The organism is Rhodococcus sp. NPDC059968, from assembly GCF_042738615.1.
Classification (GTDB): domain Bacteria; phylum Actinomycetota; class Actinomycetes; order Mycobacteriales; family Mycobacteriaceae; genus Rhodococcus_F.
The window spans coordinates 7551-63018 of sequence record NZ_JBHWUE010000059.1; the positions used below are offsets into that span (position 1 = coordinate 7551).

The 55468-nt window shown below is 68.7% G+C and carries 52 protein-coding genes; 26 read left to right on the forward strand and 26 right to left on the reverse strand.

Going from position 1 to position 55468, the window contains the following annotated elements; genetic code table 11:
* Positions 1 to 100: 100 nt before the first annotated feature.
* Genes ACFWAY_RS35080 through ACFWAY_RS35090 form a run of 3 tightly spaced genes read right to left on the reverse strand, consistent with a single transcriptional unit; the run spans position 101 to position 2432 of the window.
* The gene (locus ACFWAY_RS35080; RefSeq protein WP_378454717.1) at positions 101 to 1171 is read right to left on the reverse strand and encodes a quinone-dependent dihydroorotate dehydrogenase; all 1071 of its coding nucleotides are present in this window, start codon (positions 1169 to 1171) and stop codon (positions 101 to 103) included.
* Positions 1172 to 1181: 10 nt separating this feature from the next.
* Positions 1182 to 1421 carry a DUF5703 family protein gene (locus tag ACFWAY_RS35085; protein ID WP_005243088.1) on the reverse strand — a complete coding sequence of 80 codons (240 nt, stop codon included), beginning with the start codon at positions 1419 to 1421 and terminating at the stop codon, positions 1182 to 1184.
* Positions 1422 to 2432: a hypothetical protein gene (locus tag ACFWAY_RS35090; RefSeq protein WP_378454716.1), complete on the reverse strand. Its 1011-nt coding sequence runs from the start codon at positions 2430 to 2432 to the stop codon at positions 1422 to 1424. It lies immediately after the preceding gene.
* Positions 2433 to 2616: 184 nt separating this feature from the next.
* Here ACFWAY_RS35090 and ACFWAY_RS35095 point away from each other — a divergent pair, with 184 nt between their 5' ends.
* Positions 2617 to 2973, forward strand: coding sequence for a hypothetical protein (locus ACFWAY_RS35095; protein ID WP_378454715.1), 357 nt, complete (start codon positions 2617 to 2619; stop codon positions 2971 to 2973).
* A gap of 9 nt (positions 2974 to 2982) precedes the next feature.
* Here the strand turns inward: ACFWAY_RS35095 and ACFWAY_RS35100 are convergent, their stop codons facing one another.
* From ACFWAY_RS35100 to ACFWAY_RS35120, 5 genes are all read right to left on the reverse strand, one after another.
* Positions 2983 to 3861 carry a heme ABC transporter ATP-binding protein gene (locus ACFWAY_RS35100; RefSeq protein WP_378454714.1) on the reverse strand — a complete coding sequence of 293 codons (879 nt, stop codon included), beginning with the start codon at positions 3859 to 3861 and terminating at the stop codon, positions 2983 to 2985.
* On the reverse strand, positions 3858 to 4931 hold the full coding sequence (locus ACFWAY_RS35105) for a FecCD family ABC transporter permease (RefSeq protein WP_378454713.1): 1074 nt from the start codon (positions 4929 to 4931) through the stop codon (positions 3858 to 3860). The genes ACFWAY_RS35100 and ACFWAY_RS35105 overlap by 4 nt, the downstream gene beginning before the upstream one ends.
* The gene (locus tag ACFWAY_RS35110; RefSeq protein ID WP_378513779.1) at positions 4928 to 5968 is read right to left on the reverse strand and encodes a hemin ABC transporter substrate-binding protein; all 1041 of its coding nucleotides are present in this window, start codon (positions 5966 to 5968) and stop codon (positions 4928 to 4930) included. Before ACFWAY_RS35110 ends, ACFWAY_RS35105 begins: the two co-directional genes overlap by 4 nt.
* On the reverse strand, positions 5965 to 6651 hold the full coding sequence (locus tag ACFWAY_RS35115; RefSeq protein WP_378513780.1) for a heme oxygenase (biliverdin-producing): 687 nt from the start codon (positions 6649 to 6651) through the stop codon (positions 5965 to 5967). The genes ACFWAY_RS35110 and ACFWAY_RS35115 overlap by 4 nt, the downstream gene beginning before the upstream one ends.
* A gap of 98 nt (positions 6652 to 6749) precedes the next feature.
* Positions 6750 to 7679, reverse strand: coding sequence for an aldo/keto reductase (locus tag ACFWAY_RS35120; protein WP_378454710.1), 930 nt, complete (start codon positions 7677 to 7679; stop codon positions 6750 to 6752).
* A gap of 92 nt (positions 7680 to 7771) precedes the next feature.
* Between ACFWAY_RS35120 and ACFWAY_RS35125 the strand changes: the two genes are divergently transcribed.
* From ACFWAY_RS35125 to mshC, 6 genes are all read left to right on the forward strand, one after another.
* Entirely contained in the window at positions 7772 to 7915 is a 144-nt protein-coding gene (locus ACFWAY_RS35125; protein ID WP_378513781.1) for a hypothetical protein, read from the forward strand.
* On the forward strand, positions 7915 to 8760 hold the full coding sequence (locus ACFWAY_RS35130) for an undecaprenyl-diphosphate phosphatase (protein WP_378454709.1): 846 nt from the start codon (positions 7915 to 7917) through the stop codon (positions 8758 to 8760). The genes ACFWAY_RS35125 and ACFWAY_RS35130 overlap by 1 nt, the downstream gene beginning before the upstream one ends.
* Before the next feature lie 40 nt (positions 8761 to 8800).
* The gene (locus ACFWAY_RS35135; RefSeq protein WP_378454708.1) at positions 8801 to 9499 is read left to right on the forward strand and encodes a histidine phosphatase family protein; all 699 of its coding nucleotides are present in this window, start codon (positions 8801 to 8803) and stop codon (positions 9497 to 9499) included.
* A gap of 152 nt (positions 9500 to 9651) precedes the next feature.
* A complete protein-coding gene (locus tag ACFWAY_RS35140) occupies positions 9652 to 10245 on the forward strand; it encodes a DUF3090 domain-containing protein (protein ID WP_378454707.1) in 594 nt (197 codons plus the stop codon).
* A gap of 6 nt (positions 10246 to 10251) precedes the next feature.
* Positions 10252 to 11055 carry an SCO1664 family protein gene (locus ACFWAY_RS35145; RefSeq protein ID WP_378454758.1) on the forward strand — a complete coding sequence of 268 codons (804 nt, stop codon included), beginning with the start codon at positions 10252 to 10254 and terminating at the stop codon, positions 11053 to 11055.
* 72 nt (positions 11056 to 11127) lie between these two features.
* Positions 11128 to 12375 carry a cysteine--1-D-myo-inosityl 2-amino-2-deoxy-alpha-D-glucopyranoside ligase gene (gene mshC / locus ACFWAY_RS35150; RefSeq protein WP_378513782.1) on the forward strand — a complete coding sequence of 416 codons (1248 nt, stop codon included), beginning with the start codon at positions 11128 to 11130 and terminating at the stop codon, positions 12373 to 12375.
* A 39-nt stretch (positions 12376 to 12414) separates the two neighbouring features.
* Here mshC and ACFWAY_RS35155 read toward each other — a convergent pair whose 3' ends face one another.
* The 6 genes from ACFWAY_RS35155 to ACFWAY_RS35180 all read right to left on the reverse strand — a co-directional run bounded on the left by ACFWAY_RS35155 (position 12415) and on the right by ACFWAY_RS35180 (position 23193).
* Positions 12415 to 16572: a TIGR02680 family protein gene (locus tag ACFWAY_RS35155; protein WP_378513783.1), complete on the reverse strand. Its 4158-nt coding sequence runs from the start codon at positions 16570 to 16572 to the stop codon at positions 12415 to 12417.
* Positions 16569 to 17963, reverse strand: coding sequence for a TIGR02678 family protein (locus ACFWAY_RS35160; protein WP_378513784.1), 1395 nt, complete (start codon positions 17961 to 17963; stop codon positions 16569 to 16571). The genes ACFWAY_RS35155 and ACFWAY_RS35160 overlap by 4 nt, the downstream gene beginning before the upstream one ends.
* Positions 17960 to 19411 carry a TIGR02677 family protein gene (locus ACFWAY_RS35165; RefSeq protein WP_378513797.1) on the reverse strand — a complete coding sequence of 484 codons (1452 nt, stop codon included), beginning with the start codon at positions 19409 to 19411 and terminating at the stop codon, positions 17960 to 17962. Before ACFWAY_RS35165 ends, ACFWAY_RS35160 begins: the two co-directional genes overlap by 4 nt.
* Before the next feature lie 301 nt (positions 19412 to 19712).
* Complete coding sequence (locus ACFWAY_RS35170; protein ID WP_378454703.1) at positions 19713 to 20867, reverse strand: hypothetical protein; 1155 nt, start codon at positions 20865 to 20867, stop codon at positions 19713 to 19715.
* Positions 20868 to 21048: 181 nt separating this feature from the next.
* Positions 21049 to 22170, reverse strand: a complete 1122-nt coding sequence (locus tag ACFWAY_RS35175) for a helix-turn-helix transcriptional regulator (RefSeq protein ID WP_378454702.1) — start codon at positions 22168 to 22170, stop codon at positions 21049 to 21051.
* 171 nt (positions 22171 to 22341) lie between these two features.
* The gene (locus ACFWAY_RS35180; protein ID WP_378513785.1) at positions 22342 to 23193 is read right to left on the reverse strand and encodes a class I SAM-dependent methyltransferase; all 852 of its coding nucleotides are present in this window, start codon (positions 23191 to 23193) and stop codon (positions 22342 to 22344) included.
* Between the two features lie 47 nt (positions 23194 to 23240).
* Between ACFWAY_RS35180 and ACFWAY_RS35185 the strand changes: the two genes are divergently transcribed.
* The gene (locus ACFWAY_RS35185; RefSeq protein ID WP_378513786.1) at positions 23241 to 23822 is read left to right on the forward strand and encodes a helix-turn-helix domain-containing protein; all 582 of its coding nucleotides are present in this window, start codon (positions 23241 to 23243) and stop codon (positions 23820 to 23822) included.
* Positions 23823 to 23834: 12 nt separating this feature from the next.
* The gene (locus tag ACFWAY_RS35190) at positions 23835 to 24047 is read left to right on the forward strand and encodes a hypothetical protein (protein WP_378513787.1); all 213 of its coding nucleotides are present in this window, start codon (positions 23835 to 23837) and stop codon (positions 24045 to 24047) included.
* A 9-nt stretch (positions 24048 to 24056) separates the two neighbouring features.
* Here ACFWAY_RS35190 and ACFWAY_RS35195 read toward each other — a convergent pair whose 3' ends face one another.
* Positions 24057 to 24857 (reverse strand): helix-turn-helix domain-containing protein, encoded by an 801-nt coding sequence (locus tag ACFWAY_RS35195; RefSeq protein WP_378454698.1) that lies wholly within the window; start codon positions 24855 to 24857, stop codon positions 24057 to 24059.
* 65 nt (positions 24858 to 24922) lie between these two features.
* Here ACFWAY_RS35195 and ACFWAY_RS35200 point away from each other — a divergent pair, with 65 nt between their 5' ends.
* Positions 24923 to 25363 (forward strand): DUF3224 domain-containing protein, encoded by a 441-nt coding sequence (locus ACFWAY_RS35200; protein WP_378454697.1) that lies wholly within the window; start codon positions 24923 to 24925, stop codon positions 25361 to 25363.
* 37 nt (positions 25364 to 25400) lie between these two features.
* Here the strand turns inward: ACFWAY_RS35200 and ACFWAY_RS35205 are convergent, their stop codons facing one another.
* The 6 genes from ACFWAY_RS35205 to ACFWAY_RS35230 all read right to left on the reverse strand — a co-directional run bounded on the left by ACFWAY_RS35205 (position 25401) and on the right by ACFWAY_RS35230 (position 33243).
* Positions 25401 to 25874 (reverse strand): carboxymuconolactone decarboxylase family protein, encoded by a 474-nt coding sequence (locus ACFWAY_RS35205; RefSeq protein WP_378513788.1) that lies wholly within the window; start codon positions 25872 to 25874, stop codon positions 25401 to 25403.
* Positions 25875 to 25942: 68 nt separating this feature from the next.
* On the reverse strand, positions 25943 to 28129 hold the full coding sequence (locus tag ACFWAY_RS35210; RefSeq protein ID WP_378513789.1) for an acyltransferase family protein: 2187 nt from the start codon (positions 28127 to 28129) through the stop codon (positions 25943 to 25945).
* A 124-nt stretch (positions 28130 to 28253) separates the two neighbouring features.
* Positions 28254 to 28580, reverse strand: a complete 327-nt coding sequence (locus ACFWAY_RS35215) for a Rieske 2Fe-2S domain-containing protein (protein WP_378513790.1) — start codon at positions 28578 to 28580, stop codon at positions 28254 to 28256.
* Positions 28577 to 31072, reverse strand: a complete 2496-nt coding sequence (gene nirB, locus ACFWAY_RS35220) for a nitrite reductase large subunit NirB (protein ID WP_378454693.1) — start codon at positions 31070 to 31072, stop codon at positions 28577 to 28579. The genes ACFWAY_RS35215 and nirB overlap by 4 nt, the downstream gene beginning before the upstream one ends.
* Positions 31073 to 31162: 90 nt before the next feature.
* Positions 31163 to 32314, reverse strand: a complete 1152-nt coding sequence (locus ACFWAY_RS35225; RefSeq protein ID WP_378513791.1) for an MFS transporter — start codon at positions 32312 to 32314, stop codon at positions 31163 to 31165.
* Positions 32311 to 33243, reverse strand: a complete 933-nt coding sequence (locus ACFWAY_RS35230) for a PAC2 family protein (RefSeq protein WP_378513792.1) — start codon at positions 33241 to 33243, stop codon at positions 32311 to 32313. Before ACFWAY_RS35230 ends, ACFWAY_RS35225 begins: the two co-directional genes overlap by 4 nt.
* A 51-nt stretch (positions 33244 to 33294) precedes the next feature.
* Here ACFWAY_RS35230 and metH point away from each other — a divergent pair, with 51 nt between their 5' ends.
* The 6 genes from metH to hisG are packed head-to-tail and all read left to right on the forward strand — an operon-like array spanning position 33295 to position 40523.
* A complete protein-coding gene (gene metH, locus ACFWAY_RS35235; protein WP_378454690.1) occupies positions 33295 to 36864 on the forward strand; it encodes a methionine synthase in 3570 nt (1189 codons plus the stop codon).
* On the forward strand, positions 36857 to 37549 hold the full coding sequence (locus ACFWAY_RS35240) for an HAD family hydrolase (protein WP_378513793.1): 693 nt from the start codon (positions 36857 to 36859) through the stop codon (positions 37547 to 37549). The genes metH and ACFWAY_RS35240 overlap by 8 nt, the downstream gene beginning before the upstream one ends.
* Before the next feature lie 15 nt (positions 37550 to 37564).
* Positions 37565 to 38422, forward strand: coding sequence for a rhodanese-related sulfurtransferase (locus tag ACFWAY_RS35245; RefSeq protein ID WP_378513794.1), 858 nt, complete (start codon positions 37565 to 37567; stop codon positions 38420 to 38422).
* 1 nt (position 38423) lies between these two features.
* Positions 38424 to 39317 (forward strand): pseudouridine synthase, encoded by an 894-nt coding sequence (locus ACFWAY_RS35250; RefSeq protein ID WP_378454687.1) that lies wholly within the window; start codon positions 38424 to 38426, stop codon positions 39315 to 39317.
* Positions 39318 to 39342: 25 nt separating this feature from the next.
* Positions 39343 to 39624 (forward strand): phosphoribosyl-ATP diphosphatase, encoded by a 282-nt coding sequence (locus ACFWAY_RS35255; RefSeq protein WP_378454686.1) that lies wholly within the window; start codon positions 39343 to 39345, stop codon positions 39622 to 39624.
* A gap of 47 nt (positions 39625 to 39671) precedes the next feature.
* Positions 39672 to 40523, forward strand: a complete 852-nt coding sequence (hisG, locus tag ACFWAY_RS35260; protein WP_378454685.1) for an ATP phosphoribosyltransferase — start codon at positions 39672 to 39674, stop codon at positions 40521 to 40523.
* Between the two features lie 37 nt (positions 40524 to 40560).
* Here hisG and ACFWAY_RS35265 read toward each other — a convergent pair whose 3' ends face one another.
* Together ACFWAY_RS35265 and ACFWAY_RS35270 are read right to left on the reverse strand one after the other, a co-directional pair.
* Entirely contained in the window at positions 40561 to 41340 is a 780-nt protein-coding gene (locus tag ACFWAY_RS35265; protein ID WP_378513795.1) for a thioesterase family protein, read from the reverse strand.
* Positions 41341 to 41392: 52 nt separating this feature from the next.
* On the reverse strand, positions 41393 to 42298 hold the full coding sequence (locus ACFWAY_RS35270; protein ID WP_378513796.1) for a RecB family exonuclease: 906 nt from the start codon (positions 42296 to 42298) through the stop codon (positions 41393 to 41395).
* Positions 42299 to 42392: 94 nt separating this feature from the next.
* Between ACFWAY_RS35270 and ACFWAY_RS35275 the strand changes: the two genes are divergently transcribed.
* Positions 42393 to 43247, forward strand: a complete 855-nt coding sequence (locus ACFWAY_RS35275; RefSeq protein ID WP_378454682.1) for a tRNA (adenine-N1)-methyltransferase — start codon at positions 42393 to 42395, stop codon at positions 43245 to 43247.
* A gap of 49 nt (positions 43248 to 43296) precedes the next feature.
* Here the strand turns inward: ACFWAY_RS35275 and ACFWAY_RS35280 are convergent, their stop codons facing one another.
* Positions 43297 to 43800, reverse strand: coding sequence for a hypothetical protein (locus tag ACFWAY_RS35280; protein ID WP_378454681.1), 504 nt, complete (start codon positions 43798 to 43800; stop codon positions 43297 to 43299).
* Positions 43801 to 43983: 183 nt separating this feature from the next.
* Here ACFWAY_RS35280 and arc point away from each other — a divergent pair, with 183 nt between their 5' ends.
* Complete coding sequence (gene arc / locus ACFWAY_RS35285; protein ID WP_378454680.1) at positions 43984 to 45759, forward strand: proteasome ATPase; 1776 nt, start codon at positions 43984 to 43986, stop codon at positions 45757 to 45759.
* Positions 45760 to 45825: 66 nt separating this feature from the next.
* Here arc and ACFWAY_RS35290 read toward each other — a convergent pair whose 3' ends face one another.
* The gene (locus tag ACFWAY_RS35290; RefSeq protein ID WP_378454679.1) at positions 45826 to 46374 is read right to left on the reverse strand and encodes an NUDIX domain-containing protein; all 549 of its coding nucleotides are present in this window, start codon (positions 46372 to 46374) and stop codon (positions 45826 to 45828) included.
* 82 nt (positions 46375 to 46456) lie between these two features.
* Between ACFWAY_RS35290 and ACFWAY_RS35295 the strand changes: the two genes are divergently transcribed.
* The 5 genes from ACFWAY_RS35295 (at position 46457) to prcA (ending at position 50431) form a co-directional block, all read left to right on the forward strand.
* Positions 46457 to 46834: a nitroreductase family deazaflavin-dependent oxidoreductase gene (locus ACFWAY_RS35295; RefSeq protein ID WP_378454678.1), complete on the forward strand. Its 378-nt coding sequence runs from the start codon at positions 46457 to 46459 to the stop codon at positions 46832 to 46834.
* A gap of 75 nt (positions 46835 to 46909) precedes the next feature.
* Positions 46910 to 48409, forward strand: a complete 1500-nt coding sequence (gene dop / locus ACFWAY_RS35300) for a depupylase/deamidase Dop (RefSeq protein WP_007299057.1) — start codon at positions 46910 to 46912, stop codon at positions 48407 to 48409.
* 170 nt (positions 48410 to 48579) lie between these two features.
* Entirely contained in the window at positions 48580 to 48774 is a 195-nt protein-coding gene (locus ACFWAY_RS35305) for a ubiquitin-like protein Pup (protein ID WP_005242990.1), read from the forward strand.
* The gene (prcB, locus tag ACFWAY_RS35310) at positions 48771 to 49655 is read left to right on the forward strand and encodes a proteasome subunit beta (RefSeq protein WP_378454676.1); all 885 of its coding nucleotides are present in this window, start codon (positions 48771 to 48773) and stop codon (positions 49653 to 49655) included. The genes ACFWAY_RS35305 and prcB overlap by 4 nt, the downstream gene beginning before the upstream one ends.
* On the forward strand, positions 49652 to 50431 hold the full coding sequence (prcA, locus tag ACFWAY_RS35315; protein WP_378454675.1) for a proteasome subunit alpha: 780 nt from the start codon (positions 49652 to 49654) through the stop codon (positions 50429 to 50431). The genes prcB and prcA overlap by 4 nt, the downstream gene beginning before the upstream one ends.
* On the opposite strand, the gene ACFWAY_RS35320 is transcribed toward prcA, so the two are convergent.
* Positions 50422 to 51888, reverse strand: a complete 1467-nt coding sequence (locus tag ACFWAY_RS35320; RefSeq protein WP_378454674.1) for a phosphatase PAP2 family protein — start codon at positions 51886 to 51888, stop codon at positions 50422 to 50424. The genes prcA and ACFWAY_RS35320 overlap by 10 nt on opposite strands.
* A 73-nt stretch (positions 51889 to 51961) precedes the next feature.
* Here ACFWAY_RS35320 and pafA point away from each other — a divergent pair, with 73 nt between their 5' ends.
* Genes pafA through ACFWAY_RS35335 form a run of 3 tightly spaced genes read left to right on the forward strand, consistent with a single transcriptional unit; the run spans position 51962 to position 55336 of the window.
* Positions 51962 to 53320 carry a Pup--protein ligase gene (gene pafA / locus ACFWAY_RS35325; RefSeq protein WP_201453095.1) on the forward strand — a complete coding sequence of 453 codons (1359 nt, stop codon included), beginning with the start codon at positions 51962 to 51964 and terminating at the stop codon, positions 53318 to 53320.
* Between the two features lie 47 nt (positions 53321 to 53367).
* Positions 53368 to 54363, forward strand: coding sequence for a helix-turn-helix transcriptional regulator (locus tag ACFWAY_RS35330; protein WP_378454673.1), 996 nt, complete (start codon positions 53368 to 53370; stop codon positions 54361 to 54363).
* Positions 54356 to 55336, forward strand: a complete 981-nt coding sequence (locus ACFWAY_RS35335; protein WP_378454672.1) for a helix-turn-helix transcriptional regulator — start codon at positions 54356 to 54358, stop codon at positions 55334 to 55336. Before ACFWAY_RS35330 ends, ACFWAY_RS35335 begins: the two co-directional genes overlap by 8 nt.
* The last annotated feature ends 132 nt before the right edge of the window (positions 55337 to 55468 follow it).

Genomic DNA, 55468 nt, shown 5'->3' on the forward strand with positions numbered 1-55468 from the left:
ATCGTGGGGCGTACCGCGCTGTCCGTCTTAACGTCGGCAACCCCGGGGGGGCGGCCGAATCCTCGGGATTCGCCGGCCACCGGTCTGTGTGCGGTCCGTGTCAGCGCACGGCGCCGGCGCCGACCGCATCGGCGACGGAGGAGTAGCCGGCCTCGCGCACCTTCCGGGCCAGCCCCTTGTGGATGCGGCGAGCCCAGAACGGCCCGCCGTAGATGAATCCGGTGTACCCCTGCACGAGGGACGCCCCGGCCAGGATCCGTTCCCATGCCTGGTCGACCGTCTCGATACCGCCGACGGAGATCAGCACCAGGCGATCGCCCACCCGCGCGTGCAGGCGACGGAGAACCTCAAGGGATCGTTCGGCGACCGGAGGTCCCGACAACCCGCCGGCTCCGATCGCGGTCACCTCGACGTCCGGGGTGTTCAGCCCGTCTCGGCGGATGGTCGTGTTGGTCGCGACGATGCCGGCCAGGCCGAGTTCGAGCGCCAGATCCGCGACCGCGTCGACGTCGTCGTCGGACAGGTCGGGGGCGATCTTCACCAGAACCGGGACGGTCACGCAGTCGAGAACGGCACGCAGGAGAGGCCGGAGAGATTCGACGGCCTGCAGGTCCCGCAGTCCCGGGGTGTTCGGTGAGCTGACGTTGACGACCATGAAGTCGGCCAGCGGGCCGAGCAGTTGCGCGCTCGCGGTGTAATCGGCAGGGGCGTCCGCGGCGTCGACGATCTTGGTCTTGCCGATGTTCGCGCCGATCGGGACACCGGCCCGGCGCTGACGGAGATGATTGGCGGCATTGCCTGCGCCGTGATTGTTGAAACCCATTCGGTTGATCAGGGCGCGGTCCGCGGGCAGCCGGAACAGGCGGGGAGCCGGGTTGCCGGGCTGCGCCTGGGCGGTGACGGTGCCCACCTCGGCGAACCCGAAGCCGAGGGGACCCCACGTGTCGACGCCGGTCGCATCCTTGTCGAACCCGGCGGCCAGTCCGAGCGGCGCCGGGAAGTCGAGTCCGAACACGGTGTTCTGCAGTACCGGATCGTCCACGACGAGAACCTTGCCGACGAGCTGACGCAGCGGCGAGAACCGCGTGACCAGGCGCATCGCAGCGAAGGCCAGATGATGAATCCGCTCCGGCGGAACGCGGAACATCACCCGTAAGAGCAGGTGGTACAAGGAGGTCTCCCTAGATTGCGGGGTCGGGGACATGGTGAGCGGTTTTCCTTCGTTTGAGCAGCACACGGCGGCTTCCGTCGGAGTACAGGCGGACTCGGGACAGCTCCCAGCCACCGAACTCCGCCTGGATGGCCAACCTCATCGAAGCGCTGATGCGGGTGACGTCGGGTGGCAGCCGGAGCGGCACGTACTCGAAGTCCTCGGATTCGATCTCCCACCCGGAGGGGAGTCGACGTGAATGCGATGCCATCTACGAACTCCTCGTCGGGATCTGCTGCAGGCCGTCTCCCGTCGCGGAACCGATCAGGAGGTCACCGTTCACGGTATCCACAGTGACAGAGTTCGGCTGCCGGACGGTGGGATACCGTGCCGTTTCCACGCCGACACCGCTCGACAGGTCGAATCCGACCACTTCGTTGGTCTCGGTCAGCGTGACCCACGCCCGGTCGGCGGTGTCGTCGTAGGCGACGGCGTACGGCGCGAGCCCGGCGGGGAACCGCTGGCGGAGCATCAGGGTGTCGGTGGTGTAGGCGAGCAGTTCGTCGCCGGTGGTGTCGGTGACGAGGATTCGTCCGTAGTGATCGGTCGTGAGCTGCGTCGCGCCTTCACCGGCGCGCAGCGCGACGCCGAGCGCGGCACCGGGGACGTCGATGGCGGTGACGGACGTCTGACCACGGTCGAGAGCGGTGAGCGAGTCGCCGACGACGGCAAGCCCGTCGACGGACGTGAGGCCGCCGATCACCTGTGACTCGTTCGTCGCGGTGTTCACGATGTGAATCTCGCCATTGCCCAGGCCCATCGCCAGCCGCCCGTCGGGCAGTTGGGCCACCGAACGGACGTCGCCGTCGGCCGGTACGAACGTCACCTCGCCCGTTCGCAGGTCGAGCCGTCCTACCTGCGTGTTCATGGCGAGGAGCGCTACACCACCGGGGGCGAGGGAGACCTGGGCGACGGTGTCGTCCAGCGGAATCACCCGCGGAGCCGCCGTGAAATCCCCGGCCGGGAACAGCAGGATCTGGTTGCCTTCGCCTCCCAGGACCACGGTTGTGCGGGTCTCGGGGTCGAATGTGGTGGACTCGATCGGCAGGCCGACGGGGTGGACGACACCGGCGGGTGAGGTGGTCTGGCCCGGGGACTGCGCGGCACTCGCGGGCGCGATCGTGATCGCCTGATCCTCGTCGGAGTTCGACGAACAGCCCGTGACCAGTAGAAATGCCGCTCCGATACACGAGGCGACGACGCGCGCTCCCGGTCTACCCATGTGCTGCTCCTCGGGGTTCTCTCATCGACCTACACCTGCACAACTACCCACAAGCATCCCTGATCCGCGAAACGCCCACGAAAGCGGTCGGTGCCGAGCGGGTGCCGAGGCGATACCGTGAGAAACATCGACCCCGCGCCCGGCGGTTTCCCGACCGCCGGCCCAGGTCATCGAGGAGAAGACCGTGGAAATTCCCGAAACACCGACGTTCACCGTCGAAGACATCTCGGTCGGACCGCACGCACACGGCTTCGGCCGGACCGCAGAAGGTAACTCCTACGCATTCCGGGTGCGCAAGAGCACGATGCACGTCGAGGTCTACCGCGCCGACGTCGAAACCGAGGTTCCGGCTCCGGAAGACATCGTGGCGTCGGCGCGGCGCTCGGTCCGGGAGATCGACCTGACCGATGAACGCAGCATCGTCGCCGTCGTGAGAGATGCCGTGTCCGATCCCGATTCCCAGGTGGCGGGGCCGCCGGAGGACGGGATCACCGTGCGGGCGGTCCTCAGCCGTCTCGGGGCTGTCATCGACGGACTGTGACCCCGCGGTCTAGCGGTGATCGCGGCGGGGGAGGACGAGGGTCGCACCGGTCACCGGGTGCGCGATGACCTCGACGGGGTGCCCGTACACCCGGGTCAGCAAGTCCTCGGACAGGACGTCGGCGGGAGGGCCGTCGGCGGCGACGCGGCCCTGCTCGAGGACCACGATCCGGTCCGCGTACGCGGCGGCGAGCGCGAGGTCGTGGAGGACGACCACCACCGCGGTGCCCTGCTCCGCGCGGGAGCGGGCGAGACGCATCACGGTCTCCTGGTGGCCGAGGTCGAGGGCGGCGGTGGGCTCGTCGAGCAGGATCGTCTCGGTGCGCTGCGCCAGCACCCGCGCCAGAGCCGCCCGCGCACGTTCGCCACCCGACAGCGCGGTGAACGGCCGGTCGGCGAACGCCACGACGTCGCAGATCCGCATGGCCTCGGCGATCGCGGCGGCGTCGTCGTCGGAGCGGGGCGTGCGTGCCCACGGTGAGCGGCCCATCGTGATCACCTGACGCGCGGTGAACGAGAATCCGACCGTGTTCTGCTGGGGGAGGACCGCCCGGCGCTGGGCCATCTCGAGCGCCGTCCACTCGCCGAGATCCCGGTCGTCGAGGTGCACGGTGCCCGCGTGCACGTACTGATCGCCCGACAGCGCCGCGAGGAGGGTCGACTTGCCTGCCCCGTTGGGGCCGACGAGGACGAGGACCTCGCCGATCCGCACGTCCACGGACACGTCGTCGAGCACCGGCCTGCCCCCGCGGGTGACCGCGATGCCGTCCGCCCGCAGCGTCACGGCCCCCGAGGGGCGCGGAGGGGGCACCGGGTCGGTCCGTCGGAACAGGCTCTGCTCGATGGCCTCGCCGACTCGGGTGCGGAGCGGGTGGAATGACGGACTCATGCCCACCCGCCCTGACTGGCCCGGGTGCGGCGCAGCAACCAGAAGAAGAACGGCCCGCCGACAAGGGCTGTCAGCATGCCGAGCGGGAGGTCCGCGTTCGCCACGAGTGACCGGGCGCCGAGGTCGGCGAGCAGCAGCACGAGCGAGCCGCACAGCGCGCTCGCCGGAATCAGGGCCCGGTGGCCGGGCCCGACGGCGATGCGCATCAGGTGCGGGACGACCAGTCCGACGAACAGGATGATGCCGGTGAAGGCGACGCTGGACGAGACGAGCAGGGCGACGATCAGCACGGCGAGCTGACGCAGCCGCTCGACGTCGAGGCCGAGGTGCCGGGCCGCGCTCTCGCCGAGGGACAGCAGGTCGAGTTTCCCGGCGATCATCATCGTGGCGGCGATCCCGGCGACGGTCATCGGTGCCACCACCGCGACGGCGTTCCAGGTGGCCCCGTTGAGGCTGCCCAGTTGCCAGAAGACGATCTGATCGCGGGCGGCCGGGGATGCGATGAACGTGAAGAAGGCGATGAGGCCGCCGGCGAACGCGTTGACCGCGACACCGGTGAGGACGAGGGTGACGACCTCGGTGCGGCCCTCGTGCCGGGCGAGGACGTAGACGGCGACGGTGGTGATCAGTCCGGCGACGAATGCGGCCGCGGCCACCGTCCACCCGGCCGCGAACGCGCCGCCGACCACGATGGCGGCGCTGGCGCCGACCGCGGCGCCGGCGGACACCCCGATGACACCGGGTTCGGCGAGCGGGTTCGCGAACACACCCTGCAGCAGCGCACCCGCGCATCCGAGCGCCGCCCCGACCAGGATGGCGAGGACCACGCGCGGGAACCGGACCTCCCAGAGCGTCACCTCGCCGCTGGGGTGCGCAGGCATCGGTCCGAGATCCAGTCCGATGCGGTGCAGGATGCTGCCGAGAACCTCTCCGGGTCCGGTCGGCACCTGTCCGATGCAGGCCGAGAAGACGGCGGCGACGGCAAGGGCGATCAGCAGACCGCCGAGGACGGCACCGGTTCGAGTGCGTGAGGAAGGCTTACCCGGAGCGTGGAGGTCCTCGACGGTCATGGATTGTCGGTCGGGTAGACGGCGTCGGCCAACGCGCCGAGAACACGGCCCGTGTTCGGGCCGAAGCTGAGCAGCACCCCGTCCTGCATGTCGACGACGCGCTGGTTCTTGCCCGCCGGAGTCTGCGCAACCCCGGGGATCTTCTCCAGTCCCTCGATGCCGCCGATCGATTCGAGCCCGCCCGTCATCATCAGGAGGACGTCGGGAGCGGCGGCGATGAGAGCCTCACTGGTGATCGGCGCGAACTGCTGCGTGATGCCCGATGCGGTGCCGGCGTCGACGGCGCCGAGCGCGTCGATCAGCGAGTCGGCACCCGAGCCCGGGCCGCCGATCATGGTGATCGCGGTGCCACGCAGATAGAGGAATGCGATCTTCAGGGGATCGTCGCCCTGGGGGGCGCGACTCCGGGCGGCCGCGATCTCGGTCTCGGTGCGGGCCGCGAGTTCGCGGCCCTGCTCGGGCACGCCGAGCGCGTTCGCCACCGCCGTGATCTGAGCGGGCACGCCCTCGAGGGTCCGCGTCGGATCGAAATAGACGACCGGAATACCGGCTGCCCGCAGCTGATCCTGCACGGCCTGCGGTCCGATGCTGGTGTCGGTGAGGATCACCGTCGGCGCCAGGTCGAGGATGGCCTCGGCGTTGAGGGACTGCCCGCCCGGTGTCACCACCGGCACGTCCTGTGCGGCCGGGAACTCGGAGGCGATGTCCCGGCCCACCACGTTGTCGCCGAGTCCGAGCGCGAAGACCGTCTCGGTGAGCGTTCCGTAGCGGTCCGCGGTCACGATCCGGCTCGCGTCCGTGATCGTCACGTCCGCCCCGTCGAAACCGCGGACCGTGACGGGCAGCATCGGCGTGGCGGGGGACGCGAGAGGTTCGGGATCCAGGTCGTCGAGGACCGCCGTGCGCGCACCGCCGGTGCCGCCGGCGCTGTCACCGGCGCCGGAAGTGCACGCCGACACCCCCACCGCGGACACGAGAAGCAGGACGAGGACGGCGAACGGCGACCTGTCCGTGCGGGTCCGGAACACCGATCTCATCGTGCGAGGTACCGGTCGATGTCCGCTTCGAGGGCGGCGAACAGGTCGCCGTTGAGACGGTAGGCGAGGTTGACCTCGTCGATCACCCGTTGCTGGTCCTCCGGAGACAGGGGCGCGGCGTCGAGTTTCGCGCGGTAGGTGTTTTTGAACACCTTCGGTTTCGGGATCTCGTCGAAGATGTAGAACTGCAGGCCGTCGGTGGTGTACCCGTAGGCGCGCTCGAGCATGCGCCGGATGATCTGCCCACCCGACAGGTCTCCCATGTACCGGATGTAGTGGTGCGCAACGAAACCGGCGGGCCACTCGTACGCCACCTCGCGAAGCCGCTCCACGTAGCGGGTGGTGGCGGGCAGCGCGGACACCGTCTCGCGCCACGACGGCCCGCGCAGGAACTTGAGATCCGCTTCCAGCGACGGAACCCGCAGCAGTTCGTCGTGGAGAAACGGCGAGGCGACGGGGTTGCCGGTGTGGGTGCGCCCGGCGTCCTCGAGTTCGCGGTAGACGAGATACGTCTGCGCGAGCAGTTCGGCGTAGCCGTCCGAGGTGAGTTCACCGGCGAGGAGGGCCCCGACGAAACGGGACTGTTCGGTCTCCCGGTGTGCGGCGTTCGTCCCGGCCTTGATGCGCTCGGCGAAGCCGACGGTTCGGCGATCGGCCGCGTCGGCCTCGTTCAGCGTGGTCATGGACTCTCCTGCAGATCTACGGGCGTCGGCCGGTGGGCACCAGGTTAGCCTGCCCTGCACGTGAACTGCAGGTGCACGTCCGTCGGCTGCTGCACACGCTAGGCGCTGACGTCGTCCAGCGCCGCCGCGATCGCGGCAGGCAACTCCAGTTCCTCGGCGACGAGCACACCGGTCAGCTGTGCGATGTCCCTGGCCCCCACGACCGCGCTCGCGACACCCGGACGGTCGCGCGCCCACGCGAGCGCGACGGCCAGCGGGGACGTGCCGAGGCCGTCGGCCGCGGTCACGACCGCGTCGACCACTCGGACGGAGGAGTCGGTGAGGTAACTCTGGACGTCCTGCGCGTGCGCGTCGTCGGCACCACGTGAATCGACGGGGATGCCGTTACGGTATTTGCCGGTCAGGACCCCGCGGGCGAGCGGCACCGCCGCGAACACACCGATGCCGTGATGCGCCGCGGCCGGAACGAGTTCTTCCTCGACGCCGCGGGCGAGCAGCGAGTACTCCACCTGGGTGGCGACGAGCGTGGTGCCCCGCGACGCGCCTGCCGCGGTGGCCAGCTGCCACCCGAGGTAACCCCGAGCCCCGACATACCGGACCCGGCCGGTCGCCACCGCGAAATCGAGTGTGGCGGCGACCTCGTCGACCGGCGTGAACGGATCCCAGGTGGCGACCTGCCACATGTCCAGGTAGTCGGTGCCGAGTTCGCGCAGGGTGGCGTCGAGCTGGGCGACGAGACCCCGTCGCGAGCAGTCGATCCGCGACGGACCCGACGGGTTGATCCCGGAACTCGAGCTCAGGACGAGTTCCGTTCGCGGCACCACGTCGTCGAGCAGTTCCGCCAGGATCCGCTGCGCCACACCGTCGCCGTACGCGGGCGACGTGTCGACGAGCGTTCCGCCCGCATCGACGAACGCCGCGATCTGCGCCGCGGCCTCGTCGCCGTCCGTGTCCCGACCCCAGGTGAGCGTGCCCAGGCCGAGTCGTGACACTCGTAACCCGCTTGCTCCGACCGATCTCTGTTCCATAACCGCCTGCGTCTCGTACCGTAGCTGCAACCCGGGCTTCGCCCCCGAAGATGCTGGTGCCCCCCGGGACCGGCCACCACAGGTGCAGAGTAGTGGGGTATCGCACGGCGGGGGTCCTGCCACGCCGGATTCTGCCGGAGGTCGCCCTCCCCGGTACCGTGGCGCCGGTGAATTACGAACGCGACATGGGAAATTGGCGTCAGAGCGGCACATTCGACCTCGGGACCGGTGAGTGATGGGCGAGGCGATGTCCTGGCTCCAGGCGATTGTCCTCGGTGCGGTCCAGGGATTGACCGAGTTCCTGCCGATCTCCTCGTCCGGCCATCTCCGGATCGTGTCGGAGGTCTTCTTCGGTGACGACGCCGGTGCATCCTTCACCGCCGTCACCCAGCTCGGCACGGAAGCTGCGGTGCTGATCTACTTCGCCCGCGACATCGGGCGGATCATCGCCGCGTGGTTCCGGGGACTGTTCCATCCCGAGCATCGCGGTGACCTCGATTACCGGATGGGCTGGTATGTGATCATCGGCACGATCCCGGTCGGTGTGCTCGGCTTCCTGTTCAAGGACCAGATCCGCACCGGTGCCCGCAACCTGTGGCTGATCGCCACCATGCTGATCGTGTTCGCATTCGTCATCGCGGCGGCCGAGTACTACGGGCGGAAGGTGCGTCCCGTCGAGGACCTGCGCGCCAAGGACGGCATCATCATGGGTTCGGCCCAGGCGCTCGCCCTGATCCCGGGCGTCTCGCGGTCGGGCGGCACGATCAGCGCCGGCCTTTTCCTCGGACTCACCCGCGAAGCCGCGGCGCGTTACTCCTTCCTGCTCGCCATCCCCGCGGTCGTCGCGTCCGGGCTGTTCAGCCTGCCGGACGCGTTCGAACCGGCCGGTGAGGGTCTCAACGCGAGCGGCCCGCAACTCCTCGTCGCGACCGTGATCGCGTTCGCCATCGGCTACGCGTCGATCGCATGGCTGCTGCGTTTCGTCGTCGACCACTCGATGTACTGGTTCGTCGGCTACCGCATCATCCTCGGCGTGGTCGTCCTGTCGCTTCTCGCGACCGGCGTCGTGTCGGCCACCTGAGATCGGGCGGCCGGGGAGTGCACGACACTAGGCTGGGCCAATGACAGTTGTGCTGCTGCGCCACGGGCGGTCGACCTCGAACACTGCACACACGCTTGCCGGCCGGTCACCGGGAGTCGAACTCGACGACCGCGGCCGCGAGCAGGCGCAGGCCATCGTGTCCCGGCTCGCGGACGTGGTGATCGAGGAGATCGTGCATTCGCCGCTCGTGCGGTGCGAGCAGACCGTGGAACCGCTCGCCCGCGCACGGGGCCTGACCCCGGTGGTGGAACATCGGCTGGTCGAGGTCGACTACGGCGAGTGGACGGGTCGTGAGCTGAAGGTCCTGCTCGAGGAACCGCTGTGGAAGGTCGTGCAGCAGCACGCGTCCGCCGCGGTGTTCCCGGGAGGGGAAGGTCTGGCGCAGGTCCAGGCCCGGGCCGTCGCCGCGGTCCGGGAGCACGACGCGCGACTCGCGGAACTGCACGGCCGGGACGTCGTGTGGGTGGCGTGCTCGCACGGTGACGTCATCAAGTCGGTCCTCGCGGACGCCCTCGGCGCGCACCTCGACGGATTCCAGAGAATCGTCGCGGAGCCGGCCTCGATCAGTGTCGTCCGGTACACCTCCACCCGTCCGTACGTGCTGAAGATGAACGACACCGGAGCCGACCTATCGGGAGTGAACACGCCACCGGTGTCCGGTGACGGCGCCCGGGCCGAAGTATCCGGATCGGTGCCCGGCGGGGAGGTCCGCCTGTGACGATTAGGCGGACCCCGCCGGTGTCGATTAGGCGGACCCCGCCGGTGACGATTGACGGATAATGAACGCAACATGCTGCGAGGAACAGTCCGAGACGGAACAACGAGTGGGCAGCGCCGCAGTAGGGCCCGGCTCCAGCTGAAGGAGGTGCAATGTCACGCGCAATTCACGTATTCCGCACTCCTGACCGATTCATTGCCGGGACGGTGGGTGAGCCCGGCGACAGGTCGTTCTATCTCCAGGCAGTACACGAGGCGCGAGTGATCAGCGTCCTGCTGGAGAAACAGCAGGTTCAGGTTCTGGCCGACCGGATGGGACTCCTCCTCGAGGAAGTGCACCGCCGGTTCGGGACGGAGGTTCCCCCGGAGGGGGCCGAACTCGGCGACGCGAGCCCCCTCGTCACCCCGATCGACGCCGAGTTCCGGGTCGGCACGATGGGCCTGGGCTGGGACGCGGACGCCGGAGCCGTCGTGGTGGAACTGCTCGCCGTCAGCGAGACGGAGTTCGACGAGTCCGTCGTTCTCGACGACTCCGAGGACGGACCGGACGCCGTGCGCGTCTTCCTCACCCCGTTGCAGGCGCGGGACTTCTCGTTGCGGTCCGAACGGGTCATCGCCGCCGGTCGCGCGCCGTGCCCGCTGTGCGGTGAGCCGCTGGCCCCGGAGGGACACATCTGCATCCGGACCAACGGGTACCGCCGCGGCCAGAGCTTCGGCCTCACCCCGGAGATGGACGAGGAGGACTGACGGTTGTTGCCTGCCGAGGAGTCCGATCCTCTGGAGTCCGGCGAGCTGACCCTCATCGGCCAGATCACCCACGCCAGTAACGCCACCTTGGTGTGCGACGCGGTCGACGGTGAGAACACCGTCCGCTGCGTGTACAAGCCGGTCCGCGGGGAGCGTCCGTTGTGGGACTTCCCGGACGGCACACTCGCCGGGCGTGAATACGCGTCGTATCTCGTGTCCGAGCAGCTCGGGTGGGGTGTGATTCCCCGCACTCTCCTGCGGGACGGTCCGTTCGGCCCGGGGATGGTGCAGCGGTGGGTCGACACCCCCGACCGGCACGCCGACGACACCGGCGGTCTCGACCTGGTCGACCTCTGCGCCCCCGACGCCGTCCCCGAGGGGTGGTTCGAGATTTTGCGCGCCACCGACATGGACGGCGAACCGGTCGCGCTCATCCATGCAGACGACCCGCGGCTGCAGCGGATGGCGGTCCTCGACGTGCTGATCAACAACGCCGACCGCAAGGGTGGCCACGCGCTCGAGGGGCTCGACGGTTCCGTCTACGGCGTCGACCACGGCATTTGCCTGCACACGGAGAACAAGCTGCGGACCGTGTTGTGGGGGTGGGCCGGTACGGAGGTGCCGGGCGCCCTCGTCGTCGACATCGCCGAACTGATCTCCTCGCTCGAGGGTGACTTCGGTGCGCGGCTCGGTGAGCACATCACGTCCGGCGAGGTCGCCGCGCTGTACGAGCGTGCCGTGGATCTCCTCGCGGCGCCCGTGATGCCCCGGCCGAACGGTCACCGGCCCATCCCGTGGCCCGCGTTCTGACGGACCCGTTCGGGGCCCTGTGGGCGGCGGCTCCCTCCGAGGCGGAAACACGGGTCCACTAGGCTCGCTGTCATGCAGTCTTGGTCCGAAACCGCTGTCCCGTCCGTTCCAGGCCAGGGGCCTCCGCTGCGGTTGTTCGACACCGCTGACCGGCAGGTTCGCCCCGTCACTCCCGGGCGCACGGCCACGATGTACGTGTGCGGTATCACCCCCTATGACGCCACCCACCTCGGTCACGCGGCCACATACCTGACGTTCGATCTGGTGAACCGGATCTGGCGTGACGCCGGGCACGACGTGCACTACGTCCAGAACGTCACCGACGTCGACGACCCGCTGTTCGAGCGCGCCAACCGCGACGGTGAGGACTGGGTCGTCCTCGGCATGCGCGAGACAGCGCTGTTCCGCGAAGATATGGAAGCCCTCCGGGTGCTGCCCCCGCGCGACTACATCGGCGCGGTGGAGTCGATCGGCGAGGTGATCGAGATGGTCGAGAAGTTCGTCGCGTCCGGCGCCGCGTACGTCGTCGACGATCCCGAATTCCCCGACGTGTACTTCCGTGCCAAAGCGACGGAGCAGTTCGGGTACGAGTCCGGCTACGACCGCGAGACGATGGACAAGTTCTTCGCCGAGCGCGGCGGCGACCCCGACCGCCCCGGCAAGGAGGATCCCCTCGACGCCCTGGTGTGGCGTGCGGTCCGGCCGGGCGAGCCGTCCTGGCCGTCGCCGTTCGGCCCCGGGCGCCCCGGCTGGCACATCGAGTGTTCGGCCATCGCCCTCAACCGCATCGGATCGGGTTTCGACGTGCAGGGCGGCGGCAGCGACCTGATCTTCCCGCACCACGAGTACTCCGCAGCGCACGCCGAGTCGGCCACGGGCGACCGTCGCTTCGCCCGCCACTACGTGCACACCGGCATGATCGGTCTCGACGGCGAGAAGATGTCGAAGAGCCGCGGCAACCTCGTGTTCGTGTCGAAGCTGCGCGGCGAGGGTGTCGACCCGGCCGCCATCCGCCTCGGACTGCTGTCCGGGCACTACCGGCAGGACCGCCCGTGGACCGAGCAGGTTCTCGCCGACGCCCACACCCGGCTGAAGCTGTGGAAGGACGCCGCCGCACTCGATTCGGCACAGTCGGCCACCGACACGATCGCCCGGCTGCGCCAGCATCTCGCGGACGATCTCGACGCCCCGAAGGCACTCGACGCCCTCGACGGCTGGGCCCGTCGCGCCCTCGACAACGGTGGCTCGGACACGACCGCGCCGGGCGAATTCGCCGCCGCCGTGGACGCCCTCCTCGGTGTGCGCCTTCAGCGCCCGTGAGTACTTGTTAACCGCGGGCGGTTAACAAGTACTCACGGGTCAGGCGAACTCGAAGGCACCCTCCGCGGGCGTCGGGACGCGCCGGCGCAGGGGCGAACCGAGCGCCTGCGCCAGGTCGGTGCCGTCATGTTCGGCGAGCAGTTCGCCATCCGACCACACGAGGAGCGTGGCGCTGACGCTCTGCTCGGCTGTCGAGTGCGCCAGATCGTAGTGCGCACAGCCCGGCACGCCGCCGTACGTGATCCACAGGTCGAACCCGGTCATGAACAGGTCGAGGTCGAATTGCACGCTGAGGCCGAGCAGTTCGGCCCGGCCGTTGTCGTCGACGCCGGCGAACGCCTCGTCCAGCGCCAGCAGTCGCGGCGCATGGGGGTCGGCCGAATCGAGCATGACGTGCGCTGCGGCGAACAACGGCAGGTGCAGCGAGACGGACTGCTCACCCCCGGAGAGTGCGCTGTGCCGGGCGACTGTCAGCCGGTCCTCGTTGCCGTTGCCGCTGATCAGGGTGAACGAGAACACCCGCCACCGCCGGTAGTCGAGGGCGGACGCCAGGATCTCCGGGTACGAACGCTCCGGGTGGGCGGCGCGGGCGGTCCTGATCTGGTGGGCGAAGTGGGCGCGCATCGTGGCGAGCTCGTCCGGGCCCAGCGCCGAGGTGTCGCGCTCGAGCAGTTTGGAGATCGCCTTCGCGCTGTCGTCGAGGTTGTCAGCGAGCACCCAGTGGACGCCGATGGTGTTGCCGGACGACATCCGCCGCTCCCGCATCTCGGTGCCCATCCGGGCGATGAGTTCGCGGGCGTCGACGGTCCGTTCGTGGATCTGCTGTGCGAGACCCGTGAGCAGCGCGTCCTCCAGGATGCGACGCTCGGATTCGGTGAGCAGCAATTCCTGATCGGAGCGAGCGGACGCGATGCGGGCGGCGAACTCGCCGATCGACGAGTAGCCCTCGTCGTCCTGCACCTGCACCACGGTCACGCCGTCGGGGGCGTCCCACTGCAGGCGGTAGTCCTGGCCGGCGGCCGCCAGCTGTGCGTCGAAGTCCTGCAGCGCGGTGGTGAGCGCGGTGCGCGTCGCCTTGCGGGCCGAGTCGCTCACCTGCACCGATTCGGTGGCGCCGTCCAGCGCGCGGAACAGTGCGTCCACTTCGGGCGGCAGGATCGGCGTGTCGTCTTCGGCGTTCTGGATGCGATACACCAGCTGTTCGGCACTCATCCACGCCGCCGAGCTCGCCGGCCAGGTGTGGCCGCCGTCCACGCCGAGGAGTTCGAGCAGGTCCCGCCGGGCATACGGCGCGAGGCGGGCGGCGTCGGCGCGCGTTTCCGTCAGCGCCAGCCGGAGCGTCTGAACGGCGGTGTTGTACGCGCCCTCGGCCTTGCCGATGGCCTCACCCGCGTCCTTGTCCGTCTTGCGGGCGTCGCGCTGCTCCTTCTTGCACGCTTCGATCCGAGCGTGCGCCTCCTCGAGCTGCCGGTCCAACTGCTCGGCCCCCGCACCCAGCGTGTCGCGCAGTGTCTCGAGACGTTGGATCTGTTGCGCGAGAACCTCTTCGGCGATGGCACCTTCTTCCGCGAACTCCTCCGCGTTGCCGCGCGCCTCGTGCAGTCGGTCCTCGGACTCGCGAGTGTGCTCCACCTCTTTGGCGTGTTCGCGCCTGCACCGTTGCACCATCTCGCCCTGTTTCTCGAAATGCCGGACGGCCGCGGCGAGCGAGTCGATCTCGCGGGCGACGTGGGGAGTCCGATGCGTGGACGCGGTGGCCCGGAGCTGTTTCTCCTTCGCGGACAGGTCGGCGATGGCCTGGTCGAGTTCGCGACCGACTGCTGTCGCCGTGTCGGAGCGGCTGCGGAGCGCGCCGGCGGATTCGGTGACCTTCTTCAGCGCCGTGAGGATCGATCCGGTGCGGGGCAGGGCCTGCGCCGCCGCGGTCGTCCGCGTCAGCAGCGCCTCCGCCGCATCCGCGGACGCCCGGGTTTTGTCGAGGGTCGCCCGGGTTTCCTCGAGAGTGCTGTCGAGTTCGGTGATCCGGGCGGCGCGCCTGCGGGCCCGTGCGGTGGTTCCGATGTACTCCGCGTCCGATTTCGTGCGGCGTCCCCGCTGGATTCCCTGCCGGTACGCACCGTCTTCGGCGACACCCACCGGACCTTCGGACAGGTCGAGGGATTCGAGGGCGATGGATTCGAGGATCCCGCGCACGCGATCGTCGGGAACACCCGTGTCCTGCTCGACCTCGAGAATGTCCGCGACGGACTTGCCGGTGGGCCGATCCTCGGCCGGAAGGGCCACGAGGAACTGTTCGGATTGGACGTCGGGGAGCGCGTCGTCGACGGTCACCCAGCCGTCGAGGAGATTCGCGGCCTCCAGTGCGGCCTCGATTCCCGCCGCCGCGGTGGCGTCGACACTGTCGGCGAAGCGGACGAGCCGCCACAGCGGTGCACCGGTCAGCCGGGAACGGGCATCCTGCCGGGCGGCCGAGAGCGGCGGGGCGTCGTCGTGCTCGGATTCGATGGCCGCGCGGGCCGATTCGTGTTCGGCGATCGCCTCCTCGGCGGCGGCGACGTCGCGGTCGTACTGCTGACGACGCAGCCGGAGCGCGTCGACGGCGTCCGTGGTCTGTTCGGTCAACGTCTCCGACAGGGTGGCGGCGTCGTCGTCGCCGATCCGGCCGAGGGTGGTGTCCAGGGCGTCGAACAGTGAAGCGGGCGCGTCGATCTCGGCGTAGAGGGGCGATTGTTCCGTCCACCAGGATCGGAGTTCGGTGGCGCAGCGGCTGCGGGCCGATTCGACCGCGGTCTCGGCTTCGAGAACGGCCACCTTCGCGGTGTCGAGTTGCTCCTGGCCGCGGCGTGCCGCCTCGTCGGCGCGGGTCCGTTCGGTGACCGCCTTCTCGACGGTGGCGAGTGCGGCGCGGACCGCGCGGATGTCACCGTCGCGCTCCTCGGCGTGTCCGCGCAGCGCAGCGGTCAGCTGGTCGGTGCGCGCATTCTCGGGGAGTGCGGTCCAGGTGATTCCCGCGTCCTCGGCGGCGAGGTGAAGTTCGTCTTCGGCGTGGGTGAGTGCCTCGACGGCGCGGGCAACGGCGTCGCCGGCCTTGTCGTGTTCCTCGGCTCGCTGTTCGAGGGTCGCCTTGGCCTTGCGTGCCTTCTCGGCTTGCAGTTCGGTCGATTTCTCGAGCGTCGAGACGGCTTGCGCGAGGTCGTCGAGTTGCGTCCGTCCCTCGTATGCCGTCGACCGCTTCAGCGCGTCCAGGGTGGCGTTGGCCTGGTCGAGTGCGCGTTCGGCGGCGGTGAAGCGTTCCTCGGCGGCCGCTCGGCTCTCCTGGCTGCGCGCCCGGTCGCCGGCCGCGGCGTGGAGAGTGGCGATGCCGGATCGGACGGCCTCGAGCCGGGTCGCGAGGTGATCGACGTCCGTACGCGCCTGCTGGCGAAGGTATTTCGCGTACACGCCGACGAAGCTCTGCGCTGCCTGGTCCGCCGCGGCCAGCCCCTCGAGCGCCCGGCCGACTTCCTCCATGTCGCTGAACGAGCGGGCGGCCTCGAGGACCAGTTGCTCGTCGAGCGGTCGCAGACCGTCGGTGAGTGCCTGCGACAGTCCCTTGGGGTCGAGGTTCTTCGCGAGCTGGGGCCGCCGGAGCGTGAGGATGAGGTTGATCAGCTGGTCGTAGCGCTGGACGCCGAGCCCGAACATCCGGGCGTCGATGGCGGCGCGGTAGTCGAGCGGCCTGTCGGTGATGGAGTCGGTGCCGATCTGTTCGCCCAGTTGCTTCTTCGTGAGCGGACGGTCGTCGCTGCCGAGCAGGGAGAAGTCGACGCCGACGCGACCGTCGGCGACGAAGTACCAGCGTGTGACCTTGTCGTTGGTGCGGGAGGCGCGCATGCCGATGCCCACGGTGACGGCCTCGGGGTCGTCCTTCGCGCCGCGGCAGAACTCCATCCAGACGTACGAGTACGCGCTCTCCTGCCCGCGGTACAGGAGGTTCGACTTCATGGTGCGTTCCTCGCCGGCGAACGGATTGAGCCGCCGGGGTTCGATCCTGCCGTCGAAGACGAACGGGAACAGCACTTCGAGGGCCTTGGTCTTACCGGAACCGTTGGGACCGCGGAGAACGAGGCGACCGTCGGCGAAGGAGAACTCCTGATCGCGGTAGTCCCAGAGGTTGATGATCCCGGCGCGGGTGGGCCGGAAACGCGCACTCGTCATGCTGTGATTTCCTCGCTGTCGTTCGCTGAGCTCTGGAACAGGTCGATCTCGGGTGTGCGGTCGCGGATCGTGACCACTACACCCCGATAGCGGGCGAGCGCCGGGAGTGCGAGCACGCCGCCCGGTACTGCCGCGGTGAGGCGTAGCCGCTCGAGTAGCGTCAGCGCCGCGCGTCCCAGACCGTCCGGGTCGGCCTGCCACCCGGCGGCGAACGTGCGCCCGAATCGTTCGGTCAGTGTCCGGACGGTGCCGGCGATCCACTCGTCCTCGACGACCGGGAACAGCCGGTCCGCGGGGGCGGGGTCCGCGGGTTCGAATCCGTCGTGGCCGGCGAGGCTGTCGAAGATCCCGGACTGCGGAATGGCGCTGTCGACCTGTTCGATCAGGTCGTCGAACCGGCCACGCGGCAGCGGCATCCGGGCCGTCTCCGGGGCATCCGGATCCAGTACGCGATCGGCGATCTCCCCGGCGAGCAGGAGCGCGACCTGCGCGACCGTTCCCGTCCCGGGGAACCGGATGTCGGAGAGACGTCCGGAGGAGTCGATCATCGCGACGCCCTCCTCACGCCGCTCCGCGACCAGTCCGGTGAGCAACTCGACATCGGTTGCGGTGCGGGGGAGTGCGAGTTGCACGAGCTCGTCATCGTCCAGGTCGGCGGCGTAGACGACGGGCCGTTCGACGAGAGCGCGGCGGACCCGTCGCGCCGTCTCCTTCACGTCGATTGGCCGGGCCGTCCCGAACTCCGAGGTGTAGTCCTCGGTCACCGAGTCCGTGCCGGCGAGCAGTCCGCGGATGGACCGGAGGTGCTGCAGTGCGCGCGGCGGCCGGAAGAGGGCGATGACGACGGACCTGTCGATGTCGTAGAGCGCCTCTCCCGCATCGGGATTGGCGGCCCAGCCTCCTGCGTCACCGTCCGCGAGGGCGATCGCGCCGCGGGCGGCGAGCCAGCCGACGGCGTCGACGAACGCATCCCGGTCGGACGCGCGTTCCGTGGACAGGTCCACACCGTCGACCTGTGCGGCGTCGGCGGCCACGTGATCGGCGAGCTCGGAAAGGGTGATCTGGTTTCCGGCGCGGCCGAGCGCTGCCAGCGCCAACGCGAGGTAGGCGTAGCGGTACCGGTCGAACGTGCGGTCGGTGGCCGTCTTGGCCGGCGTGCCGGCGTCGAGTCGGTCGCTCACCGTGAACAGCCGGGCGGTCTTCTCCGTGACTTCGAGTCGGTACCCGAAGAGCGTCATCAGGTCGTCGCGTAGTTCGGTTGCCCACCGGCGGAGCAGGGGGAGTGCGATGCGATCCGGATAGGTCTGTGTCACCAGGTGATTCGACAGGATGACGCGGGCGGCTCGCTGATACGAATCGAGAGCGAGCGGCGAGATCTCCCGCGCCTTCACCGAACGCTCACCTGCAGTCCGTTGAGGTGCAGACGTCCTCGGGCGGTGCGCACCACCGTCGATTCACTGTGCGGGCTGAGGGTCAGCTTCACGCCGTTCTCCGATCCTGTGCTGCTCTTCACGCGGCCGCTGACCGGTACCCGCGCCGTCAGTGCCGCGTTGAGCAGACTCAGCAGCACGTCGGTTTCGGCCTCGTCGAGGACCCGCTCGTAGACCCCGCCCCGGGCCAGCGACTGGGCGGCGGCGGCGCGAAGTCGTTGTGCGGTCAGTTGTTCCTCCCGCAGGCGGCGCACGCTGCCCTCGTTGCGCTGCACCCGCGCCGGCAGACCGGGGGACGGGGGACGTCCGGTCTCGGCCAGCGTGCGGGAGATCTCCACGGGCTGGGCCTCCCACCACGACCGCGTGTCGGGAATTATGTCGGCGTCCGGATGCACCATCGACAGGTGGCGCGGACGACCGAGGTCGAACACGGCTTGGAACAGCGCATGTGCGGCGTCCTCCGTCGGAGTTGCGGCGAACCAGCCTGCGAGGTGGCGCAATTGGCTCTCCCTGCTGACGCCACCCTTGCGGGTTTCGGTGACGCGGCGCAGCAGCGACAGGACGGCGGCGATGGCGCTCATCGTGCCCTCGCGCAGGCGTTCCGACTCGCTGAGACCGGCCTCGCTCCCGACGAACCAATGCGTCAATCCCGCCCACCGTGCGCGCCAATCGGCTTCGCGCTCTTCGACGCCGAGGAACACCCGCTCGTCGCTGGTGGCGGCCCGCGCCACCATCGTCTCGACGCCGGTGTCCTCCACGAGCGCGATCGCCGCCGCGAGTTTCGGCGCGTAGCGCGAGAGGTCGGAGCTGAACTCGCGCATGTGTGTGAGGAGAGCGTCCTTGTGGGACATGAACGTCTCCGGCGTGATCTCCGTGGTGCGGACGAGATCGCCCAGGGTCAGATAGAACTGGGCGGCGCGGCCGGCCATGTCCGACAGCGTCGCATCGAGACGATTGAGTTTCCGGTACACCAGGTCGTCGTCGGCCGCGCGGTTGGCCGCGGCGAGGTCGTTCATGTCGGCGAGGAGGTCGGGCAGCGCCAGCCGGGACAGCGACGCGTCGTCGAGCCGGGCCGCGAGTGCGTCCTCGACGGCTCGGAACACCTGGTAGCCGGCCTGGCTGAATTGGTAGACGAAGTGCCGGTTCCGGTATTCGGCCAGCGTCGCGGCGCGTGTTCCGTCGTAGCTGCGTTCGAGCACTTCCCAGACGTGCAGTTGTTCGAGCAGGGGAGTGATGTCTCCGGCGCCGAGTTGTCCGGCCGGATCGTCGCCGGCGAGGCCGTCCAGAATGCGGGCGACGTCGCCGGCGTGGAGCAGGACGACGTAGTTGGCGCGGGCGTGGTCGAAGGCCCGCAGCACCCACAGGTACTCCGCGCGCTTCTCCGCCGTGGTGAAGGCGAACAGTTTCAACCGGTCGTCCCGGAGTGGGGGAGCGACCGCCGGGCGCGCTGCACGCAGCCCCGACGGGGACCGGCCTGGATCGCTGCCTGATTCACTCACCGTGACAGGTTATGCGGTCGTGCAGCCGTCGAGCGAACGCCGTGCCGACCTGCGCCATCAACGTCGATTATGAATCGGGCCCTGACGGAACACCGTAATTGTCCGAATCGGGGGAGCGGGCTCACCTCGAACCACCCTGCGACACCGATGTTTCACAGTCCCGATTCGCCCGCCTCACCCCACCGCTGCACCGATGAAGGGAGGCAGGCATTCAGAGGACGAACAGCACGAAGACGATCGCCACCAGCACGAGAGCCAGCCCGACGGCCGCGGCGACGAGCCAGGACGCCCGGGATGTCGAGTCGGCGGTGGATTCGTCCCCGGTCTGCGCGACTGCGCGAGGTTCCGGCGGCGTCGCGACGGCTGTTCCGCCCAGCCGCGCGGGGGAGGCACCCACCGCCGCGGCCGACGCGGGGTTGCGCGTGCGCGTGGCCGGCCGGCTCGGGGTTGTCGAGGGCACCGGCTCGCCGACGACGGCGTCGATCACTTCGGTGACGTCGTACGACGGCGGTAGGCCGATCGGGGTGACCCTGTGGGTGGTCGGGTTGAATCCGGCGGCGCGGATGGCGGCACCGAGCGCTGCGGTCTGCTCGGGACCCGGGCCGACGACACATCGCACACCGAACTTCTCACCGATCGTGGTCGCGAATCCGTGGATGGCCGCGGAGTCCCTCGCGATCAGGCCGTCGCCCGTGACGACCACGGCATCGAGATTGCTGGGCAGCCAGCCGAACGCACCGAGCGCGGTGGCGATCTGAGCGGTGGGGGAGCCCCCCGCGGAGAAGCGGAACGCCTTGCCTGCCTCGACACCCGAGCGAATCAGCGCGACGGTCGCGCCGGTGTCGTCGACGTGATAGATGCCGACCAACTGCCCCGGACGCTCCGCGATCTCGGATTCGAACCAGGCTGCGGCGGCTTCGGCGTCCGAGACGAGGGACAGGTAGGACATGTCGGCGTAGTCCAGGGCGTCACGCAGCGCCGCGACGGCGGCCGAATCCCAGCGGGTGGGGTAGGCGGCCATGATGTCGGGGGCGCCGCCCGTCCGGCCGCCGTGGTCGGGGAGAGGTTCGCACTCCCGGAGCAGGCATCGCATCGCGCCCGCGACCAGGTCTTCGGCGCGGTAACGCGATCCGTCGCCTACCGCGACACCGGCCGGATCGCCGACGCGGGGAAGGAACCCCGACACGGTGTGGGTGTCGCCGATCGTGTGCGGCGCCGATCCGCCGAGAATTGCCGTGCCGTCCGGGCACATGTGCAGGACGGTGTCCCGGACGATGACCACCGGATCCGGGGATCCTGGATCGTTCGACGCCACCACCGCGGTGGACACGACACTGCCGATCCTGAGCCCGACTCCCATGGACATGCAAGTACCCCTATTCGTTTTGCGAACGGATTGCGACTTCCGTCAGGCCTGTTCCGACTCCTCGGTGAGGCCGCAAGATGTACATCCTGCTACCCGAGTGCCGTTGTGCGCGCCATCACGCGCGGCGTGGCGTGGTCGTGTTGCGCACATTCGGGCATTTCCGCCCGCGGCGAGCGGTCGGTCAGGTAACCGTCGGTGCGCCGAGGGCTGTTCTCCACTCGGGCACGTTCGCGGTCATCCAGTCGAGGAGGTGCTCTGCCTCCTGCGGATGACGACCGGTGCCGGCGAGAAGGTCCGCGAAGGCCTGCGCGGGGGCGACCAGGCGGACGTTGTCGCGGAAGAGGGTGCGCTCGAAGACCGCAGCCGATCGGGGCGTGGCGACGAGGACGTTGGCGCCCTGATCGACTGGGCGTAGCTCGAGTGCGCCGGCCAGCGCCTCGCCGTGGTCGGCGTAGATCTGGACCTGATGCGCCGGCGCGTATTCGGCGAACGCCGCTGCGGCAACCGACCCGGTCACCGCATAGAGGTGACCGGAGACCTTCCCGAGTTTCGCGACGAACGACTGCACACCCTCGTGTGCGAAATAGCCGACGGTGGGGCAGTCCTTGAAACTGAAGTCGCTGCTCCAGGCGCGCAGCATCTGCTGCCATCGGACGCTGGTGATGGGACCGCGGGGGAGTCGTTCGAGCAGATCGCGTTCCTCCAGGGTTTCGACCACCCGATAGGTCGCGCCGGTGGACGCGCCGGACAGCCGGACGAGTTCGGGGACCGTCAGCTGGCCCGAATGATCGGCGAGGGCACGCACGACCCGGGCGGCGGGATCGCCGGTCAGCTGGGCGGCCGGACGGCCGGGGCCCCGCCACGGGTCGGCATCCGCGCCTCGGTCGCGCACCCAGATCGCAGGTCGGTCCGCGGCGAGGGAGGTGTTGCCCGTCGCATCGGCGTAGGAGAAACCCCTGGCGTCGAGTTGACGACGAACCGGCTCGGAAAGGTAACGGGCGCAGACGAATCCGTGATCTGATCCGGACAGTCCGTCGGCGAACCGGGCGGCGTCGCCCGCGAGCACCCCTCGGGCGGGGATGACGGAGAAGGACGCCACCTCGCCGTTGGGTGCGCCGACCAGCAATCGTTCCGGTGCGTCGGCGAGGGAGCGGGACTTTCCGGACGTCAAAGTCCAGCCGTGGGGGAGTGCGGCCTGGAGAGTGGCGATCGCCCGGCGGTAGAGATCGATGTCGCGTTCCGGCTTAGGAAACGGCACCTTCGGCTCGCTACCTGCGAATTCGGCGTTCTCCTGATTCGGCACTTCACCAGTCTAGTTAATCGGTCCGAGACGGAACCGCAGAATAGACCGAATAGTCTTGGTTCGTCCCGAATCCCACCGAGTAGTCGGATCCCGCCACAACTCGCCACCTCCACGTGAACCAGTTCCCAAAGGCGAGGACCGCGTCGGGGAGTTCGACTCCGTCCGGCGGATTCAGGGACGCCGGGCAATCCAGACGGTCCGGCTGCCACGGACCGTCAGGTCCCCGCGGTGCAGGACATTGTCGGGGTTGCCTTCCGAGAGAAGTCGATCGAGGGTGTCGCGGTCGTCGGCGGCAAGTTGCCCGTCGAGCGCGGAGCGAATGCGGCGCAGGTAGGTCTGTGCGTAGCGTCCGGTGCTCGGCGGTGCCGGGGTTGCCTCGCTGGTGAAACTGCGCTCCTCGACATCCGCGAAACCGGCACGCTCCACGTGTGCCCGCCAGTTCGGATGCGAGTTCCAGTCCAACCGCGCCAAGGCCTCGTGGCAGCGCGACTCCAGGCCCGGGCGGCCCAGGCCGAGGTCGTCCGGCAGGAGGCGCGGCAGCGCGTCCATCTCGACCACCACCAGCACGCCGTCGGTGTTCAGCGCGCCGTACATATCGCGGAGCACCCGGTCGGGATCGGCGACCTCGTGCAACGAGGAGGCCGCCCACACGACGTCCGCCGCGTCGACTGCGGGCCAGGCGACATCCAGATCGGCGTGCACGACCCTCAATCGGCGGGCCAGGCCCTGCCGGTGCGCGGCCGTGTGGACGCGCTCGAGCATCGCCTCCGACCTGTCGATCGCGATCACCTGGGCCGAGAGGAATCGTCGAGCCAGAGTCAGGCTGCCTACGCCCGTTCCCGCCCCCACGTCGACGACCCGGCGCGGGGTCTCCCGGGTGCGTTGGCCGGCCCACTCCGCCACCGGGTCCAGGTAGGAGCCGAAGACCTCGGCGTCCAGGTCCAGTAGATCTGCCAGCGCTGCCCCGTGGTCCTCGGTGTGCCCGCCGTGGTGGCGTGCGTGGTGATGAGAATGCTGTGTCATGGCTCCAGGCTAAGTGCATCCTGCGCTTTGCGCATATACTCTTGCCTATGACGCAAGAACTCGGGTTGGACAGCGTGATCCGTCAACGCATCCGGGGCCTTCGGGTGGCCCGCGGCTGGTCCCTGGATGTGCTCGCTGCGCGCTGCTTTCTCAGTCCGTCCACCCTGAGCCGCATCGAAACCGGCCACCGCAGGATCGCCCTGGACCAACTGGTCCCGATCGCGCGCGCCCTCGGCACCACGCTCGATCAGCTCGTCGAGTCCGTCGAGGACGAGGATGTGGTGATCCGCCCGCAGCCCGAACACGCGCGAGGCCTGACGATCTGGCTCCTGTCCCGCGAACGCGCACTCCATGGCGCGACCGTGGCGAAGATGCGCATCACCACCGATCGGCCCGCGGGCCCGGAGCACGTGAGTGTGCACCCCGGCCATGAGTGGTTCACGGTGCTGTCGGGGACAGCCCGCCTGCAACTCGGTGAGCGAACCATACTTGTCGAAGCGGGTGCCGCAGCGGAGTTCTCGACCATGGTTCCGCACTCGATCGGCGCCCACGACGGTCCCGTGGAGATCCTCACGATCTTCGACCACGACGGGGAGCGTGCCCATCTGCACGCCGATCACAACGGGTAGGAAGGGACGGACATGTCGTCTTCCGACACCACTGGCCCGACGGAGTTTCCGGCGAGCATGGGGGAGGTCTCCCGCCGTGAGCTCGCATCCCACGGCTATACGCGTTTCGACCAACTGACGACGGTCACCGCCAAGGAGCTGTTGAAGATCCACGGCGTCGGACCGAAGGCGATCCGAATCCTCGAGGAGGAACTCGCGAAGCGGGGGCTCGGCTTCGGGAATTGAACGGCCGCGCTACAGCAGGCCATGCGTGCGCTGATAGGTAGCCGGTGGTGTCCCGACCACGTGAGTGAAGACGCGGGTCAGGTGAGCCTGGTCGCTGAACCCCAGTTCGTAGGCGAGCGCAGACCAGTCGATCCTCTCGCCCGAGTGGGCGGCGCCGGCGGCGTCGAGGATGCGGAATCGCTGGATCACCCACTTCGGGCCGATGCCGACGTACTCGGTGAACAGACGTTGCAGGGTGCGCAGGCTACAGCCGGCATGTGCGGCGAGCTCGTCCGCTCGGACGATGTCGCGGTTGCACTGGGCGTCGCCCACCAGGGCTGTGATCTCCCGTCCCGTGGGATCTGGAACGGGGTCGGTGCGGAGAAGGTATCGCTCGAAGGCGTCGATCATCTCCGCGCTGTCCGTGCCGGCGAGGATCCGCTCCGCGACCGGGCGATCGTCACCGGCGAGCAGATGACGTCCAGGCAGGACGGTTCCCGAAATCGCGCCGACGCTACCCTTCAGCAGGGGCCGGAACCCTCCAGCGTGGAAGGCGGCTCCCAGTACGTGGCCGTTCCCGGTCAGCGTTCGGTAGAACGGCGACCGGGAGATCCCGTGCACCAGCAACTGTCCGTCCTCGGCCGCGATATGAACGCGGGGCTGGGGCACCACCTGCTGTCGATGGGGCTTCGGTACCGACCACCTCACGAGCCAGTGGTAGTCGACGAACTCGGCCAAAGCCTCTCGGGGAGCTACCCGTTCGACCTCGAACCCGCGCGCGTCGGCGGTCGGGCGGACGATCGCCTCGGGATGTCCTGGCACACTCGGCACGGCCTCATCCTAGTGTCGTGAATGTTCAAGAACCTCACGCTGTCGCGTACCTAGAGTCTCGTGTCATGAGCTACTCACACAGTGCACGAGGCAAGTTCTCCATCGCGTCGTGGTCGGAATCGGTGATCGTCGACATCGACGGCGAAGGCACGACTGCCGGTGACACCTACTACCCCGCCCGCGGTGCCACCCGAGCGACCGTCGCGTACTCGTACTCCGGGGACATCGAGGGAACGAGCACAGTGGTCTATTTGATCGCATACAAGACCGATGCCGCGCCGGTGCTCGGCCTCGAGCGCTTCGAGGGCTCGATCGGCGGGCACGACGGGACGTGCGTGTTCCAGCACATCGGCAGCCAGGACCAGGGTTCCGTGTCGGCACGGATAGAGGTGGTGCCGGGTATGGGGACCGGTGGTCTGATCGACCTATGCGGCAGCGCGGACCTGTCCATCGCCGGACCCGGCGACAACGGCTACGACTTCGTTCTGTCGTACGACGTCGGCTGACCCTTCGATGTCGATCGGGTCTCAGGCCCGGCGGCCGTCATGTCGTCGTGGGTAGGGCGAGGGGCTTCAGGCCACACGACGCCGCGAAGCCCTGCGATTCGATGCCGAACGCGGTATTGGTGCGGGTCATGAGGTTCGCCACCGCGATGAACGCGGTCAGTTCCACCAGTGCGGCTGGGCCGAGCGCCTCGAGCAGCCCGGCCGACAGTTCGTCGGTGACGGTCGGTGGAGTCTGGGTCATCGCTTCGGCGTACTCGAGCACGTCCCGCTCCAGCGGCGTGAACACGTCCGATTGCCGCCAGCGGGGCACCTCGCGTGCCTTGGTCAGATCGAGCCCCTCGTTGTGGGCTCGGACGTAGCCGAAGTCCAGGCAGAAGCTGCAGCCGACCAGGCCGGCCACCGCCATGTGTGCGAACGACTTCAGGTTCTCGTCACACTGATCCCACTTCTGGGCCTGGCGGCCGACGCTGAAGCTGAAGTTCAGCACCTTCCGGTTGTGTGCTCTCGGCATGAGACACCGGCCACCGGCCGAATGTGACACCCGGACCGGATGTGATTTGCAGGAACCGCCGCTACCGCTCAGCCCGGTGCGAGTGCGCGCTCGGCCAGAGCGGCGACGACGGGTGAGAGTGCCTGAGCGTGTTCGAGGGTCAGGTGGTTGTCGTCGCGGTACACGAGGTCGTTGCCGACGATGACGGGGCAGCGCTCGGTGGTGCAGAACAGGGAGGTGAGGTCTGCGTATCGCCCGCCGCCTGCGGCGGTGGCCATCGCCTCGGCTGCGACGCCGGCGTCGTTCACCGCGACCGGCCGTGGCGGCGAGCAGGCGGTCGCGTCGTCCAGGTGGGCGGACAGGCACGTGGGCACGGTCGAGTGCGGATCCGGGATCGGTCCGAGGACGAGGACGGCCGCGCCCGTGGCGCGGAGTTCCGTAACCAGCCGGGTCAGGCTGTCGAGCCACTCTTGGCCGTACACGGTGAAACCGAAGTCGGCGCCGTACCGCCGGGACATGCTCAGCACGACCAACCGGGGCCGCTCGGCCCGCAGTCGGTCGACGATCTCGCCGCGCCACTGCTCGCACTCGGTGTATTCCCGCCCGAGGTAGGGGCTGGTGAGCGGGAGGTCGAGAAGCGGGCACGTGACCTTGCCCATCGTCTCGAGCCGCCAATGATTCTGCTCGGCGGCCGATTCGAATGCCGGGGCCCACATCGCGGCGTGCGAATCGCCGACCAGCACCATCGTTGTCGGAGACGCCACGTCCCCCGACGCGCACTCGTCCTGCCCCACCTCGAGCCACGACCGCACACAGCCGTTGACGAACACCTCCGGCTTGTCGGCAGGCGCGTCGGTGAGCGGTGGGGACAGATTCGACGGGACTGCTTGCAGCCCTGCCGATTTCGCGACCGCCGTCTGTACCTGCGCGGTCATGTCGTGCACCGCCGCGTCGCGCGGATCGACTGCGGTAGGCGCCGATTCGGCTGGCGCAGAGACGGTGAGGGCCGCGGCCGCGGCTCCGTGTCCGACCGGAACCGGCCGCGCCACCAGCAACACCAGTGCCGCACAGACAGCGATGGCGGTGACGGCGCCGCCGAGCACGAGGCTGCGCGAGGCCGAGCGGCGCAACGGAGCAGCGAAGCGGACAGGGTTCTCGACCAGGACCAGTGTCAGTCCGGCCAGACCCGCGGACACCATGATCATCGCCAGACGATCGGTCAGGTCGAGCGAGCGGCCGAGCACGATCGGCGCGAGCAGCAGCACCGGCCAGTGCCACAGGTACCAGGAATAGGACACTCGCCCGACCGCCCGCATCGGCGGCAGCGACAGGCTCCGCCCGACCCCCAGCCGGGGTGCGGCACACCCCGCCCCGATCACCAGCATCGTGCCGGCGACCGGCAGCAGCGCCGCGGTACCGGGGTAGGGCGTCGTCTCACCGAGTCGAAAACAGGCGATGACGATCAGTGCGAAACCCAACCATCCGGCCGTGGCGGCGACCACCGACGGCAACCGCTGCCAGTGCTGAACGGACAGGGCGACCAACCCGCCTGCGGCCAGTTCCCAGGCGCGTGCGGGCAACGAGAAGAACGCCCACGGCGGCAGTGTGCGGGTCCAGTCGAGCGAGACCGCGAACGACACTGCCGCGACCACGGCGAGCACTGTCAAATACGGGGTCGTCGACGGTGCTTCGTCCGCGTCGTCGCGCCGTGTCCTGCGCCGGACGAGCCAGGCGACCCCGATGATCAGCGCCGGCCACAGCAGGTAGAACTGCTCTTCCACGCCGAGCGACCAGTAGTGCTGGAACGGTGACGGGGGCGTGTCGGCGGCCAGATAGTCGGTGCCGTGCAGGGCGAACCGGTAGTTGCCGACGTAGAGCGCACTGGCGATCCCGTCACCGAGGACCGCGCGGGCCTGCAGAGGGGGCAGGAGCAGGGCCGCACCGATCGCAGTGGCCACCAGCACGATGCACCCGGCGGGCAGCAGCCGGCGTGCCCGCGCACCGTAGAACTCGGCCAGCTGGACGCGGCCGGTGGTCGCGACGCTTCGCCACAGCAGCCCGGTGATGAGAAACCCCGAGACGACGAAGAAGATGTCGACGCCGGCGAACCCTCCGCCGATTCCGGGGACGCCCGCGTGAAAGAGGACCACGGCCAGCACCGCGACGGCCCGCAGACCCTCGATGTCCGCGCGGAACACGGTCTCGGCGGGCGGGCCACCGACCGGAGGACGGCTACCGGATCGGCGCCGTCGTTCCGGACTCGTGACGGTATTCACTCGACCAGCGATCTGTCCATGCGACGTGCCCCTTCAGCTGCAGCATTGAGCTCATGATGACAGCGGTGCCGAGACTTTCCCGAAAGGCACGCCGTATCAGGGCCGAGCGCTGGTGAGTGGCCACTCACACGTGCACGACGACCGACCCTTCGCGAACCGATGCGGTGTAGGTGCGGACCGAGCCCACACCCTCGGATGCGCAGGCGCCCGTGTCGAAGGCGAACGCGTACTGGTGGAGCGGGCACATCACGCCGGTGGCGTCGATCTGTCCGTCGGCGAGGGGACCACCCTTGTGCGGGCACACCGCATCCATCGCCCGAACGGTGCCGTCCGACAACAGGAATACGGCCACCTGACGGTTCTGCACGACGTACGTCCGGCCTTCGCCCGGCGTCAGGTCGCTGACCGGACCCACCGCGATCTCGGAGGGTCCTTCGATCAGGGCGGTCATCGGACCGGCACCTGGGGAAGCGGCAGCAGCGGGAGCGACGGAGCGAACTGGGCGGGCGATTTCGGCGCGCTTCGCTCCTTCCAGGGATCCCGGTAGCCGTCCACCGCCGTCTGGATCCGCTCGTCCAATCCGGTCACGATGTCCTCCTCGTCTCGGACCAGTAGCGCCTGAAGATGTTCGAGTCCTACCCGCGGCACGAAGTCGTACGTGCGTTCGAGCCATTTCGCGTTCTCGCGGTAATACTGAATGAACCGTCCGCCGAGTTCCACTACGGCGTCCGGCGATTCGACCGTGGCGAGCAGATCACCCTTGCGGATGTGCGCTCCGGCGGCGCCGCCGACGTAGATTTCCCATCGGCCGTCGCCGACCGCGACCACACCGAAGTCCTTGCACAGGGCCTCCGAACAGTTGCGTGGGCATCCGGCGACCGCGAGTTTCAGCTTCGCGGGCGTCTCCAGGCCCTGGAACCGTTCCTCGAGCGCGATGCCGAGGCTCGTCGAATCGCCGAGACCGTAGCGGCAGAAATCGGTTCCGACGCACGTCTTCACCGTGCGCATGCTCTTGCCGTAGGCGAACCCGGACGGCATGTCGAGGTCACCCCACACCTTGGGGAGATCCTCCTTCTTGATGCCGAGCAGGTCGATGCGCTGCCCGCCGGTGACCTTCACGAGCGGCACGCCGTACTTGTCGGCCACGTCGGCGATCTTGCGGAGTTGCTCCGGCGTGGTGACGCCGCCCTTCATCTGCGGGACCACCGAGAACGTGCCGTCGCGCTGGATGTTGGCGTGCACGCGGTCGTTGATGAACAGCGCGCCGCGCTCGTCCACCCAGTCGGGACCCCAGATGGTGCGAAGCAAGGAGGCCAGGGGCATCTTCGCGGACGCGTCCTCCTTCGCGTCCGTCGCGAGTGCGGCGAACACCTGGGACACGGCGCGGAGATCGCGTTCCCGGATGGTCGCGACGAGTTCGGGCTTCGTCATCGGGATGCAGGGCACGTACCAGTCTGCGGAGGGGTCGGCCTCGAGTTCGCCGCCCGCGGCGCAGGCCACGATGTCGGCGACGAGTCCCTTGCACGAGCCGCAGCCCTTGCCTGCCCGCGTCTGGGCGCAGACGTCGGTGAGCGTCTTGGCGCCGGTATGGACGCAGGCGACCAGATCGCCCTTGCTCACGCCGTTGCAGTTGCACACCTGCAGGTCGTCGGGGAGGTCGGCGACACTCGTCGCGGCGCTCGGGGCTCCGACGTCGAAGAGCATGCTGATCCGCTCCTCGGGCAACGGCACCTTGCCGTCGAACGCCTGCGTGAGGAAACCCGCCTTGCTGATGTCGCCCATCAGGGTGGCGCCGATCAGCTTGCCGTCGCGGACGACGAGGCTCTTGTACGTGCCGCTGCGCGGTTCGTAGTACTGGACGAACTCGTCGTCCGCCGTCTCTGGTCCCTTGACGCCCATCGCGGCCACGTCGACACCGGCGACCTTCAGTTGGGTGGTGGTGCGTGAACCGACGTACGCCGCTTCGGGATTGGAGCCGGTGAGGACTTCGGCCAGGATGACCGACTGCTCCCACACCGGGGCGACGAGGCCGTAGGTCTCCCCACGGTGCTGTGCGCACTCGCCGACGGCGTACACGGAACCCTCGTCCTCGCAGCGCATCTGGTCGTCCACCACGACGCCGCGTTCGACTACCAGCCCGGCGGCTCGCGCGAGTTCGGTGTTGGGCCGGATTCCGGCGGTGACGACGACCATGTCGGCGTCCAGGGTGGAGCCGTCGACGAACGACACGCCGGTCACCAGGCCCGCGTCGTCGCGCAGCACGGCGGTGGTCCGCATCGAGGTGTGGACGCCCACGCCGAGTTTCTCGATCTCGGCGCGCAGGACGCTGCCGCCGCGTTCGTCGAGCTGCTGGTTCATCAGGTGCCCGGGGGAGTGCACGACGTTGACGGTGAGGCCCTGTGTGCGCAGCCCGTACGCGGCCTCCAGGCCGAGCAGACCGCCGCCGATCACCACCGCGGACACGTCGTCGCGGGCCTGCGCCATCTGCAGCATGCCGTTGGTGTCGGCGATGTTCCGGAATCCGAACACCCCGCGGGCCAGGCGCCCGTCGTGCTCCCGCAATCCGTCCATGTTGGGGAAGAACGTGTTGCTTCCCGTGGCGACGATGAGCACGTCGTAGTCGACGACGCGGCCGCTCTCGCACGTCACGGTCTTCGCGAACCGGTCGAGCGCGACCGCGCGGTCGCCGGCGTGGAGTTTGACGCCGTTGGCGGTGTACCAGCCCATCGGGTTGAGGATCAGGTCCTCGTCGTCGACGGCTGCCTCCCCGGACAGTACGTGCGAGAGCATGATCCGGTTGTAGTTGCCGTAGGGCTCGTCGCCGATCATGGTGATCTCGAAACGCTCGCCGCCGCCACGGTTCAGGATCTCCTCGACGGTGCGTGCGCCGGCCATACCGTTGCCGACGACCAGCAGCTTGCTCGAACTCGGTGTGTTGGCCATGCGTCGAGGCTCCGCCCCGGGAGTGTCGTAACGGCTGCGCGCACGTTACGTGGGAATCAGGAACACCTCACAGCCCGCCCGGAAGGCATGTCAGGCGGGTGCGCGGTCGCGGGGCATGAGCAGCGGGGCCAGCACGGCGAGCAGCAGGGCGGGCAGCACGAAGCCGGCCGCGGGCGACACCGAATACACCGGAGTGAGGGTGATCGGCGCGAGCGCGTTGCCCATGAACCGCAGCGCCTGCACGACGGACACGGCGCCGCCCCGATTCGGGCCCGGCGAACCGAGCACGGCGGCGTTCACACCGACCAGGATGAACTGACCGGCGATTCCGGCCGCGAACCACGCCACGGCCACGACTGCGAGGAGAGACACGGTCCCGGCGGCCGCGACGAGAATCGCCCCGCCGACTGCGCCGATCAGCACGGCCGCCCGCGCCCCGATCTTGTCGATGACACCGCCGACGAGGCGTGCGGTGAGGATGCCGGCCACGCCGAACCCGGTGAGCAGAAGCCCGCGCTGGGTCGGGCTCAGCCCGAAGACCTCCTCGGCGCGGAACGCGACCAGGAAGCTCAGCCCACCGAGCGCGCCCCAGCCGAGGAGTGCGACCACCCCGATTCTCAGCACCGACGGGGTGAGGGCGTCGCGCAGTCGCGGGCGCGGTGCCCCCGGCTCGGCGGGAGCACTGTCGGGAACGCCGACCAGACCCAGCACCGCGGCCACGAGGGCGATCACGAGGAACGCGAGCCGCCAGTCGACCTCCGCCGCGAGCCCGCCGACGAGCGGCGCGCTCGACTGTCCCGCGGCCTGGAAGGCACCGAAGATCCCCAGTGCCCGGCCGAGATGCTTCTTCGGGGTCGAGGCGGCGAGCGCCGCCAGCAGCAGCGGCGTCGTGAACGAGTTCGAACACCCCTGGAGCACGCGGGCGCCGAGGAAGAGCGGCAGCGTCGGCGCCACGAAACAGGCCAGCGACGACAGCAGGTAGACGCCGTATGCGATCCGCACGGTCCGCATCTGTCCCCACCGGGCGCCCAGCGTGCCCGACACCAGCATCAGCAATGCGAACGGCAACAGGTACGCCGTCAGCGAGCCCGCCGCGGCGGATGCACTCACTCCGAGGTCGTCACCGATCTCGGGAAGGATCGAGGCGACGACGCCGCCGCCGAACGGGCCGAGGAAACCGCCGGCGTAGAGCGCCGTGCGCTGGAGCGAGGAACGAAGCGACTCGGATGAGTTCTTCGTCACAGCCCGAAGCTGCCGGGCCCACGCCTGCGGAGATACCGCTCGAACTCGGCCGCGAGCGCGTCACCGTCGATCTTCGAGATGGCCTCGGAGATGTCGGTCTCGGCGTCGCCGCGCTCCTCGAGGGACCGGACGTAGTCGCCGATCTCCTCGTCGTCCGCGGTCATCTCGGTGACAGCTTCCTGCCAGTCGTCGGCCTGGGCCGGGAGTTCCCCGAGGGGCACCTCGATGTCCAGGACATCCTCGACGCGTTGCAGCAGCGCCACCGTGGCCTTGGGATTCGGCGGCTGGGACACGTAGTGGGGCACAGCCGCCCAGAACGACACGGCAGGCACACCGGCCCGGACGCACGCGTCCTGCAGCACTCCGGTGATCCCGGTCGGCCCCTCGTAGCGGGTCTGCTCGAGCTTGAACCGCTCGGCAGCTTCGCTGCTGTATGCGCTGCCCGTCACCGGGACCGGCCGCGTGTGCGGGGTGTCCGCGAGCAGTGCCCCGAGGATCACCACGGTGTTGATCTGCAGCTGATCGATCAGCTCGAGGAGGTCCTCGCAGAAGCTGCGCCAGCGCATGTTCGGTTCGATCCCGCGCAGCAGAACTACGTCGCGGTCGCTGCCGGGAGGCGAGCACACCGACAGCCGGGTGGCGGGCCACACGATCTCCCGGGTTACACCGTCGACCTGCCGCACCGTGGGTCGATTGACCTGGTAGTCGTAGTATTCCTCGGAGTCCAGCTCGGCGAGCGGCTGGGCGTCCCAGGTCAACTCGAGGTGCTCGACGGCTCCGCTCGCGGCGTCGCCGGCGTCGTTCCAGCCCTCGAAGGCGGCGACGAGGACAGGGTCACGAAGTACGGGCACGCCACTGTCAATCGCACCGGTGTCGGGGGTGTCGTCGTCGCGGCCCGCGGGCGTGACGGGGAACTCACTGGAACTCACCCACCCAGCCTACGGCCAGCATTGGTTCGCGCGCCCACTAGTCTGGACGGCATGTCTGCGCCATTTCACTCTGCCCTGCTCGATGCGTTGAACCAGCGCGTTGTCATCGGCGACGGAGCCATGGGCACCATGTTGCAGGCCGCGGACCTCACGCTCGACGACTTCCTCGGGCTCGAAGGCTGCAACGAAATCCTCAACGACACCCGCCCTGACGTGCTGAAAGACATCCACCGCGCGTACTTCGAGGCCGGGGCCGACGCCGTCGAGACCAACACGTTCGGGTGCAACCTACCCAACCTCGCCGATTACGACATTTCGGACCGTATCCGGGAACTGGCCGAGAAGGGCACCCGGCTGGCGCGTGACGTGGCCGACGAGATGGGGCCCGGACGCGACGGCATGGGCCGCTTCGTCCTGGGTTCGATGGGACCCGGAACCAAGCTGCCGACGCTGGGCCACGCGCCGTTCGCGATCCTCCGCGACGCCTACGCGGAAGCCGCGATGGGCATGATCGACGGGGGAGCCGACGCGATCCTCGTCGAGACCTGCCAGGACCTGCTGCAGGTGAAGGCCGCCATCCTCGGCAGTCAGCGGGCGATGGAGGCGCTGGGGGCGCGGCTGCCGATCATCACCCACGTCACGGTCGAGACCACCGGCACGATGCTCCTCGGCAGCGAGATCGGTGCCGCGCTGACCGCGCTCGAGCCGCTCGGTATCGACATGATCGGCCTCAACTGCGCGACCGGACCCGCCGAGATGAGCGAACATCTCCGCCACCTGTCCAAGTACAGCTCCCTCCCGGTGTCGGTGATGCCCAACGCCGGACTGCCGCAGCTCGGCCCGAACGGCGCCGAGTACCCGCTCACCGCGGAGGAGCTCGCCGAGGCGCTCAGCGGCTTCGTCACCGAGTTCGGTCTCGGTCTGGTCGGCGGCTGCTGCGGCACCACCCCGGAGCACATCCGGCAGGTGGCCGAAGCGGTCCGCCTGGTGGAGAAGGCCGAGCGGAACCCGGTGCACGAGTCGGGGACGTCCTCGCTGTACACGGCGGTGCCGTTCCAGCAGGACGCCAGCATCCTGATGATCGGTGAACGCACGAACACCAACGGCTCCAAGGCATTTCGTGAGGCGATGATCGCCGAGGACTACCAGAAGTGCCTCGACATCGCGAAGGACCAGACCCGCGACGGCGCCCACATGCTCGACCTCAACGTCGACTACGTCGGACGCGACGGTGCCGTCGACATGGCCGCCCTCGCAAGCCGGTTCGCGACGTCGTCGACGCTGCCGATCATGCTCGACTCCACCGAGCCTGCGGTCCTGCAGGCCGGCCTCGAGCACCTCGGCGGACGCTGCGCCGTGAACTCCGTCAACTACGAGGACGGCGACGGACCGGACTCGCGGTTCCAGAAGATCATGCGGCTCGTCACGGAGCACGGCGCCGCCGTCGTCGCGCTGACCATCGACGAGGAGGGCCAGGCGCGCACCGCGGAGCACAAGGTCCGCATCGCCGAGCGCCTGCTCGAAGACATCACCGCGAACTGGGGCCTCGACGAGTCCGACATCATCATCGACGCGTTGACGTTCCCGATCTCCACCGGTCAGGAAGAGGTTCGCCGCGACGGCATCGAAACGATCGAGGCGATCCGTGAGCTCAAGAAGCGGCATCCGCGGGTGCACTTCACACTCGGCGTGTCCAACATCTCGTTCGGTCTCAACCCGGCGGCCCGGCAGGTCCTGAACTCGGTGTTTCTGCACGAGTGCACCGAGGCCGGCCTGGACACGGCCATCGTGCACGCGTCGAAGATCCTGCCGATGGCGCGGATCCCCGACGAACAGCGGGAAACGGCCCTCGACCTGGTGTACGACCGCCGCCGCGAGGGCTACGACCCGCTGCAGAAACTGATGGAACTGTTCGAGGGCGTCTCCGCGGCGTCGGCGCGCGAATCCCGCGCCCAGGAACTGGCGGCGCTTCCGCTGTTCGAGCGGCTGGAACGTCGCATCGTCGACGGTGAACGCAACGGCCTCGACGACGACCTCACCGCGGCGATGGAGGAGAAGCCGCCGCTCGCGATCATCAACGAGACGCTGCTGTCCGGCATGAAGACCGTCGGCGAACTCTTCGGGTCCGGGCAGATGCAGTTGCCGTTCGTGCTGCAGTCGGCCGAGGTGATGAAGGCGGCCGTGGCGCACCTCGAACCGCACATGGAGGCCACCGACGAGGACGGCAAGGGCCGCATCGTCATCGCCACCGTGAAGGGCGACGTCCACGACATCGGCAAGAACCTCGTCGACATCATCCTGAGCAACAACGGGTACGACGTGGTGAACCTTGGCATCAAGCAGCCGATCGCGACGATCCTCGACGCGGCGATCGAACAGAGGGCCGACGTCATCGGGATGTCCGGTCTGCTCGTGAAGTCGACCGTGGTGATGAAGGACAATCTGAAGGAACTCAACGCCAAGGGTGTCGCGGAGAAGTTCCCCGTCCTCCTCGGCGGTGCCGCGCTGACCCGTTCGTACGTGGAGAACGATCTGGCCGAGGTGTACGAGGGCGACGTCAGCTACGCGCGCGACGCGTTCGAGGGCCTGCACCGGATGGACGAGATCATGGCCGTCAAGCGTGGCGGCGGACCCGACCCGGACAGCCCGGAAGCGATCGCGGCCCGCGAGAAGGCGGCCGAACGCAAGGCACGGCACGAGCGGTCCAAGCGGATCGCGGAGAAGCGCAAGGCCGCCGAGACCCCGATCGAGGTGCCCGAGCGATCCGACGTGGCCACCGACATCGTGGTCCCGAGCCCGCCGTTCTGGGGCAACCGGATCGTCAAGGGCGTCTCGCTGTCGGATTACTCGGGGCTGCTGGACGAGCGTGCCCTGTTCCTCGGGCAGTGGGGTCTGCGCGGGCAGCGTTCCGGTGACGGTCCCACCTACGAGGAACTGGTGGAGACGGAAGGCCGCCCCCGCCTGCGGTACTGGCTCGACCGGCTGAGCACCGAGGGAATCCTCGCGCACGCCGCTGTCGTGTATGGCTACTTCCCCGCGGTGTCCGAGGGCGACGACGTGGTCGTGCTCACCGACCCGACACCCGACGCGGAGGAGCGCTTCCGGTTCACGTTCCCGCGCCAGCACCGCGACCGCTTCCTGTGCGTCGCCGACTTCGTCCGGTCCCGCACCGAGGCGAAGGAGACCGGTCAGGTCGACGTGTTCCCGATGCAGCTCGTCACCATGGGGCAGCCGATCGCGGATTTCGCGAACGAGTTGTTCGCCGCCAACGCGTACCGCGACTACCTCGAGGTGCACGGCATCGGCGTGCAACTGACGGAATCGCTGGCCGAGTACTGGCATCAACGGGTCCGCGAGGAACTCGTGCTGCCCGGCGGTCACAACGTGGCCGAGCAGGACCCGTCCGAGGTGTCCGGATTCTTCGACCTCGCCTACCGCGGCGCCCGCTACTCCTTCGGGTATGGCGCCTGCCCCAACCTGGAGGACCGCGCGAAGATGGTTGCCCTCCTCGAACCCGAACGGATCGGTGTGAAGTTGTCGGAGGAACTGCAGTTGCATCCCGAGCAGTCCACGGATGCGTTCGTGCTGCACCACCCCGAAGCGAAGTACTTCAATGTCTGATGCATTCGACGGTCTCGCAGGAGTTCTGTGGGACATGGACGGAACGCTGCTCGATTCCGAGAAGATGTGGGACGTCGCGGTCCGCGAGTTGTCGCTGCACCTCGGTGGTCCGATGACCGAGGAGACGCGGCTGAAGACGATCGGTGCGTCCAGCGCCACCGCTCTCGGCGTCATCTTCGATGCCCTCGGGCTCGACCGGGCTCCGGCGGCGCTCGCCGAGGCCAAGGAATGGATGTTCACCCGCGTCGAGGAATTGTTCGGCGACGGGATCCCGTGGCGGCCGGGCGCCCACGACGCACTGCAGACCGTCCGGGCGCACGGCCTGAGGTCGGCGCTGGTGACCAACACCGAGCGCCGGCTCACCGAGCGGGCACTCGAGACGCTCGGCAGGCACCACTTCGACCACTCGGTGTGCGGCGACGAGGTGCCGGCAGGCAAACCGCATCCCGACCCGTACCTGCGGGGCGCGGAACTGCTGGGACTGGATCCGTCCCAGTGCCTCGCCATCGAGGACTCGCCCACCGGTGCGGCGTCCGCGCAGGCCGCAGGGTGCATCGTCCTGATCGTCCCGTGCGAGATCGCGGTGGCCGACGGCCCGGGGCGGGTGTTCCGGGACAGTCTCGAGGGCCTCACCGGTTCCGACCTGGCCGATGTGTGGGCGCAGCGGAGTGGTGTCCGTCTCTAGGTAGTCTGGTTTCCCGTGGCTGTTCCGAAAATCGTGCTGTTCTACGTGTTCGCTCCGCTCGCCGACCCGGAGGCGATACGGCTGTGGCAGTACACACTCGCCGAGGCGAACAACCTCACCGGCCGGATCCTCGTCTCCGAGCACGGCATCAACGCGACGGTCGGCGGCGACATCCGCGATGTCAAGCGGTACGTGAAGGGGACGCGCAGCTACGCGCCCTTCAAGGACGCCGACATGAAGTGGTCCGACGGGCTCGGTGACGACTTCCCGCGGCTGAGCGTCAAGGTGCGGTCGGAGATCGTGACGTTCGGTGCGCCGGGCGAGCTGACGGTGGACGCGGACGGCGTCGTCGGTGGCGGAACCCACCTGGCGCCCGAACAGGTGCACCGACTGGTCGAGGGTCGCGGTGACGACGTCGTCTTCTTCGACGGGCGCAACAGCTTCGAGGCGGAGATCGGCCGCTTCCGGGACGCCGTCGTCCCCAACGTGTCGACCACGCGTGAGTTCGTGCACGAACTCGACAGCGGCAGGTACGACCATCTGAAGGACAAGGCCGTCGTCACCTACTGCACCGGGGGAGTGCGGTGTGAGGTCCTGTCCTCGCTGATGCGCTCGCGCGGGTTCGGTGAGGTCTACCAACTGGACGGCGGCATCGTCCGCTACGGCGAGGCGTTCGGCGACACGGGCCTGTGGGAGGGGTCGCTGTACGTCTTCGACAAGCGGATGAACATCGAGTTCAGCGATCAGGCCAAGACTCTGGGGCGCTGCAGCAAGTGCGGTGGTCCGACGTCGCGGTACGAGAATCTGCCGGACGACCGGGGTCGCGACCTCGTGCTCGTCTGCGCCGGCTGCACCGAGAATCGGGCGGGCTGAGGTGGTGGGGGCGCCCCTGCCGGTCCGCAACGGCCTCGGTCCCGATCGCATCCGGATGCCGGCAGGCGACGGTGCGAAGACGGTCGCCGAGTTCCTGGTCGAGACCTTCCCGGACGAGCGCGCGCACTGGCTGTCCCTGATCGACGGCGGGGAAGTCGTCGACGAACACGGCAGGGTGGTCGACCGCGGGACCCGTTATGCCCCGACCCGTTTCGTCTACTTCTACCGCGACCCCGCACCCGAGATCCCGGTTCCGTTCGAGATCGACATCCTGCACCGCGACGACCACCTCGTGGTGATCGACAAACCCCATTTCCTCGCAACCATTCCGCGGGGCGCGCACATCACCGAGACGGCGGTCGTGCGGTTGCGGCGGGCGCTCGACCTGCCCGACCTCACGCCGGCCCACCGGCTCGACCGGATGACGGCCGGCGTCCTGGTGTTCCTGATCAGGCGGGAAGACCGCCGGCCGTATCAGGAACTGTTCGTCTCCCAGCAGGTCACCAAGGAATACGAGGCCGTCGCCGGGCACGATCCCGCGCTCGCGTTTCCGCGCACCATCCGCAGCCGCATCGTCAAGGAACACGGGATCATGACGGCGACGGAGGAACCGGGCGAACCTAACAGTGAGACCGTCGTCGACCTGATCGAGACCCGGGAGGAACGCGCGCGGTACCGGCTGCTGCCGAAGACCGGCCGGACACACCAACTGCGGTTGCACATGTCGTCGCTGGGGCTGCCGATCGAGGGCGACAACTACTACCCGGACTTCCACCGATCCGAGCCCGGCGACTTCTCGACCCCGCTGCGGTTGCTGGCGCGGGCCATCGAGTTCACCGATCCCCGTTCGGGCGAGGTCCGCCGGTTCGAGAGTCGCCGCACACTCGGGTGGTGACCGGTTCGGAGACGTCCGCGGCGGCGTGAAACAATGGGTCCTCGTGAAGACCTTCGAATCCCTGTTCGCCGAGCTGACCGAGCGTGCCGCTACCCGCCCCGAGGGGTCCGGCACCGTTGCCGCCTTGGACGCCGGCGTACATGCACAGGGAAAGAAGATCCTCGAAGAGGCGGGTGAGGTGTGGATCGCCGCCGAACACGAGAGCGACGAGGCGCTCGCCGAGGAGATCTCTCAGCTGCTGTACTGGACGCAGGTGCTGATGGTGGGTAAGGGCCTGAAGCTCGAGGACGTCTACCGACATCTGTGATCGGTGATCGAGACTCCTCCACCCGCTCCCGAAAGGAACCCTCAGCCATGCTGCGCGTCGCAGTCCCCAACAAGGGCTCGCTGTCCGAGTCCGCCGCCGAAATCCTCAGCGAGGCCGGCTACCGCCGTCGCACCGACTCCCGCGACCTGACCGTCCTCGACCCGTCCAACCAGGTCGAGTTCTTCTTCCTGCGCCCCAAGGACATCGCGATCTACGTCGGATCCGGTGAACTCGATCTCGGCATCACCGGCCGCGACCTCGCCCGCGACTCGGGTGCCCCGGTTTCCGAACGGCTGTCGCTCGGCTTCGGCCGCTCCTCGTTCCGGTACGCCGCCCCCGCGGGCAAGGACTGGTCGGTCGAGGACCTCGCCGGGCTCCGGATCGCCACGTCCTACCCAAACCTGGTGCGCGACGACCTGTCCGCGCGCGGGATCGAGGCCTCGGTCATTCGCCTCGACGGCGCCGTGGAGATCTCGATCCAGCTCGGCGTCGCCGACGCCATCGCCGACGTCGTCGGCTCCGGCCGCACGCTGCGCCAGCACAACCTGGTCGCGTTCGGCGACACCCTGTGCGACTCCGAGGGTGTGCTCATCGAGCGCGCCGGTTCGCCCGCCGACGATTCCGCGCGCAACCAGCTGGTGGAGCGGGTGCGCGGCATCGTGTTCGCGCAGCAGAACCTGATGCTCGACTACGACTGCCCCAAGACGATCCTCGACGACGCGTTGAAGATCACCCCGGGTCTGGAGTCGCCGACGCTGTCGCCGCTCGCCGACGAGAACTGGGTCGCGGTCCGGGCGATGGTGCCGATCAAGGGCCACAACGGGGTCATGGACGAACTCGCGGACCTCGGTGCCAAGGCCATCCTCGCGTCCAACATCCGGTCCTGCCGGGCACTCTGATCTCGTTCCACCGCAACATGTTCCGCGCTCGCTCCGCTCAGGGGCGGGCGCGGACCTGCACGGTCTGGGCGATCCGGCCGACGGCGCCGGTCTCGTCGTAGAGCACGCCCGCGCACATTCCCACTCCATCGGGTCCGATGGAGGTTTCGGAGCCGACCCCCACCCAGTCGCCCTCGGGGATCCGGAAGATGTGCACGGTGAGGTCCGTGTTGAGGAACGTCCAGTGTGCCGGGTCGAGTTTCGATCCCACACCGTTGGCGATGTCCGCGATGGAAAACAGCCGCTCGAGCGGCGTCATGGTCTCGCCGAGGACCAGTGCGGGCCGCGGCCGCGCCCACAGCTTGCCCGGGCCCTCGCCTCCCATTTCGGCGATCCACCGCCAGTCGAGGGTCGTCAGGTAGCCCGAATCCCAGGCCTCGCTGAACTTGCCCTCCCGGCCGGTGGACCGCGGTTCGAGCGGCGGGTCGACGATGTGGACGGCGTCGCTGGTGTCGACGGTCTCCATCCGCCAGGCAGAGCCCCGCGCCACGGCACGGGGCCGGTCGCCGACGGTCCACAATTCGGCGACCACCAGCTCCACCCGGCGTCCCGGTCGCTGCACCCACGACCGGACCTCGAGTTCGGCGATCGGGATGGGACCGAGGATCTCGACCACGACCCGGGTGAGACGCACGTCGTCGCGTGGGGCGCAGCGCTCGAGCGCCCGCACGAGCAACGCGGACGGCGGAGCTCCGTGCTGCATCGTCTCGGCCCACACGCTGATCGTCAGATCCGTGCTGTCGAACCGCTCGACGGTGACCTTCTGGTCCGAGTCCACTTCCGGCGCACTCAGTGCCTCCGAACCGAGTGGTACGTAATAGACTCGGAACTCATTCGACAATCTCCTCGAAACCCGGTGCGTCTTCGGCGGCCCCCTCCGGCCATCCCGGGTAGGGAGGCGGCGTTCCACCGAACGAGGGGCACCGGGACTTATGATCACACCAGTCGCAGAGCCGGCTCGGCTTGGGTCGGAAATCGCCGGTGACACCGGCCGCCAGGATGGCCTTCCAGATCGCCGACAGCGTTCGCTCGAACCGCAGCAGTTCATCCTCGTCGGGGGCATAGGTGAGGACCGTGCCGGACGCCAGGTACAGCAGCCGCAACTGCGCGGGGACGATGCCGCGGGTGCGCAGCAGGACCAGCGCGTAGAACTTCATCTGGAACAGCGCCTTGGACTCGGACATCTCGCGTGGTGCACGGCCGGTCTTGTAGTCGACCACCCGCACCTCCCCGGTGGGGGCGACGTCGATGCGGTCGACGAACCCCCGGAGCAGCACCCCGTCGGCGAGTTCGGTCTCGACGCGCTGTTCGCACGATTCGGCCTCGAACCGGGTGGGGTCTTCCAGCGCGTAATAGGCGGTGACGAGGGAACGCGCCTCGTCGAGGAATGGTTCACGCTGATCCTCGGGGACCAGGTCGACCAGGTCGGGGGCCTCGGCGAGAATGCGCTCCCAGGACGGGAGGACCAGATCGACCGCCTTCTGCGGAACGCGATCGGCCGCGGGCAGCCCGAACAGGGTCTCCAGCGCGGCGTGCACGACCGTGCCCTTCACCTGCGCGCGCGACGGCGCCTCCGGGAGCCGATCGACCGCGCGGAAGCGGTAGAGGAGCGGGCACTGCTTGAAGTCGCCGGCGCGGGACGGCGACAGGGCGGGCCGCCTCCGGGTGGCCGAAGTGTCGCCGGGCTGTGACGGGGAACCCTTTGTGACGGGGGCTGGCGACTCTGAGATGCTCACACCTGGCAGGGTAGGCCCCCGGTCCGACAGTCGAGTCGGGGCGCGGTGTGGGCGTCGGACGGCGCCGGACGAACAGGCTGAGGAGTCGGTGACGATGGTGGGACGCGAAACGCGACCGAGCGGACCGTTTCGGGTGGGCGATCGCGTCCAGTTGACGGACGCCAAAGGCCGGCACTACACGGTCAACCTGGAGGCCGGCAAGGAGTTCCACACCCACCGCGGCGGCATCCTGCACGACGACCTGATCGGCACCGACGAGGGCAGTGTGGTCAAGTCGACCAACGGCACCCCGTACCTCGCGCTGCGACCGCTGCTCGTCGACTACATCCTGTCGATGCCCCGCGGGGCGCAGGTCATCTACCCGAAGGACGCCGCGCAGATCGTCCACGAGGGCGACGTGTTCCCCGGCGCCCGCGTGCTCGAGGCCGGCGCCGGCTCGGGCGCGCTGACGTGCTCACTGCTGCGGGCGGTCGGACCGGAAGGCCGGGTCATCTCGTACGAGGTGCGCGACGACCACGCCGAACACGCGGTCCGGAACGTCGAGACGTTCTTCGGGGAGCGTCCCGAGAACTGGGACCTGACCATCGCCGACGTCGCCGAGTTCGATGCCGACGCGGCGGGCGGTCGGGTCGACCGGGTGGTCCTCGACATGCTCGCCCCCTGGGACGCGCTGCCCGCGGTGTCCAAGGCGCTGGTTCCCGGCGGCGTGCTCATCGTCTACGTCGCCACTGTGACGCAGCTCTCGAAGGTGGTCGAGGCGATGCGCGAGCAGGAGTGCTGGACGGAGCCGCGGTCCTGGGAATCGATCGTCCGCGGGTGGCACGTCGTCGGGCTCGCCGTGCGCCCGGAACACCGGATGCAGGGCCACACCGCTTTCCTGGTGAGCGCCCGGCGTCTCGCCGAGGGAACCGTCACTCCCAAGCCGCAGCGCCGGTCGGGCAAGGGCTGAGACATGCCTTCGGTGGCGCCCGGAGAGGGTGCCGCCGAAGGAGGGAAAGCTAGCTGCAGCCGGCGCGTGCCATGCCCAGCAGGGTGCACGTGCTCTCGTCCGACACCTTCCAGGTGCCGTCGACGTTCTCCCACGTCCACGCGGTCGGAGCGGCCGTGCCGTGCGGGCTGACGATCGCGACGTTCGCCGTCGCGGTATCGCCCTCTACCTGCACATCCGTGACCGTGAAGGACACCGGGTAGTTGGCCATGGCCGCTGTCATGGCCTCGAGATTCGAGCGGCGTTCCTCACCGTCGACGACCACGGCGGTCTTCTCGTCGACCGGTCGCGCGGGGTCCACGAGCAGCTGGAGCGTGCCGAGCAGTTCCTCCGACGTGGGGGCGGCAACCGCCTCGGCTGCCGCGGACGACGTGGCCGCGGACGTCGCTTCCGCGGCGTCGGAAGCGTCGTCGGACGAGCAGGCCGACATCCCGAGCGCGAGAACCACCGCGCCCACGGCAACCACGGACCGCCCGATGAAGGATGTGCCGTTCAGGGGCTTGCGGATTATCACGACGAACCCTTTCGTTACACAGAACAGAGAGGAAACTGCTCGACAGGTAGGTAAGGCTAACATGAGAGGTTCGGTGGCCCGGGGTGTCACGTATGCCGATTCGCAATCGGCAGAATCCGTGTCACGGCGCAGAATTCGGGCAGTGCCGGTAGCGTTGATAGATCTCATTGGGAGGAGACGCACATGAGCTCGACAGAGAACCCCGATTCGGTTGCGGCCGCACGAGAGCTCGAGGCGTTGCGCGCAGAGGCGTCGGCACTGCGCAGGCAGCTCGCGGAGTCGCCGGAACAGCTTCGTGAGATGGAATCGCGAGTGGACTCGCTGTCCATTCGGAACACGAAGCTGATGGACACCCTCAAGGAGGCCCGTCAGCAGCTCATTGCCCTTCGAGAAGAAGTCGACCGCCTCGGCCAGCCGCCGAGCGGGTACGGCGTGCTGCTCGGAGTGCACGACGATCAGACCGTGGACGTGTTCACCTCCGGTCGCAAGATGCGGTTGACCTGCTCCCCGAACGTCGACGCCGAGACCCTCAAGCTCGGCCAGACCGTGCGCCTCAACGAGGCACTCACGATCGTGGAAGCGGGCCACTTCGAGCGTGTGGGTGAGATCAGCACGTTGCGCGAGGTCCTCGACGACGGTCAGCGCGCCCTCGTGGTCGGCCACGCCGACGAGGAACGGATCGTCTGGCTGGCCGAACCCCTCGCGACCGTCTACGCGGACAGCGAGCGGGAGTCGATCGCGTACGACGCGGAATCGCCTACTCGCAAACTCCGGCCGGGCGACTCCCTCCTCGTCGACACCAAGGCCGGGTACGCGTTCGAGCGGATCCCCAAGGCCGAGGTCGAGGATCTGGTCCTCGAAGAGGTTCCCGACGTGCACTACGACGACATCGGCGGCCTCGGACGGCAGATCGAGCAGATCCGCGACGCCGTCGAGTTGCCGTTCCTCCACAAGGACCTGTTCCACGAATACGAGCTCCGGCCACCGAAGGGTGTGCTCCTCTACGGTCCGCCCGGGTGCGGTAAAACGCTCATCGCCAAGGCGGTCGCCAACTCGCTCGCGAAGAAGATCGCGGAGGCCCGGGGGCAGGACAGCAAGGAAGCCAAGTCCTACTTCCTCAACATCAAGGGCCCCGAGCTGCTGAACAAGTTCGTCGGCGAGACCGAGCGGCACATCCGGCTGATCTTCCAGCGGGCCCGGGAGAAGGCGTCCGAGGGCACCCCGGTGATCGTGTTCTTCGACGAGATGGATTCGATCTTCCGCACCCGCGGATCGGGTGTCTCCTCCGACGTCGAGACCACCGTCGTGCCTCAGCTGCTCAGTGAGATCGACGGTGTCGAGGGACTCGAGAACGTCATCGTGATCGGCGCGTCCAACCGCGAGGACATGATCGACCCCGCGATCCTGCGTCCCGGCCGCCTCGACGTGAAGATCAAGATCGAACGCCCCGACGCGGAGTCGGCACAGGACATCTTCTCGAAGTACCTCGTCGAGACGCTGCCCGTGCACAGCGACGACATCGCGGAGTTCGGCGGCGACCGTACGGCCTGCATCCGGGTGATGATCGAACGGGTCGTCGACCGCATGTACGCCGAGAGCGAGGAGAACCGCTTCCTCGAGGTCACGTACGCCAACGGCGACAAGGAGGTCCTGTACTTCAAGGACTTCAACTCGGGCGCGATGATCCAGAACATCGTCGACCGCGCCAAGAAGTACGCGATCAAGTCGGTGCTCGACACCGGTGCCCCGGGTCTGCGGGTCCAGCACCTGTTCGACTCCATCGTCGACGAGTTCTCGGAGAACGAGGACCTGCCGAACACCACCAACCCCGACGACTGGGCCCGGATCTCGGGCAAGAAGGGTGAGCGGATCGTCTACATCCGCACACTGGTCACCGGTAAGAACGCGAGCGCGAGCCGCGCCATCGACACCGAATCCAACACGGGCCAGTACCTGTAAGCCGTTCGGCATCACCTGCGCGGCGGGAACTCGAACACGGTTCCCGCCGCGCAGGCGGCTGTGGGGTCAGCGGTCCCGTGTGACGAGGTAGTCCGCGAGGAGTGCCCGGGTGTCCGGTACGAACGGCCACTGCGGGTCGCGCAGATGCGTCACCAGTTCGTGGGGCGTCCACCACCAGCCCGACGCGATCTCGCTGGCCTGGTGGACGATCGGCCCGTCCCAGTGCGTCTCGTAGGCGTACAGGTGGCAGCGCAGCCGCAAACCCTGCCAGTGCCCGTCCCACGCCACCCTCGCGATGGGGGTGAGGCCCACTCCGGTGATGCCCAGTTCCTCCGCCAGTTCCCGGCTCGCGGCCTCCTCGGGGGTTTCCCCGGGATCGACCACTCCGCCCGCCAGGCAGTCGTGATGTCCGGCGAACACCGTCTTCGTGTCCGAGCGTCGGTGCACGTAGAGGCGCTTCCCGTCGCCGGATCGGACGAGGACGCCGGCACTCGCGTGCCACAACCCCTCGGCGTAGACGCGGGAACGCGCAGCGGTCCCCACCGGTCGTCCCGCACTGTCGAACACCGCCACCACTTCGTCCGTGCCGGGTGGGATGTTCGGTGCGGAATCCATGTGTCGATCCTGCCAGCACCCCGGCGAACGTCGGTACTGTCGAGGTCGGATGCTCGTTCCGGTGCCGAAGGGGTGAGAGGTCATGGCGTTGCCGCGTTCGATCGCCCGGTTCAACCGGGTCGTCACCAATCAGGTGAGCCGTCACGTCGCGACGATCCTGCCCGGTTTCGCCATGGTCGAGCACCGGGGCCGCACGTCGGGCAAGGCGTATCGCACACCTGTCAACGTGTTCGTCGTCGACGGCCGCTACCGGTTCGCGCTGACGTACGGTGCGCAGAGCGACTGGGTGCGAAACGTGGTGGCGGCGGGGGGATGCACCATCGTGACGCGCCGCCGGACGGTGCACCTGACGGACCCGAGAATCGTCACCGACAGCACCCACTCCTGGGCTCCCGCCGGGGTCCGCACGGTGCTGCGGGCGATCTCGGCGGACCAGTACCTGGAGTGCTCGCCGGAGTAGTCGCCGGGCGGTGGACGGCTCGCGCGGTAGGAGTGTGCCGCCGGGTGGTGTGGGTGATCGCATAGGCTCGGCAGCATGCAGCGGATCATCGGTGTCGAAGTCGAGTACGGAATCTCCTCACCCAGCGAGCCTTCGGCCAATCCGATCTTGACGTCCACCCAGGCGGTGCTGGCCTATGCGGCGGCAGCGGGAGTGCCGCGCGCCAAGCGCACCCGATGGGATTACGAGGTGGAATCCCCGCTGCGCGATGCCCGCGGATTCGACCTGGGCCGGCTGAGCGGCCCGGCGCCGGTGATCGACGCCGACGAGGTCGGCGCAGCCAACATGATCCTCACCAACGGCGCCCGGCTGTACGTCGATCATGCGCACCCCGAGTACTCGGCCCCGGAGGTCACCGACCCCCTGGACGCCGTCATCTGGGACAAGGCCGGCGAACGGGTGATGGAGGCGGCCGCCCGGCACGCGTCGAGCGTTCCCGGTGCCCCCCGACTGCAGCTGTACAAGAACAACGTGGACGGCAAGGGCGCGTCGTACGGCACCCACGAGAACTACCTGATGTCCCGGGCCACGCCGTTCTCCGCAGTGATCAACGGGCTGACGCCGTTCTTCGCGTCCCGTCAGGTGATCTGTGGGTCGGGCCGGGTGGGCATCGGCCAGTCCGGTGACGAGGCCGGCTTCCAGCTGTCCCAGCGGGCCGACTACATCGAGGTGGAGGTCGGGCTCGAGACGACACTCAAGCGCGGCATCATCAACACCCGCGACGAACCCCACGCGGACGCGGACAAGTACCGGCGTCTGCACGTCATCATCGGCGACGCGAACCTCGCCGAGATGTCGACGTACCTGAAGGTCGGGACGACGGCGCTGGTCCTCGATCTCATCGAGGCCGGTGTCGACCTCACCGACCTGCAGCTGGCCCGCCCGGTGACCGCCGTGCACCACATCAGCCACGACCCGACGCTGCGCGCCACGGTCGCGCTGGCCGACGGCCGGGAACTGACCGGGCTTGCGTTGCAGCGGATCTACCTGGACCGAGTCGACAAGTTCATGTCCGCCGAGGGCAACGACGACCCCCGCGTGGCCGATCTGCTGGAGAAGTGGGCGATGGTGCTCGACCTCCTCGAGCGGGACCCGATGGAGTGCGCTCACCTGCTGGACTGGCCGGCCAAGCTGCGTCTGCTCGAGGGGTTCCGGAACCGGGAGGGCCTCAACTGGTCCGCGCCGCGACTGCATCTCGTCGATCTGCAGTACTCGGACGTCCGCCTGGACAAGGGGCTCTACAACCGGCTGGTCGCCCGGGGGTCGATGGAACGCCTCGTCTCGGAGCAGGCGGTGCTCGACGCCGTCGACACCCCGCCCACCGATACCCGCGCCTACTTCCGGGGTGAGTGCCTGCGCAAGTTCGGCGCCGACATCGCGGCCGCGAGCTGGGATTCGGTGATCTTTGATCTCGGTGGCGACTCCCTGGTCCGTATCCCCACGCTCGAGCCGTTGCGGGGCAGCAAGGCGCACGTGGGGGAGTTGCTGGAGTCGGTGGAGACCGCGAAAGAACTCGTCGACGAGCTCACGAACTGACCTGCCGACCGGTCGCGGACGGATCTGCGCCAGAACTCGCCGTCGCGTCGGCACACGTGGGGCGGCGACGCTCGGTAGGGTGAAGGTCCGAGCGGATGATGTAGTCAGACTGCTTGGCAGGACAGGACGCTCGGAAGAAGAGCTCCCTTCACACAAGGAGGTCGGCTGCGATGGCACAAGAGCAGACCAAACGTACTGGTGGCGGCGACGAGGACGACACCCCGGGCGGTGACGGTGCCGCGGGTCAGGAACGTCGCGAAAAGCTGGCCGAAGACACCGACGACCTGCTCGACGAGATCGACGACGTCCTCGAGGAGAACGCCGAGGACTTCGTCCGGGCCTATGTCCAGAAGGGCGGCCAGTGACGGCGGATCGACCGGCATTGCGGACAGGCGACGGTGACACGAGGCTCAGTTTCGGTTCGAATCTGAGCTCGTTCACCGAGTATCTGCGTGGTCACGCACCAGAATTGCTGCCGGAGAATCGGATCGGCCATCGTTCGCACTCGACACGGGGTGGTGAGGGGATGGAGAGCGGCGATCTCGCACCGCACGGAACGACGATCGTGGCGCTCACCTACAAGGGTGGCGTCCTGCTCGCCGGGGACCGGCGCGCGACCCAGGGCAACCTGATCGCCAGCCGGGACGTCGAGAAGGTGTACGTCACCGACGAATATTCGGCGGCCGGTATCGCCGGTACCGCGGGGATCGCCATCGAACTGGTCCGCCTGTTCGCCGTCGAACTCGAGCACTACGAGAAGATCGAGGGCGTTCAGCTGACGTTCGACGGCAAGGCCAACCGCCTGGCGTCGATGGTGCGGGGCAACCTCGGGGCGGCGATGCAGGGTCTCGCGGTCGTCCCGCTGCTCGTCGGCTACGACCTCGACGCGGACGACGATGCCCGCGCGGGCCGCATCGTGTCGTACGACGTCGTCGGCGGCCGGTACGAGGAACGCGCCGGATACCACGCGGTCGGTTCGGGATCGTTGTTCGCGAAGTCGGCACTGAAGAAGATCTACTCGCCGGACAGCGACGAGGAGACCGCCCTGCGGGCGGCCATCGAATCGCTGTACGACGCGGCCGACGACGACTCGGCCACCGGTGGGCCCGACCTGACCCGCGGCATCTACCCGACCGCGGTCACGATCACCCAGGCCGGTGCCGTGCACGTGTCCGAGGAGACGACGTCCGAGTTGGCTCGGCGCATCGTCGCCGAGCGCACCGAAGAAGGGGGGTCTGCGCGATGACCATGCCGTATTACGCCTCCGCCGAGCAGATCATGCGGGACCGCTCGGAATTGGCGCGCAAGGGAATTGCCCGCGGACGCAGCGTCGTGGTGCTCACGTTCCGCGACGGCGTGCTGTTCGTCGCCGAGAATCCCTCCACCGCGCTGCACAAGGTCAGCGAACTGTACGACCGGCTCGGCTTCGCGGCCGTCGGCAAGTACAACGAGTTCGAGAACCTGCGACGCGCCGGGATCGTCCACGCCGACATGCGCGGCTACTCCTACGACCGTCGTGACGTGACGGGCCGATCGCTGGCCAACGCGTACGCGCAGACCCTGGGCACGATCTTCACCGAACAGCCCAAGCCGTACGAGGTGGAGATCTGTGTCGCGGAGGTCGGGCGCGTGGGCAGCCCGAAGGCTCCCCAGCTGTACCGGATCACCTACGACGGATCCATTGTCGACGAACAGCATTTCGTCGTGATGGGTGGCACGACCGAGCCGATCGCGACCGCCATGCGCGAGTCGTACCGTGCCGACCTCGATCTCGAGGCGGCGGTAGGTATCGCGGTCAACGCTCTGCGTCAGGGCGGTGCCGGGGAAGGCGAGAAGCGGAACGTCGACGTGGCCAGCCTCGAGGTGGCCGTGCTCGATCAGTCCCGGCCTCGCCGCGCGTTCCGGCGGATCGCCGGACCCGCGCTCGAACAGCTGATCCCCGCAGCGCCTGCGGCCGTCGCGGAGCCCGCTTCGGAGTCGAAGCCGGACACCGAGACGAAGCCGGCCGACCCTCAGGACTGAGGCCGGTACACCGCGATCGCTTCGGGCACCGACCGGAAGTCGAACCTCAGGGCGTCGGCGACCACTTCACCGTCGGTGGCCAGCGCCACCGGCGAGCCGTCGACACGGACGGTGAGCCGGGGCACGAGGGATCGCACGTACACCCGGCTGCTTCCGAGTGTCCCGGTGGCGGCAGCGAACAGTAGCCGCGGCCGGGACGCTCGCCGGTCGGCCCGCACGTACCGGACGTCGAGCAGTCCGCCGGTGATGGCGGGACGCGACATCGGTACCTGATCGGCAGGGGAATACCGACCGTTCCCCACGAACAACATCCACACCTTCACGGGTCTGCCGTCGATGGTGACGGCGAGCGGCGTTGCCGCGGAGAGAATCCGGATCATCGCCACGCATGCCGCGGGCCACTTCCCGTACCGCGGCTGCCACTTCTCCCGCAGTCGCACCGCATCGGGATAGCCACCGAGACTGGCGGTGTTGAGGAACGGCGCCGGCTCCGCGACATCGGTGTGGACGACGGCCTGATCGACGAGAACCGCATGTCCGGTCTCGACGGCGTTCGCCGTGTCCGAGATGTCGGCGACGCCGGCGTCCCGCGCGAAGTGATTGAGCGTTCCGCCCGGGAACACCGCCAGCGGCAACGCGTGACGCGCTGCCGCGGACGCGACGGCGACCACGGTCCCGTCTCCACCGCACACTCCGAGGGCGCGGGGCTTCGTGTCGGCCACCCAGGCATCGAGTTGTTCGGCGAAATCGTGGTCGGTGTCGAGGGCGCGTATCTGGGTCTTGGGGAGAGCGGTCGCGATTTCCTCGCTGGGATCGACACTGTCCGGTCCGGACTCCGGGTTGACCACCACGAGCAGGTCCTCACCGCCCGGTAGCGCCGGTGCGTCGACGGTGGGGCCCAGCTCTGCCGGATCCTCCGTGCGCACCGCCCACCAGCGGCGGGTGCCCGAAGCGACGGCCCCGCCCAGTATCAGCCCGGCGGCAACGTCCGTCGGCCAGTGCACGCCGTTGTGCACGCGGGAGTACGCGACCGCGGCGGCAAGGGGGGCCACGACGGCACCGGTCGCGGGCGATTCCAGGGCGACGCCCGTGGTGAATGCCGCCGCCGACGCCGCATGACCCGACGGGAACGACGAGGACCGGGGGATCGCCACCCCGCGCAGCACGTTCGTCCATACGCGGGCCGGCGGGCGCCGCCGAGGGAACAGGGGTTTGAGGATGCCGTTGGCCAGACCGCTCGCCATCGCGAGGGACAGTAGGCCCCGCACACCACCGCGACGGGCGCGCCCGCCGACCAGTCCCAGCACCGCCGCCACGAACCACCACAGGAGCCCCTTGTCGGCCGCGCGGCTGAGGGAGCGCATGGCCAGGTCGAGCCCGGAAGGGCTCAGATCGGCGCTGCGGTCGAAGATGATCTCGTCGGCCCGGTGGATTCGGCGTAAGTGTCGGTTCACCATCTCAGCGTATGCGCGGGGTGTCGCCGGAGGGCTTTTCCGCTCCGCCGGGTGATCGGCGTTGTACTCTCGAGGTGTGCAGCGACGAATCATGGGAATTGAGACAGAGTTCGGTGTGACCTGCACCTTCCATGGTCACAGGCGACTGAGCCCGGACGAGGTTGCGCGCTACCTGTTCCGGCGGGTGGTGTCGTGGGGCCGGAGCTCCAACGTGTTTCTCCGGAACGGTGCCCGCCTGTATCTGGACGTCGGCTCACACCCCGAATACGCGACAGCCGAGTGCGACAACCTCATCCAGTTGGTCAACCACGACCGGGCGGGGGAGCGCGTTCTCGAGGAGCTGTTGATCGACGCCGAACAGCGGCTCGCCGAGGAAGGCATCGGCGGCGACATCTACCTGTTCAAGAACAACACGGACTCGGCGGGCAATTCGTACGGCTGTCACGAGAACTTCCTCGTGGCCCGGGCCGGCGAATTCTCGCGGATCTCGGACGTGCTGCTCCCGTTCCTGGTGACGCGGCAGTTGATCTGTGGCGCGGGCAAGGTCCTGCAGACGCCGAAGGCGGCCACGTTCTGCCTGTCGCAGCGCGCCGAGCACATCTGGGAGGGTGTGTCCTCGGCGACCACGCGGTCGCGGCCCATCATCAACACCCGTGACGAGCCGCACGCCGACGCGGAGAAGTACCGCCGCCTGCACGTGATCGTCGGCGACTCGAACATGTCCGAGTCCACCACCATGCTGAAGGTGGGCACCGCGGCGCTCGTGCTCGAGATGATCGAGGCCGGCGTGTCGTTCCGCGACTTCGCGCTCGACAACCCGATCCGCGCCATCCGCGAGGTCAGCCACGACGTCACCGGACGCCGTCCGGTGCGGCTCGCCGGCGGCCGGCAGGCCAGCGCCCTCGACATTCAGCGGGAGTACCACGCGCGCGCGGTGGAACACCTGCAGAATCGGGATCCCGATCCGCAGGTCACGCAGGTGGTCGAACTGTGGGGTCGCATGCTCGACGCCGTCGAGACGCAGGACTTCGCGAAGGTCGACACGGAGATCGACTGGGTGATCAAGCGCAAGCTGTTCCAGCGCTACCAGGACCGGCACGGCTTCGAGCTGGCCGATCCGAAGATCGCGCAGCTGGATCTGGCGTATCACGACATCAAGCGCGGTCGCGGCGTGTTCGACGTGCTGCAGCGCAAGGGGCTGGTGAAGAGGATCACCGAGGACGAGACGATCGAGGCGGCGGTGGACACTCCGCCGCAGACCACCCGGGCGAAGCTGCGCGGCGAGTTCATCACCGCGGCGCAGGAGGCCGGACGCGACTTCACGGTCGACTGGGTGCACCTCAAGCTCAACGACCAGGCTCAGCGGACCGTGCTGTGCAAGGACCCGTTCCGGTCGGTCGACGAGCGGGTGGAGCGCCTGATTGCCTCGATGTAGCGGCGCTGTGGGGGTCCGTAACGGGCTCACCCACTAGGCTTCCGGGCGTGCCGACTTCCAAGATCGAGCGGTTGATGAACCTGGTGATCTGTTTGTTGTCCACCAGACAGTTCCTCACCGCCGAGAAGATTCGCGAGAGCGTTGCCGGGTACGCCGACTCCGCCAGCGACGAGGCGTTCAGCCGCATGTTCGAGCGCGACAAGAACGAGCTCCGGGATCTCGGTGTTCCGCTCGAGACCGGGCAGGCGTCGCGCTTCTCGACTGTCGAGGGCTACCGCATCAACCGCAATGCGTACGAGCTTCCCGACATCGACCTCAGCCAGGAGGAGTCCGCGGCGGTCGCAGTGGCGGTCCAGCTGTGGGAGTCGCCGGAGTTGACGTCCGCGGCCCAGGGGGCACTGCTCAAGCTGCGTGCGGCGGGTGTGCAGGTGGATCCGGATTCGGCGGCCACCCCGATCACGGCGGTGCCCGCCCGCACCCGCGGCTCCGAGCCGGCGCTCGGCAAGCTGCTGGCGGCAGTTGATGCCGGCCGCGCCGTGCACTTCCCGCACCGCGGTGCTCTCAACGAGCCGTACACCGAGCGCACCGTCGAACCCTGGGGTGTCGTCACCGCGCACGGCCGGTGGTACCTCGTCGGTCACGACGTCGACCGGGGTGCCGTCCGGACGTTCCGGTTGTCGCGGATCGGCGACGACGTGACGGAGTTCGGACCGTCCGGGGTCGTCCACAAACCGGTGGGTGTCGACCTCCGGGAGATCGTCGACCGGGTCACCGGTTCGGGTGAGGTCACCGGGACCGCCACAGTGTGGGTGGCCGAGGGCCGAGCCCAGGAACTGCGCCGACTGGCGACCACGGCGGAGGAGAAGCGGGTGAACGAGCGCAGCGGCACCGTGCTCGGGATCCCGGTCCGCTCCCGGGACTGGATCGCGCGGCTGGTTGCGGGCCACGGGGCAGACGCCCTGGTCCTCGATCCGCCAGAACTACGCCACGATGTGCTGACCAAGCTGAAGGACGCCGCAGGGGAAGGGGGACGTCGTGAGTAACAGGCTGTCGTCGAGACTGTCCCGGCTCCTCAATCTGGTGCCGTACTTCATCGCGAACCCCGGGATGAGTGCGGCCGAGGCTGCCGCCGAACTGGGCGTCACCACCACACAGCTGATGTCCGACCTCAACCAGTTGTGGGTGTGCGGCCTGCCCGGCTACGGTCCGGGCGACCTCATCGACCTCTCCTTCTCCGAGGAGAGCATCGAGGTGACGTTCTCGGCGGGCATCGACCGCCCGCTGCGGTTGACGTCCACCGAGGCGACCGCCCTGCTGATTGCCCTGCGTTCGCTGGTGGAGATGCCGGGCATGGTCGATCCGTCCGCGGCGCACAGTGCGATCGCGAAGATCGAGGACGCCGCGGGGACTGCGGCGGCCCGCGCGGCGGTGACGCCGGCGTCGGAGCGGGATGCGGTGGAGGACGTGGCGGAAGATCCCATCGCCGCCGCGGTGCGGTCCGCGCTCCATCGTCGGCGTGCACTGCACCTGACGTACTATTCGGCGTCCCGGGACCGGGTTACCGAGCGCACCGTGGATCCGGTGCGGGTCGTGCTGGTCGACAACCAGAGTTATCTGCAGGCGTGGTGCCGGCAGGCCGAGGGGGTCCGGCTGTTCCGGCTCGACCGGATCGACGCCGCCACCGAGCTCGACGAGCCGTCCACACCGCCGGCCCAGGCTCTCGTGCGGGATTCCAACCTGGAATTGTTCAGCGGCGACGCGTCCCTTCCTCAGGCCCGGTTGCACATCGGCGCCGACTGCGTGTGGGTGCTCGACTATTACCCGATGGATGTGCGGACAGTCGCCGCCGACGGTTCGGTCGAGGCGAGCATGAGTTACGGGGCGCTCGAGTGGATGGCCCGGCTCGTGCTCGGGTTCGGTTCCGGAATCACGGTGCTCGAACCGGCCGAACTGGTCGACGAGGTGCGCCGCCGGGCGGTGGAGGCGCTGTCCGCCTACGACGCCGTCGAGGCATGAGTTGCCCTGTGTCAAGCCGCCGGTTGTTGGTGGGCGTTCAGTCGTTGGAGGGCGCCGTGTTTGTCCGGGTCGTAGGCGAGGTTGTCCTGCCAGCAGTGCCAGATGACGAACAGCCAGGCGCGGGCGAGGATG

Excerpts from the sequence above, each read along its gene's own strand:
- ACFWAY_RS35240 (WP_378513793.1), top strand. The coding sequence starts at position 36,857 with ATGTCTGATGCATTCGACGGTCTCGCAGGAGTTCTGTGGGACATGGAC.
- metH (WP_378454690.1), top strand. The coding sequence starts at position 33,295 with ATGTCTGCGCCATTTCACTCTGCCCTGCTCGATGCGTTGAACCAGCGC.
- ACFWAY_RS35295 (WP_378454678.1), top strand. The coding sequence starts at position 46,457 with ATGGCGTTGCCGCGTTCGATCGCCCGGTTCAACCGGGTCGTCACCAAT.
- ACFWAY_RS35190 (WP_378513787.1), top strand. The coding sequence starts at position 23,835 with ATGTCGTCTTCCGACACCACTGGCCCGACGGAGTTTCCGGCGAGCATG.
- nirB (WP_378454693.1), bottom strand. The coding sequence starts at position 31,072 with ATGGCCAACACACCGAGTTCGAGCAAGCTGCTGGTCGTCGGCAACGGT.
- ACFWAY_RS35290 (WP_378454679.1), bottom strand. The coding sequence starts at position 46,374 with ATGGATTCCGCACCGAACATCCCACCCGGCACGGACGAAGTGGTGGCG.
- ACFWAY_RS35100 (WP_378454714.1), bottom strand. The coding sequence starts at position 3,861 with ATGAGTCCGTCATTCCACCCGCTCCGCACCCGAGTCGGCGAGGCCATC.
- ACFWAY_RS35110 (WP_378513779.1), bottom strand. The coding sequence starts at position 5,968 with ATGAGATCGGTGTTCCGGACCCGCACGGACAGGTCGCCGTTCGCCGTC.
- ACFWAY_RS35135 (WP_378454708.1), top strand. The coding sequence starts at position 8,801 with ATGACAGTTGTGCTGCTGCGCCACGGGCGGTCGACCTCGAACACTGCA.
- ACFWAY_RS35105 (WP_378454713.1), bottom strand. The coding sequence starts at position 4,931 with ATGACCGTCGAGGACCTCCACGCTCCGGGTAAGCCTTCCTCACGCACT.
- ACFWAY_RS35085 (WP_005243088.1), bottom strand. The coding sequence starts at position 1,421 with ATGGCATCGCATTCACGTCGACTCCCCTCCGGGTGGGAGATCGAATCC.
- ACFWAY_RS35130 (WP_378454709.1), top strand. The coding sequence starts at position 7,915 with ATGGGCGAGGCGATGTCCTGGCTCCAGGCGATTGTCCTCGGTGCGGTC.
- ACFWAY_RS35305 (WP_005242990.1), top strand. The coding sequence starts at position 48,580 with ATGGCACAAGAGCAGACCAAACGTACTGGTGGCGGCGACGAGGACGAC.
- ACFWAY_RS35155 (WP_378513783.1), bottom strand. The coding sequence starts at position 16,572 with ATGACGAGTGCGCGTTTCCGGCCCACCCGCGCCGGGATCATCAACCTC.
- ACFWAY_RS35180 (WP_378513785.1), bottom strand. The coding sequence starts at position 23,193 with ATGACACAGCATTCTCATCACCACGCACGCCACCACGGCGGGCACACC.
- arc (WP_378454680.1), top strand. The coding sequence starts at position 43,984 with ATGAGCTCGACAGAGAACCCCGATTCGGTTGCGGCCGCACGAGAGCTC.
- ACFWAY_RS35170 (WP_378454703.1), bottom strand. The coding sequence starts at position 20,867 with ATGTCCATGGGAGTCGGGCTCAGGATCGGCAGTGTCGTGTCCACCGCG.
- prcA (WP_378454675.1), top strand. The coding sequence starts at position 49,652 with ATGACCATGCCGTATTACGCCTCCGCCGAGCAGATCATGCGGGACCGC.
- ACFWAY_RS35140 (WP_378454707.1), top strand. The coding sequence starts at position 9,652 with ATGTCACGCGCAATTCACGTATTCCGCACTCCTGACCGATTCATTGCC.
- dop (WP_007299057.1), top strand. The coding sequence starts at position 46,910 with ATGCAGCGGATCATCGGTGTCGAAGTCGAGTACGGAATCTCCTCACCC.
- ACFWAY_RS35215 (WP_378513790.1), bottom strand. The coding sequence starts at position 28,580 with ATGACCGCCCTGATCGAAGGACCCTCCGAGATCGCGGTGGGTCCGGTC.
- ACFWAY_RS35090 (WP_378454716.1), bottom strand. The coding sequence starts at position 2,432 with ATGGGTAGACCGGGAGCGCGCGTCGTCGCCTCGTGTATCGGAGCGGCA.
- ACFWAY_RS35120 (WP_378454710.1), bottom strand. The coding sequence starts at position 7,679 with ATGGAACAGAGATCGGTCGGAGCAAGCGGGTTACGAGTGTCACGACTC.
- ACFWAY_RS35115 (WP_378513780.1), bottom strand. The coding sequence starts at position 6,651 with ATGACCACGCTGAACGAGGCCGACGCGGCCGATCGCCGAACCGTCGGC.
- mshC (WP_378513782.1), top strand. The coding sequence starts at position 11,128 with ATGCAGTCTTGGTCCGAAACCGCTGTCCCGTCCGTTCCAGGCCAGGGG.
- ACFWAY_RS35205 (WP_378513788.1), bottom strand. The coding sequence starts at position 25,874 with ATGCCGAGAGCACACAACCGGAAGGTGCTGAACTTCAGCTTCAGCGTC.
- hisG (WP_378454685.1), top strand. The coding sequence starts at position 39,672 with ATGCTGCGCGTCGCAGTCCCCAACAAGGGCTCGCTGTCCGAGTCCGCC.
- ACFWAY_RS35185 (WP_378513786.1), top strand. The coding sequence starts at position 23,241 with ATGACGCAAGAACTCGGGTTGGACAGCGTGATCCGTCAACGCATCCGG.
- ACFWAY_RS35320 (WP_378454674.1), bottom strand. The coding sequence starts at position 51,888 with ATGGTGAACCGACACTTACGCCGAATCCACCGGGCCGACGAGATCATC.
- ACFWAY_RS35200 (WP_378454697.1), top strand. The coding sequence starts at position 24,923 with ATGAGCTACTCACACAGTGCACGAGGCAAGTTCTCCATCGCGTCGTGG.
- ACFWAY_RS35275 (WP_378454682.1), top strand. The coding sequence starts at position 42,393 with ATGGTGGGACGCGAAACGCGACCGAGCGGACCGTTTCGGGTGGGCGAT.